The organism is Rathayibacter sp. AY1E6, from assembly GCF_002931115.1.
In the GTDB taxonomy this organism is placed as follows: domain Bacteria; phylum Actinomycetota; class Actinomycetes; order Actinomycetales; family Microbacteriaceae; genus Rathayibacter.
Genome location: NZ_PSVK01000012.1, coordinates 1 through 56,475, shown reverse-complemented (window position 1 = coordinate 56,475; position 56,475 = coordinate 1). Strand labels below are relative to the sequence as shown.

Sequence of the window (56,475 nt, the reverse complement as noted above, 5' to 3'; positions counted from 1 at the left end):
ACGCGGCGATCGACTGGGTGTCCTCGACGCGCTGGCGGCGCTTCACTCCCGACACGATCTGGTCGACGACGCGGCCGATCACGAAGTGGGCGATGACGCGCACCAGCAGCGCGCCCAGCACGATCCCGAGGATCGCGACCACCTTCCAGAAGGGCTCGGACTCGAAGAAGGAGACGGTGGCGGCGACAGGGTCCGGGGTGGAGGTCTGAAGAAGCAGCATGACCGCTCCAGGCTACGGGACGCCTCCCTCCGAGACGGGTGCACGAGCCCCGAGCGCGTATAGATTCGAGGCGGGTCCGCTCGGACCCGGACACCGCCCTGGGAAGGACGCCCGATGCTCCACTCCACCCGGACTCCCGCCGAGAAGCGCCGCCTCTTCCGCGAGCGCCTCGCCTCGGGCGAGCTGCTGCAGCTGCCCGGCGCGTTCACTCCGCTCTCCGCGCGCCTCATCGAGGCGAAGGGCTTCGACGGGATCTACGTCTCGGGCGCCGTGCTCTCGGCCGAGCTGGGGCTGCCGGACATCGGGCTCACCACGCTCAGCGAGGTGGCCGGCCGCTCGCAGCAGATCGCGCGCCTGACCGACCTGCCGGTCCTCGTCGACGCGGACACCGGCTTCGGCGAGCCGCTGAACGTCGCGCGGACGGTGCAGATGCTCGAGGACGCCGGAGTCGCGGGGCTGCACATCGAGGACCAGGTGAACCCGAAGCGCTGCGGGCACCTCGACGGCAAGGCGGTCGTCGACGAGGCGACCTCGGTGCGGAGGATCGCGGCGGCCGTCGACGCGCGCCGCGACTCCGACCTGGTGATCATGGCCCGCACCGACATCCGCGCCCTCGACGGCCTGCCGGCCGCGATCGACCGCGCCAAGCGCCTCGTCGACGCCGGAGCAGACGCGGTGTTCCCCGAGGCGATGCGCGACCTGTCCGAGTTCGAGGCCGTGCGCGCCGCGATCGACGTGCCGATCCTCGCCAACATGACCGAGTTCGGCAAGAGCGAGCTGTTCACCGCGCAGCAGCTCGCCGACGTCGGCGTGAACGTCGTGATCCACCCGGTCTCGCTGCTCCGGATCGCGATGGGCGCCGCGATGCGGGCACTCGACGCCCTCAAAGCGGAGGGCTCGCTCCGCTCGGAGGTCGCGGGCATGCAGACGCGCGCCGAGCTCTACGAGCTCCTCGACTACGCCTCGTACAGCCGCTTCGACGAGGGCGTCTTCGACTTCTCGCTCGCCGACCACTACGGCGCCTGAGCGCGCCGACCCGCACGAACCGGCGGCGCTCCCCGGTGCCGCCGCCCGCCTCTCGCGAAGGAGCGAAGGATGAGCACGACCGATCAGGACATCCGCAAGGGACTCGTGGGGGTCGTCGTCGACACGACGGCCGTCTCGAAGGTCGACCCGGCGTCGAACTCGCTGCTCTACCGCGGCTACCCCGTGCAGGAGCTCGCGGCGGGGACCTCGTTCGAGGACGTGGCCTGGCTGCTCTGGCACGGCGAGCTCCCCACTGCGGAGGAGGCGGCCGGGCTGGCCGCCGTGGAGCGGGCCCACCGCGCCCTGGCCCCCGAGGTGCGCACCGTGATCGACCTGCTGCCGCTGTCGGCGCACCCGATGGACGTGGTGCGGACGGCGGTGAGCGTCCTGGGCGCGCTCGAGGAGGATCCGGACGCCGACGCTGCCGAGGCCGTGCTGGAGCGCTCCGTGCGGCTCTGGGCGGCACTGCCGGCGATCGTCGCCTACGCTCAGCGCCGCCTGCGCGGCCTCGAGCCGATCGATCCGCGCGACGACCTCGACTACTCCGAGAACTTCCTCTGGACGACCTTCGGCGAGGTGCCGGAGCCGGTCGTCGTCGACGCGTTCCGCGTCTCGCTGGTGCTCTACGCCGAGCACTCCTTCAACGCCTCGACCTTCACGGCCCGCGTCGTGACGTCGACGCTGTCGGACGTCCACTCCGCCGTGACCGCCGCCGTGGGAGCGCTCAAGGGACCGCTCCACGGCGGGGCGAACGAGGCCGTGCTGCACGTGCTCGACGAGGTCGGCACCGGACCGGAGGCGGACCGGCGGTCCCGCGAGTGGCTCGCCGAGGCTCTCGGACAGCGCCGGAAGGTCATGGGGTTCGGCCACCGGGTCTACAAGTCGGGCGACTCGCGGGTGCCGACCATGGACGCCGCTCTCCGGCGGCTCGCCGAGCACGAGGGGGCCGGCGAGATGATGGAGCTGTACGACGCTCTGGCCGCGGCGATGGCCGAGCGGACGGGCATCCTGCCGAACCTCGACTACCCGTCCGGCCCCGCCTACCGGCTGATGGGCTTCGACACCGGGATCTTCACTCCGCTGTTCGTCGCCGCGCGGGTGGTGGGCTGGACGGCCCACGTGATCGAGCAGCGGGGCTCGAACGCGCTCATCCGGCCGCTGTCCGCCTATGACGGGCCGGAGCGCCGCTCGGTCCCGCAACGCTAGGCGCCGGGAGCGGGGAGAGCCGCCCGGTCCCGCAGCGCCGGGGGACCGGGCGGCTCGCTGTCAGCCCCGGGTGTCGCGCTCCTGGGCGCGGAGCGCACGCTCCACGCCGGCCAGGTTCTCGATCACGAGTCGGCGCAGCGCCGGGACCTCCGGGTTCGCGTCGAGCCAGGCGCGGGTGGCGTCGACGATCTCCTGCGAGGGCGTGGCGGCCGGGTAGAAGCCGACGACCAGGTACTCGGCGATCTTGTAGCTCTTCGACTCCCAGAGGGAGCGGAGGGCGTCGAAGTAGACCGGGACCATCGCGTCGAGCAGGCGCGGGTCGGCGGCGCGCTGGAAGCCCAGGCCCGTCGAGCGGACGATCGTGTTCGGTGCCGAGTCGTCGGCCGTGACGGAGTCCCACGCCGCGTGCTTCGCCTCCGCGGTCGGCAGTGCGGCACGGGCGTGCGCGGCCGACTGCTGGCCGGTCGCCGTGTTGTCCGAGGCGAGCGCCGCGTCGATGTCGTCCGCACCGGCCCGCCCGCCGGCGACGAGAGCGATCAGCAGCTCCCAGCCGAGGTCGGTGTCGATGTCGAGGCCGTCGAGAGCGGTGGAGCCGTCGAGCAGCGCCTGCACGGCCTCGAGGTGCGCCGGGGTGGACGCGATCGCGGCGAAGAACTTCACGAACTGGAACTGCGCGTCGCTGCCCGGCTCGGCGCTCTGCGCGAGCGTCCACAGCTGATCGCCCGCCTCCTCGAGGACCTCGGCCCGGTACTCCGGAGCGACGTACTGGGTGGCGGTGGCGACGAGCTGGTTGAGCACCGTCCGCAGGGTCGTGGACTCGGTCTCGGTCGCGACGTTGCCCAGGACGAGGCGGACGAAGTCGCGCGGCGCCGACTCGGCGTCGCGGGTCGAGTCCCAGACCGAGCCCCAGACCAGCGAGCGGGCCAGGGGGCTGTCGATGCTCGCGAGGTGCTCGACGGCCACAGCGAGCGAGGCGTCGTCGAGGCGGACCTTCGCGTAGGCGAGGTCGTCGTCGTTGAGCAGCACGAGCGCCGGACGGGTGCGGCCGATCAGCTCGGGCACCTCGGTGCGCTCCCCGTCGACGTCCAGCTCGAGGCGGTCGACGCGGACGAGGCGCTCGCCCTCGAAGTCGTACAGGCCGATCGCCAGGCGGTGCGGGCGGATCGTCGGGTACTCCTCGACCGCGGTCTGCAGGATCGCGAAGGACGCGATCGCTCCGCTCTCGTCGACCGCGATCTCGGGGCGGAGCGTGTTCACGCCGGCCGTCTCGAGCCACTGCGCCGACCACTCGGTGAGGTCGCGCCCGCTGGTGGCCTCCAGCTCGACCAGCAGGTCGCGCAGCTCCGTGTTCGAGAAGGCGTGCTTGACGAAGTACTCGTGGACGCCGGCGAGGAACTCCTTCTCGCCGACCCACGCGACGAGCTGCTTGAGCACCGAGGCGCCCTTGGCGTAGGTGATGCCGTCGAAGTTGACCTGGACGTCCTCGAGGTCGTTGATGGTCGCGACGATCGGGTGGGTCGAGGGCAGCTGGTCCTGGCGGTAGGCCCAGCTCTTCTCCATCGCGGCGAAGGTGGTCCACGCCTCGGTCCACTCCGTCGCCTCCGCGGTGGCGAGGGTGGAGGCGTACTCGGCGAACGACTCGTTGAGCCAGAGGTCGTTCCACCACTTCATCGTGACCAGGTCGCCGAACCACATGTGGGCGAGCTCGTGGAGGATCGTGACGACCCGGCGCTCCTTGATCGCGTCCGTCACCTTCGAGCGGAACACGTAGGTCTCGGTGAAGGTCACCGCTCCCGCGTTCTCCATCGCGCCGGCGTTGAACTCGGGGACGAACAGCTGGTCGTACTTCGCGAACGGGTACGGGACGCCGAACTTCTCCTCGTAGAAGGCGAAGCCCTGCTTCGTCTTCTCGAACACGTAGTCGGCGTCGAGGAAGGGCGCGAGCGAGGCCCGGGCGAAGACCCCCAGCGGGATGGTGCGGCCGTCGGAGGAGACGAGCGAGTCGGTCTCGACCACGTAGGGTCCGGCGACGAGGGCCGTGATGTAGGAGGAGATGCGCGGGGTGGGCTCGAAGCTCCAAGTCGCGATCCCCTCGCCCGCCGGGACCGGCTCGGGAGTGGGCTGGTTCGACACGACCTGCCACTGCGCGGGCGCGGTGACGGTGAAGCGGAACTCGGCCTTGAGGTCCGGCTGCTCGAACACCGCGAAGACGCGGCGGGAGTCGGGCACCTCGAACTGCGAGTACAGGTACACCTCGCCGTCGACGGGGTCGACGAAGCGGTGCAGGCCCTCGCCCGTGTTGGTGTAGAGCATGTCGGCGACGACGGTGAGCTCGTTGTCCGCAGCCAGGGAGTCGAGGCGGATCCGGACGCCGTCGGCGACGTCGGCGGGGTCGAGCTCCGCGCCGTTGAGGGTGACGGAGTGGACCGTGCCCGTGACGGCGTCGATGAAGCTCGAGGCGCCCTCGGCGGAGGAGAAGCGCACCGTGGTCGTGCTGAGGAAGGTCTCGGCTCCCCGGGTCAGGTCGAGGGCGATGTCGTAGTCGTGGACCTGGATCAGCGAGGCGCGCTCCTGCGCCTCGCTCCGGGTGAGGTTGTCTCCTGGCACGGGGGTGCTCCATCCGTTCGTCTCGGGCGCTGCCGCGGGCGCCGGGGTGCGGGCGCCGCCGATCCACCCTAGAGCTGCCGGGACCCGCCGTGGAGCCCCGTGGCGCCGATCCTGCGGAGCCGCCGGGGAGCGCGGACGCGGCCGCCGCGAGCGGCGTAGCGTGTCCCCATGACCTCTGTGGACTTCTGGTTCGACCCCTCCTGCCCGTGGGCCTGGATGACCTCGCGATTCGTGGACGAGGTGACCCCCGCGCGCGACCTCGACGTGCAGTGGCACATCATGAGCCTCGCCGTCCTCAACGAGGACAAGGACGTGGACGACTCGTACCGCGCCTTCCTCCCGCGCGCGCTGCGATACACCCGCCTGGTCGCCGCCGTCGCCGAGCGCGAGGGCCGCGAGCACGTCAAGCCGCTCTACGACGCGCTCGGCACCCGGATCCACCCGGGCGGGCGCACCGACGTCGACGCGGTGATCGCCGAGTCGCTCGCCGAGCTCGGCCTGCCTGCGGAGCTCGCCGCCCACGCCGACTCGGACGAGTACGACGAGCCGATGCGCGCCTCCCACTTCGACGGGATCGAGCGGGTCGGCCAGGACGTCGGCACCCCGGTCATCGCGATCGGCGACGTCGCCTTCTTCGGCCCCGTCATCTCGCCGATCCCGAGGGGCGAGCAGGCGCTGACCCTCTGGGACGGCATCGTCGCCGCCGCCTCCTTCGACGGCTTCTTCGAGCTCAAGCGCTCGCGGACCCGCGACCCGCAGTTCGACTGAGCCGACCCGCGGTACTCTGGCTCCCGGCCCGGGCACCGCGGGCCCCAGACGGCTCTTCCGGAGGAGTTCTCTCGTGCGCATCCACATCGCCACGGACCACGCAGGGCTGGACTTCAGCCGTCACCTGATCGAGCACCTCGGCGCCGCCGGTCATGACGTGATCGACCACGGCCCCACGTCCTACGACCCGCTGGACGACTACCCGTCCTTCTGCATCAACGCCGCCGCCGCGGTCGTCCGCGATCAGGAGGCGGGGGTCGAGGCTCTCGGCGTCGTCTTCGGCGGCTCGGGCAACGGCGAGCAGATCGCGGCGAACAAGGTCGCGGGCGTGCGCGCGGCACTCGTGTGGAACCTGAGCACCGCCGTGCTGGCCCGCCAGCACAACGACGCGAACGTCATCTCGATCGGGGCCCGCCAGCACTCCGTCGAGGAGGCCACCGGCTTCATCGACGCGTTCGTCGCCGAGCCCTTCACCTTCGAGGAGCGGCACGTGCGCCGCATCGCGCAGCTCGCCGAGTACGAGGCCACCGGCGACATCGCCGGCCGGGTCGTCGACTCCGCCGCGAAGGAGCGCTGAGTGCCCGAGGGGCACTCCGTCCACCGGATCGCCCTGCAGTTCGAGCGCGACGTCGTCGGGCACCGCGTTACGACCAGCAGCCCCCAGGGCCGCTTCACCGAGGGAGCCGCGCTCCTCGACGGGCGCGAGGTCCTCGAGTCCACGGCCGTCGGCAAGCACCTGCTGCTGCGCTTCGAGGGCGACCTGACGCTGCACGTCCACCTCGGCCTCTACGGTGCGTGGGACTTCCTCGGGCACGTCTCGCCGCTGTTCCCGGACGGCAAGGCCGGCAGCAGCATCGGCGCTCCCCGGCGCCGCCGCGCCGTGCGCCTCTCCGAGACGGAGCACGAGACCGACTCCGATCTCGACGAGTTCCCGCCGCCGCCCGTGGGCGCGGTGCGCGTGCGCATCATGACGGAGGAGACGGTCGCCGACCTGCGCGGCCCCACCGCCTGCGAGGTGATGGATCCCGCCCAGGTGGAGGCCCTCCTCGCCCGCCTCGGTCCGGATCCGGCCGACGACGACTCCGACGAGGCGCGCGACCGCTTCGTGAACCGGCTCCGCAGGACGGCGACGCCGGTCGGGCTGGTGCTGATGGACCAGTCCGTGGTCAGTGGCATCGGCAACATCTACCGCGCGGAGCTGCTCTACCGCGCCGGCCTCGACCCGCACACTCCCGGCAAGCAGGTGCCGCTGGAGCTCGCACAGGAGCTGTGGCGGGACTGGGCGGACCTGCTCGAGGACGGCATCCGGACCGGGATGATGATCACGCGCCGCGGCCTGACGAAGACCGAGCGCTCGAAAGCCGTCCGCAGCCGCGCCGAGCGCAACTACGTCTACAAGCGCGAGGGCCTGCCCTGCCGCGTCTGCGGCACGAACGTGCTGCTCGAGGAGATCGGCGCGCGCAAGCTCTACTGGTGCCCGGTGTGCCAGTCGTGAGCGCGGGTGGAGAGCGGTCCGCCCGGTCGCGCACCCGCCGAGCCGTCCGCCCCGCGCTCCGCGAGGCCGCCCGATGACCGGCGGTCTCCTGCTCCGGGGCGCCCGCCTCCTCGGCTCGTCCCGACCCGGTGCCGTGCTCCTGCGCGACGGCCGCGTGGAAGCGGTCGGACCGGACGCCGCCGCCGCCCCGGGCGACGAGGTGCGCGACCTCGACGGGCGCTGGGTGCTCCCCGGCCTCTGGGACGAGCACGTCCACTTCTCCCAGTGGGCGATGACGGCCCCGCGCCTGGACGTCTCGTCAGCCGACTCGGCCCGCGGAACGGCGGACGCGGTCCGACGTCGCCTGGCGGAGGAGCCCGGTACCGGCACGCTGATCGGCTTCGGCTTCCGCGACGGCCTCTGGCCGGAGCCGCCGACGACCGCGCTCCTGGACGAGGTCTCTCCGGAGCGGCCCGTCGTGCTGATCAGCGGCGACCTGCACTGCGCCTGGCTGAACTCCGCCGCGTACCGGCGCTACGCCGTCGCTCCCGAGCCCGAGCTGCTGCGCGAGGACGCCTGCTTCGAGCTCGTCACCGCACTCGGCGCCCTCGGCGACGACGAGCTCGACGCACTCGCCGACGCGGCGGCGCGGCGGGCTGCGGCTCGCGGGGTGGTCGGCGTCGTCGACCTCGAGATGCGCTGGAATGTGGGGGACTGGCCCCGTCGCGTCGCTGGCGGAGCACGCTCCCTCCGCGTCGACACCGGCGTCTACCGCGACCACCTCGACCGCGCCCTCGCGGAGGGACTGCGCACTGGCGACGAACTCGACGGCGGTGACGGCCTGCTGCGGATGGGCCCGCTCAAGGTCCTGATCGACGGCTCCCTCAACACGAGGACCGCCTACTGCGCCCACCCCTACGCCGACCACGACGGCAACGGCGTCCTCACCGTGGAGCCCGCCGAGCTGGACGAGCTGCTCGCCCGCGCGGCCGCCGGGGGCATCCGCTCCACCGTGCACGCGATCGGAGACGCCGCGGCGACGCTGGCTCTGGACGCGCTCGGCCGGGTCGGCGGGGGCCGGATCGAGCACGCTCAGCTGCTCGCGGAGACCGACCTTCCGCGGTTCGCCGCGCTCGGCGTGGAGGCCGGAGTGCAGCCCGCGCACGCGCTCGACGACCGCGAGGTGGCGGAGCGGTACTGGCCGGGACGCACCGGCCGGGCGTTCCCGCTGCGCTCGCTGCTCGACTCCGGGGCCCGCGTGGTGCTCGGCTCGGACGCTCCGGTCGCTCCGCTCGACCCGTGGGTCGCGATCTCGGCCGCGGTCGCGCGGGCGCTGCCGGGCGACGAGCCCTGGCATCCGGAGCAGCGGGTGAGCGTCGAGGAGGCGATCGTCGCCTCGACCCGGGTGCGCCGGCTCACGCCCGCGGCCGGCGATCCCGCCGATCTGGTGGTGGTCGACCGCGATCCGCTCGCCGCCGATGCAGGAGCCCTCCGATCCATGCCGGTCGCCGCGACCCTCCTGGCGGGCCGCTTCACGCACGGCGGCTGACCCGCGCCCGTCGCGACTCCGGCTGCTCCGGATCGCGCGGACGGGCCGGGGAACGACGACGGCCCGCGGGATCCGAGGATCCGCGGGCCGGTCGAGGCGTGGTGCTCAGCTCTCGCTGACGTGGGCGAAGAGGAACCAGCGGTCCTTCTCGAGGCCGCGGCCGATCTCGATCGCGACGTCCTGGCTGCTCGCGTCGATCTCGGCGAGCTCGGCGATCGCCGTGTTGACGGTCGCGATGGCGACGTCCATCTGGCGGATGATCTCGACGATCGCGTTCTCGGAGCGCTGGAAGCCGGGGGTGAGGGGTTCGGACTGCGTCGCCGAGGCGACGGTCTGGATGCGGGCGTCGACCGGGAGGCCGAGGGCGACGACGCGCTCCGCGGCGAGGTCGGCCCACTCGATGGCGCGGCCGACGATCGCGTCGAGCAGCTCGTGGACGCCGATGAAGTTGGCGCCGCGGACGTGCCAGTGCGCCTGCTTGCCGTTGACGGCGAGCGCGGTCATCTCGACGACGACGGGGCTGAGGAACTGGGCGACTCCGGATGCGACATCCGGGTTCGACGAGGTGAGCGACGTGACGGACGTGGTGGACATCGTCTGGTCCTTTCGAGAGGGGGTGACTGATCGTCAACAGTACGCAGATCCCTCGGCGCCGCAAGGAAGCGCAGGCTCGGCTCAGTCCGGTGAAGGACAGGCTCACCTCGGTCGCGGAGGGGCGTCACGGGGGCTTCCCCCCGGGTGCCCGGAGCCGTGCCGCCGGTACGCTCGACCGGGTCGCGGCGGCGGCGGGAGCGGACAGGAGGCGCGGATGAGCGGAGCATCGACGGCCCTCGGCGAGGCCTCGCGCGCCTACCTCCGGCTCTGGCGCGGACTGCCCCGGGAGGTGCTCGCGCTGGTGGCCGCGATCCCGGTCGCCCTCCTCGGTGCCTTCTGCGCCGGCGTCGCGCTGGCCGTCGCGCTCGGGCTCGTCGGAGTCCTGATCGGCCTGGTGTTCCTGCCCGCCGCCCTCTACACGGCGCGCTTCTTCTCGCGGGCCGCCGTCGGCCTCGACGTGCTGGCCGGACGGCCCGCCGTCCCCCGGCCGCAGTGGCGGCGACCGCCCTCCGTCGTCACTCCCTCGACCTTCGCCCTCTACGGTCCGGTGATCGACGGGCACTACTGGCTCGCTCTCCTGCACACGCTCGTCGTGGCTCCGGTGCTCGCGCTGCTGTCCGGACTGCTCCTCGCGCTGTGGACCTGGGCGGGCCCGGGCACGGTGGCCGCCGCGCTCACGGGGGCCCCCGGTCCGGCCCGCCTGCTGGCCGAGAGCGGGGCCGCTCTGCTGGGCGCCCCGCAGCCTCCGGCGGGACTGGTCGCCGCGGCGACGGTCGCCACGACCGTCCTCTTCGTCTCGACCCTGCCGTTCGCCACCCGCGGCCTCTCCCTCCTGCACTGGCTGGTCGACCGTCTCCTGCTCGGCCCGTGGGAGTCGGAGGCGCTCCAGCGAGAGGTCGCCGAGCTGAGCGCCTCCCGCGGCGCAGCCGTCGCCGCCGAGGACCGCGCGCTGCGCCGGCTCGAGCGCGACATCCACGACGGCCCGCAGCAGCGCCTGATCCGGGTGCAGATGGACCTGGCCTCGGCCCGCAACCGACTCGCCGCCGACCCGGAGTCCGCCGCCCGCCTGGTCGACGAGGCTCGCGAGCACGTGCGCGCCGCGCTCGACGAGCTGCGCGCCCTCTCCCGCGGAGTGGCGCCGCCGATCCTGCAGGACCGGGGCTTCGAGGCGGCGGTGCACTCGCTCGCCGAGCTCAGCCCGGTGCCGGTCGAGGTCCTCACCGAGCACCCCGTGGCGGACGTGCCGCCCGAGGTCGAGCGCAGCGTCTACTTCGTCGTCGCCGAGCTGCTCGCCAACGTCTCCAAGCACTCCGGTGCCCGATCGGTGCGGGTGCATCTCGACACCCGCGACTCCGGCACTCCGGGGGAGCGATGGCTCGACGCCTGGGTGGTGGACGACGGAGTCGGCGGGGCGTCGCCGGTCGCCGGTCACGGTCTCGAGGGGGTCGGCGGGCGCGTCCGGGGCCTGCGCGGGATCCTGAGCGTGGAGTCGCCGGTCGGCGGGCCGACCACGGTCGGGGTGCACGTCCCCTACCGCCCGGCCGCCCTATCCTGAGGGCGTGCCCGTGATCCGCGTCGCCATCGCCGAGGACTCGGTCCTCCTGCGCGAGGGCCTGGTCCGCCTCTTCGAGGACGCGGGGTTCGCCTCCGTCGGCGCCTTCGGGGACGCGGACGCCCTGCTCGCCGATCTGGCGCGGGACCCGGCCGGGGTCGACGTCGCCGTGCTCGACGTCCGGATGCCGCCGACCTTCCGCGACGAGGGCGTCCGCGCGGCGCTGGAGATCCGCCGGCGCTACCCGCAGGTGTCGGTTCTGCTGCTCAGCCAGTACGTCGAGGTCACCTACGCGCAGGAGCTGCTCGGCTCCGGCGACGGCGGACTCGGCTACCTCTTGAAGGACCGGGTCGCCTCCGTGGAGGAGCTGCGCGACGCCGTCGAGCGCGTCGCAGCGGGCGGAACAGTCCTCGACCCGCAGGTCGTCGCCTCGCTCCTGCAGCGCAACCGCGACCCGCTCGCCTCGCTGACCCCGCGGGAGCGGGAGGTGCTGGAGCAGATGGCCCAGGGGCGCACGAACGCGGGCATCGCCTCCGCTCTCTCCGTCGGCGTGGGCGCCGTGGAGAAGAACGTGACCGCGATCTTCCAGAAGCTCGGGCTCGAGGACTCGGGCTCCGACCACCGGCGGGTGCTGGCGGTCCTCGCCTTCCTGCGCGCCGGGCGCTGACCACCGGAGAAGAGGAGAACCCGATGCCGTCGAGTCCTGCGGAGGGCGCCCGCGTCCTCGCCCTGACCGGGGGACGCGCCCCGGAGATCGCCGACACCGCGTGGGTCGCTCCGGGCGCCACCGTGATCGGCTCCGTGCGCCTGGGGGAGCGGGCGAGCGTCTGGTACGGCGCCGTCCTGCGCGCCGAGCACGCGCGGATCGAGCTCGGCGCCGGCAGCAACCTCCAGGACGGCGTCGTCGTCCACGTCGACGCCGACTACGACGCGGTCATCGGCGCCGGAGTCTCGGTCGGGCACAACGCTGTGCTGCACGGCTGCACCCTCGAGGACGACGTGCTGGTCGGCATGAGCGCGACCGTCCTGAACGGGGCCGTCATCGGCACCGGCTCGCTGATCGCCGCGGGCGCCGTCGTCCTCGAGGGGACGGTCGTCCCGCCGGGCTCGCTCGTGGCGGGCGTCCCCGGGAGGGTCCGGCGGGAGCTGACGGAGGAGGAGCGCGAGGGCATCCGCCGGAACGCCGCCTCGTACCTCGCCCTGACGGAGGAGCACCGCGGCGCGGTCGGCTGAGCACGCCCGGAACGCCTCGGAACGACGAAGAGCCCCGGACATCCGGGGCTCTTCGAGAGGAGAGGGGCTGACGAGAATCGAACTCGCATCATCTGTTTGGAAGACAGAGGCTTTACCACTAAGCTACAGCCCCGGATCGGCGGCCTGACGACCGCGAACCGGTGCGACCGGGTCTCTCGACCGGGCACCAGGACAGCGTAGTACATCGCACGAGCACCGTGGACACCCCGGTCGTCCTCCGCCGCGCGGTTCCGGTCGCCGCTGCCGCGGTGCAGTACACTTGCGGAGGCCATTTCGGCGTGTCGCGCAAGCGCACGTGCGGGGACGGCTCGACGAGAGTCTCACGCACGGTGCCCAGGCCCGCGCATCCGGGGCGTAGCTCAGCTTGGCTAGAGCGCCCGCTTTGGGAGCGGGAGGTCGCAGGTTCGAATCCTGTCGCCCCGACCACGAGTACTCATCGTGACGACATCGACCCGTGACGACCGTCATCCGGCGCCGACACCAACCAGCACAGGAGATCCCCTCACGTGAAGACCACGGTAGAACAGCTGAGCCCGACCCGCGTGAAGCTCGCGATTTCGGTCACCCCGGACGAGCTCGGCCCCAGCATCACGCACGCCTACGGCCACATCGCCGAGCAGATCAACGTCCCCGGCTTCCGCAAGGGCAAGGTCCCGCCCGCCATCGTCGACCAGCGCGTCGGCAAGGCCGCGGTGCTCGAGCACGCGGTCAACGAGGGCCTCGACGGCTTCTACCGCGAGGCCGTCCGCGAGACCGAGGTCCGCCCCCTGGGCCGCCCGCAGGCCGACATCGTCGCCTGGCCGAGCGACAAGGACTTCACCGGCGACCTCGAGCTCGCCATCGAGGTCGACGTGCGCCCCGAGATCACCGTCCCGGACTACGACGGCATCGAGCTCACCGTCGAGGCGGCCGAGGTCACCGACGCCGACGTCGACGCCGAGCTGGACAAGCTCCGCAGCCGCTTCGGCACCCTGGTCACCGTGGACCGCCCGGCGAAGACCGGCGACTTCGCGCAGATCGACCTGGTCGCCTCCATCGACGGCGTCGAGGTCGACACCGCCAACGCCATCTCGTACGAGCTCGGCTCGGGCGAGCTGATCGAGGGCATCGACGAGGCGCTCGACTCGCTCACCGCGGGCGAGAGCACCACGTTCACCGCTCCGCTGCTCGGCGGCGACCACGCCGGCGAGCAGGCCGAGATCGCCGTCGCGCTCACCGCCGTCAAGGAGCGCGAGCTCCCCGAGGCCGACGACGACTTCGCGCAGATCGCCAGCGAGTTCGACACCATCGCCGAGCTGCGCGAGTCGCTCAAGGAGCAGGCCGCTCAGCAGAAGACCTTCGGCCAGGGCGGCGAGGCCCGCGAGAAGCTCGTCGAGGCGCTGCTCGCCCTCGTCGAGGTCCCCGTGCCCGCCGGTCTCGTCGAGGACGAGGTGCACCGCCACCTCGAGGGCGAGAACCGCCTCGAGGACGCCGAGCACCGCGCCGAGGTCAAGGAGGCCAGCGAGAAGACCTTCAAGACGCAGATCCTCCTCGACCACGTCGTCGAGCAGGAGAAGGTCCAGGTCAGCCAGGACGAGCTCACGCAGTACCTCATCCAGGGTGCGGCGCAGTACGGCATGGAGCCGAACGAGTTCATCAAGATCCTGTCCGAGAACAACCAGATCGGCCAGATGGTCGGCGAGGTCGCCCGCAACAAGGCGCTCGCGATCGTCCTCGGCAAGGCGAAGGTCACCGACACCGAGGGCAACGCCGTCGACCTGACCGCGTTCACCGCGGTCCCCGGTGACGACGAGGCCGTCGAGGCCTCCGACGAGGCCGTCGCCTCGGACGAGACCGAGGTCGTGGAGGAGGCTCAGGCCGCCGCCGACGCCGAGGTCCCCGCGGAGCCCGTCGCCGAGGAGCCCGCTGCCGAGGAGGAGCCCGCCCCAGCCCCCAAGAAGAAGCGCGCGCCGGCCAAGAAGAAGGCCGCCGCTCCCGCCGAGGAGACCCCGGCCGCGGAGTAGTCGCCGCGAGCACGTCAGGAGCCGCCCCCCGATCCGTCGGAGGGCGGCTCCTCTCGTTTGGGGGGCTCCGGTCCGCCCCGGGCGAACACGGGCGACTCCCGCTCCGCCCCGGGCGAACACGGCCGGATCGGCCTGGCGGCGTCCGATAGATTCGCTCCGAAGCGACAACTGAAACGGAGCAATACATGGCCGACATGGTTATGCCCAACAGTGTTTTCGACCGCCTGCTCAAGGACCGGATCATCTGGCTCGGTTCCGAGGTGCGCGACGAGAACGCGAACGAGATCGCCGCGAAGCTCCTGCTCCTGGCAGCCGAGGACTCCGAGCGGGACATCTACCTCTACATCAACTCGCCCGGCGGCTCCATCACCGCGGGCATGGCGATCTACGACACGATGCAGTTCGTCCCGAACGACATCGTGACCGTGGGCATCGGGATGGCGGCCTCCATGGGCCAGCTGCTCCTCACCGCCGGAACCCAGGGCAAGCGCTACATCACCCCGAACGCGCGGGTGCTCCTCCACCAGCCGCACGGCGGCTTCGGCGGCACGGCCTCCGACATCCAGACCCAGGCGCAGCTCATCCTCGACATGAAGAAGCGCCTCGCCGAGATCACCGCCAAGGCGACCGGCAAGACCGTCGAGCAGGTCAACGAGGACGGCGACCGCGACCGCTGGTTCAGCGCCGAGGAGGCCCTCGCCTACGGCTTCGTCGACCACATCCGCTCGTCGGCGACCGACGTGGCCGGCGGTGGCGGAACCGCCATCGACGAGTAGTCCAGCGAACGCGCCGAGAGATCAGGAACAGACAATGACCACACCCACCTTCGGCGGAACGGCGTTCGGCTCCGGAGCCGCACCGTCCTCGCGCTACATCCTCCCCACGTTCGAGGAGCGCACGGCCTACGGCTACAAGCGCCAGGACCCGTACGCCAAGCTCTTCGAGGACCGCATCATCTTCCTCGGCGTCCAGGTCGACGACGCCTCCGCGGACGACATCATGGCCCAGCTCCTCGTGCTCGAGAGCCAGGACCCGGACCGCGACATCGTCATGTACATCAACTCGCCCGGTGGATCCTTCACCGCGATGACGGCGATCTACGACACGATGCAGTACATCCGCCCGCACATCCAGACGGTCGTGCTCGGCCAGGCCGCCTCGGCCGCCGCCGTGCTCACCGCCGCGGGAACGCCGGGCAAGCGCCTCGCGCTGCCGAACGCGCGCATCCTCATCCACCAGCCCGCCGTGCAGCAGGGCGGGGGCCAGGCCTCGGACATCGAGATCCAGGCCGCCGAGATCATGCGCATGCGCGAGTGGCTCGAGGAGACGCTGTCGCACCACTCGAACCGCTCGATCGAGCAGGTCAAGAAGGACATCGACCGCGACAAGATCCTCGGCGCGAGCGACGCGCTCGAGTACGGGCTGATCGACCAGGTGCTCACCAGCCGCAAGAGCCTCCCGGCTCTCACGGCGTAGGGCGTCCAGGAGGGGCCGGGTGGCGGAGCGATCCGCCGCCCGGCCCCTCTCTGCGTCCTCCGTCGCCGTAGCAAAGCGCCACACGAGGCGCAAGGCACGGCGAATCCGGCCCGCCTGCCGAGCCCTCGCGGCTCAGCGGCTAGGCTCGTAGCAGTGTCAGGGGGCTCGTCCCGCTCGCACCGGCCGGAGCTCCGGGCTCCGTTGCACGACCGACCGACGCACGACAGACGCACGACAAGGAAGTGGGGCATCCCCGTGGCACGTATTGGCGAAAGCGCCGACCTGCTGAAGTGCTCCTTCTGCGGCAAGAGCCAGAAGCAGGTCCAGCAGCTCATCGCGGGACCGGGCGTCTACATCTGCGACGAGTGCGTCGAGCTCTGCAACGAGATCATCGAGGAGCGCCTCTCCGAGTCGAGCGAGGAGACGAGCCACGAGTTCGACCTCCCGAAGCCGAAGGAGATCTTCGGCTTCCTCGAGGAGTACGTGATCGGGCAGGAGCAGGCCAAGAAGGCCCTCGCCGTCGCCGTGTACAACCACTACAAGCGCGTGCGGGCCCGCAACACCATCACCGCCGCCGACGCGATCCACGACGAGGTCGAGATCGCCAAGAGCAACATCCTGCTCATCGGCCCCACGGGCTGCGGGAAGACCTACCTCGCCCAGACCCTCGCGAAGCGCCTCAACGTGCCCTTCGCCGTCGCGGACGCCACGGCCCTCACCGAGGCGGGCTACGTCGGCGAGGACGTCGAGAACATCCTCCTCAAGCTCATCCAGGCCGCCGACTACGACGTCAAGCGTGCCGAGACCGGCATCATCTACATCGACGAGGTCGACAAGATCGCGCGGAAGGCCGAGAACCCCTCGATCACGCGCGACGTCTCGGGCGAGGGAGTGCAGCAGGCGCTGCTCAAGATCCTCGAGGGCACCGTGGCCTCCGTGCCCCCGCAGGGCGGGCGGAAGCACCCGCACCAGGAGTTCATCCAGATCGACACGACGAACGTCCTCTTCATCGTCGCCGGCGCCTTCGCCGGACTCGAGGACATCATCTCGTCGCGGGCGGGCAAGCGCGGCATCGGCTTCGGCGCCCCGCTGCACAACAAGGAAGACGAGATCAACATCTTCAGCGAGGTCCTCCCGGAGGACCTGCACAAGTTCGGGCTGATCCCCGAGTTCATCGGGCGCCTCCCCGTCGTCACGACGGTCACGCAGCTGGACCAGGTCGCGCTCATGCAGATCCTCACCGAGCCGCGCAACGCGCTCGTGAAGCAGTACCAGCGGATGTTCGAGATCGACGGCGTCGAGCTCGAGTTCGACCGGGGCGCTCTCGAGGCCATCGCGGACCTGGCGGTCCTCCGCCAGACCGGAGCTCGCGGACTGCGCGCGATCCTCGAGGAGGTGCTCGGCCCGATCATGTTCGAGGTGCCCTCCTCGGACGAGGTGGCGCGCGTCGTCGTCACCCGCGCCGCGGTGCTCGACAACGCGGCCCCGACGATCGTGCCCCACGCTCCCCGTCGCCAGGAGAAGAGCGCCTAGTCGCTCCCCGCCCCGCTCTGCCAGTTCACCGCGATTGGCCCGGCGGATCGTCGGGCGAGGCGCTCCTGCTTCCCTAACCTGGCGGAGCGCGCCGACGGCGCGTCCGGTCGCCTCGGTGCCGGTCGATCCTCCGGGAGGCTCCGCCATCGTCCAGCCGCTGCTCGCCGGGATCGTCGCCGCCCTGACCGGCTTCTCGAGCTCGTTCGCGATCGTGCTCGCCGGGGTGGTCGCGGTGGGCGCCACCGACGTGCAGGCAGCCTCGGGCCTCCTCGCCGTCTGCGTGCTGCAGGGGGTCCTCTGCATCGTGCTGAGCATCCGCTACCGCGTGCCGATGACCTTCGCCTGGAGCACGCCGGGAGCCGCCCTGCTGGCCGCGACCGCGACGCTCCCCGGTGGTTTCGACCGCGCGGTCGGGGCGTTCCTGGTCGCCTCCGCTCTGCTGGTGGTCACCGGGCTGTGGCCGGCGCTCGGGAGGCTCGTCGCGCGCATCCCGCGGCCGCTCGCGAACGCCATGCTCGCGGGCATCCTGTTCCCGCTCGTCCTGGCGCCGGTGCGCGCGGCGGTCGAGATCCCCGCGCTCGCGCTGCCGGTGATCCTGCTCTGGCTGCTGCTCCTGCGGCTCCTGCCCCGCTGGGCGGTGCCGGCCGCGATCGCCCTGGCGATCGTGCTGCTGATCGTGACGGACGGCGCGGCACTCGCCGGTGCGCCGCTGCTCCCCGTGCCGCAGTTCGTCGCTCCGGTGTTCGAGATCGGAGCGATGGTCGGGATCGGCCTGCCGCTCTACGTGGTCACCATGGCCGGGCAGAACATCCCGGGCATCGCGGTGCTGACGAGCTTCGGCTTCGCGGCCCACTCGCGTCCCGGGATCGTCTCGACCGGTGCTCTCTCCGGGGTCTCGGCGATCTTCGGCGGCGTGCCGATCAACTACGCCGCGCTCAGCGCCGCGCTGACCGCGGGTCCCGAGGCCTCGCCGCGGCCGGAGCAGCGCTGGGTCGCCTCGGTCTCGGCGGGCGCCTCCTACCTCGTGCTGGGCGTGTTCGCCGGAGCGGCCGCCGCGCTGGTGTCCTCCGCGAGCCCGCTGCTGATCGAGGCGGTCGCCGGTCTGGCGCTGCTGGGGGTGTTCGTGTCGGCGGTGCAGGCCGCTGTGGAGGACGCGCGGCTGCGGCTGCCGGCGGCGGCGACGCTCCTGGTCACCGCCTCCGGCACGACCATCGCGGGGATCGGATCGGCGTTCTGGGGCCTGGTCGTGGGACTCGTCCTCCTCGCCTGGCTCGTCCCCCGGCGCCGCTAGAGGAGGCCGCGGCGCGCGAGCAGCGGCTCGGTCCGCGCATCCCGCCCGCGGAACGCGCGGTACGCGTCGAGCGGATCGCGGGAGCCGCCGAGCTCGAGCACCCCGCGGCGGAAGCGCTCGCCCGCCGAGCGGTCGAGGCCGCCGTTCTCCTCGAACCACTCGACCGTGTCCGCGTCGAGGATCTCGCTCCAGATGTAGGAGTAGTAGCCCGCGGAGTAGCCGCCGGAGAAGACGTGCGCGAAGTACGTGCTGCGGTAGCGGGGCGGCACGACAGGAAGGAGGAGGCCCGCGCCGTCGAGCACGTCGCGCTCGAAGGCGGCCGCGTCGCGCGGCTCGACCGGGGCCGGCAGGGAGTGCCAGGCGAGGTCGAGCAGGGCGGACGCCAGGTACTCGCTCGTCGCGAAGCCCTCGCCCCACAGCGCGGACGCCTCGAGGCGCTCGACGGTCCCCGCGGGCAGGGCTTCGCCGGTCTCGACGTGGCGGGCATACTCGGCGAGGAGCCCGGGGCGGCGCACCCACGTCTCGTTCACCTGGCTCGGGAACTCGACGAAGTCCCGGAACACCGCGGTACCGGCGAAGCGCGGGTACCGCGTGCTCGCGAACAGGCCGTGCAGGGCGTGCCCGAACTCGTGGAAGAGCGTCTCCACCTCGTCGAGGCTGAGAAGGGCGGGCTCACCCGGGCCCGGAGCCGACAGGTTCAGGTTGTTCACGACGACGGCGGAGTCGCCGAGCAGCGAGGTGCGGCTGGACAGGGAGTTCATCCACGCCCCGCCGCGCTTCGAGTCGCGGGTGAAGGGATCGAGCAGGAACAGGCCCAGCGGCGTCCCGTCCTCCTCGTGCACCTCGAACACGCGGACGTGCTCGCTGTAGCCGGCCAGGTCGCTCCGCTCCGAGAAGCGGACGCCGTAGAGACCGGTGGCGGCGGCGAACACGCCGTGCCGGAGCACCCGCTCCAGCTCGAAGAAGGGACGCAGTGCGCTGGAGTCGACGGAGTAGCTCTCCGACCGCACGCGCTCCTCGTAGTAGGCGCGATCCCACGCCTCGATCGTGAAGCGCGGCGCTCCGGCGGCGTCCTGCTCGGCGTCGGCGGAGGCCTGCATCCGCTCGAGCTCGATCCTCGCGTTCCGGGCGGCGGGAGCGGCGAGCTCGCGCAGCAGCGACAGGACGCGCTCCGGCGAGCCCGCGGTCTGGCCCGAGATCACGAACTCGGCATGCGAGGCCGCGCCCAGCAGAGCTGCGCGCTCGGCCCGCAGCGCGACGATCTGCTGCAGGGTCGCGGTGGTGTCGTGCGGCCCGCCTTCCGCACCGCGGCCGACAGAGGCGCGCAGGACGCGCTCGCGGACGCCGCGGTCGCGCAGACGCGCGAGCCAGGGGTGGCCGGAGTAGAGGGGCAGGGTGATCAGCCAGCCGTCGACACCGCGGTCGGCGGCGGCGCGCGCGGCGGCCGAGACGTCGGACTCGTCGAGCCCGTCGAGGCCGGCGACGTCCTCGAGAAGGACAGCCCGGTCGTTCGACTCGGCGAGCAGGTCCTTCTCGAAGCGCGTGGTCAGGGTCGAGAGCTGCTCGTTCAGCTCGCCGAGCCGTGCCTTCCCCACGTCGTCGAGGAGCGCACCGGAGCGCTCGAACCCGGTGATCCTCCGCTCGAGGAGGTAGGCCGTCTCCGCGTCGAGGTCGAGCTCCGACGACTGCTCGGCGAGGGTGCGGAGCCGGGCGAACAGGCGCGGGTCGAGGCTGATCGCATCGCTGTGGGCCGAGAGCAGCGGAGCGAGCTCGGCCTCCAGAGCGTCGGTGAGCGGAGTGCGGTCGGAGGCGGCGACGGTGAAGAAGACGGCGCTCACCCGGCGCAGCTCGCGCCCCGCCCGCTCGAGGGCGACGAGGGTGTTCTCGACGGTCGGCGGCTCGGAGGCGCCGGCGATCGCGTCGATCTCGGCGCGGTGCCGGCGGAGGGCCTCAAGGAACGCCGGGCGGTAGGCCTCGGGGTCGACGGCGGCGAAGTCGGGGAGCCCGTGGGGGAGTCCGCTCGGCTCGAGCAGGACGGCGACGGGATCGGGAGCGCTCATCCTGCGAGCCTAGAGCTCGAGCGGGGGAGAGGGCTCCGGCTCAGGATCGCAGGACGCGCGCTCACCGGGCTCGGCGAACGCGCCGCGAAGGGGCGTCAGCCCCAGTCGTCGTCGTCCTCGCCCTCCACGCGGCCCTGCGGCTGCGTGATGTAGGCCGCGTCCTCCTCGGGACGGTAGGTGATCGTCGTGCCGTCGTCGAGTTCGAGGACGGGCCTGCCCTCGAGCCAGGTGAGCGTCCAGCGCCAGTCGGCGGTCGCCGTGCCGGCCGCGGTGAGCTCGCCCTCGACGTCGCCGATGGCGGTGACGACGATCTCGGGGAGGGTCTGCGGCGGCACCTGGCCGACCGACCAGCGGGTTCCGAGCTGCATGGGAGGGGTCCTCTCGACGGTGGGGAGGGAGGCGGGACGGTTCCCGCCTCCCGGGAGCGGCGCTACGCCTCGGTCTCGAGCTCGATGCCGACCGCGAGGGCGTCGCCCTCGGCGAAGTCGAGCGTCGCGATCCTGCCGACGGCCGCGAGGTCTCCCGCGGCGAGTCGGAGAGACGCGACGAGCTCGGCGGGCGCCGTCACCAGGGCGGAGCGGGCCGGCGTCTTCTGCGAGGCCTTCGCATCGGTCTTCGCGCGCCGGATGGCCGTGAGGACAGAGCTCGCCGCGGCCAGGACGGCGGGGTCGCCGCCCAGGCCCTCGACGGCCGGCCAGGGGCGCAGGTGCACCGAGTCGTCGTGCGACCACGACCAGGTCTCCTCCGTCGCGAACGGCAGGAACGGCGCGAACAGGCGCTGGAGGACGTCGAGCGCCCGGTGCAGGGCGGCCGCGGCGGACGCGCCGTCCTCGCTGTACGCGCGCTCCTTCACCAGCTCCAGGTAGTCGTCGCAGAACGTCCAGAAGAACGCCTCCGTCGTCTCGAGAGCGCGGGCGTGGTCGTAGTTCTCGAGCGCCGTCGTCGCGTCGGCGACCACGGTGTCGAGGGTGGCCAGCATGCTGAGGTCGAGAGGGTCGGTGACCTCGGCGCCCTCGGCGAGAGGGAAGCCGTGGATGAACTTCGCCGCGTTGAGGATCTTGATCGCCAGTCGGCGGCCGATCTTGATCTGCGTCGGGTTCTGCGGGTCGAAGGCCGCGTCGGTACCCAGGCGCGAGGAGGCGGCCCAGTAGCGGACCGCGTCCGAGCCGTGCTGCTCGAGCATCGCGGCGGGAGTGACCACGTTGCCCTTCGACTTCGACATCTTCTTGCGGTCGGGGTCGACGATGAAGCCGGAGACGGTCGCCGTGCTCCACGGGGCGCGGCCGTCCTCGAGCTGCGAGCGCAGGAGGGTCGAGAAGAGCCAGGTGCGGATGATGTCCTGGCCCTGCGGGCGCAGGTCGTAGGGAGCGACCAGCTGCCAGAGCTCGTCGTCCCGCTCCCAGCCGCCCGCGAGCTGCGGGGTCAGCGAGGAGGTCGCCCAGGTGTCCATCACGTCGAGCTCGCCCTGGAAGCCGCCCGCCGCTCCGCGCTGGTCCTCCGTGTAGCCGGGGGCCGGGTCGCTGGAGGGATCCACCGGCAGCGCCGCCTCGTCCGGCACGATCGGGGAGTCGAAGACGGGGTTGCCGTCGCCGTCGAGCGGGTACCACACCGGGATCGGCACGCCGAAGAAGCGCTGGCGCGAGATCAGCCAGTCGCCGGAGAGGCCGTTCACCCAGTTCTCGTAGCGGACGCGCATGAACTCCGGCACGAAGCGCACGTCGCGGCCGAGCTCCAGCAGGCGCTCCTTGAGCACCGCGTCGCGAGCGCCGTTGCCGATGTACCACTGGCGGGTCGACACGATCTCGAGCGGCTTGTCGCCCTTCTCGAAGAACTTGACCTGGTGGGTGATGGGGCGCGGGTCGCCGACCATCTCGCCGGACTCCTTCAGCAGCGCCACGACGGCCTGCTTCGCGGAGAAGACGGTCTTGCCGGCGAGCTGCTCATAGGCGGCGCGGCCCGCGTCGCTCGTGATCGCGGCGGGAGCCTCCGAGATCAGGCGGCCGTCGAAGCCGATGATCGCACGGTTGGGCAGGTCGAGCTCGCGCCACCAGACCACGTCCGTGATGTCGCCGAAGGTGCAGATCATCGCGATGCCCGAGCCCTTGTCCTTCTGCGCGAGGTGGTGCGCGAGCACCGGGACCTCGACGTCGAAGAGCGGCGTGCGGACGGTGGTGCCGAACAGCGCCTGGTAGCGCTCGTCGTCGGGGTGCGCGACGAGGGCGACGCAGGCGGGCAGCAGCTCGGGACGGGTCGTCTCGATGAAGACGTCCTCGCCGCCGTCGCGGTGGAAGCCGAGGCGGTGGTAGGCGCCGGGCTGGTCCTTGTCCTCGAGCTCCGCCTGGGCGACGGCGGTCCGGAAGGTGATGTCCCAGAGCGTCGGGGCCTGCGCCTGGTAGGCCTCGCCGCGGGCGAGGTTGCGGAGGAAGGCGCGCTGCGAGGCGGCCTGCGACTCGTCGCCGATGGTCCGGTAGCTCTGCGACCAGTCGACGGACAGGCCGAGGGCCCGCCAGACGTCCTCGAACTGCTTCTCGTCCTCGACGGTGAGGCGCTCGCACAGCTCGACGAAGTTGCGGCGCGAGATCGGCTTCTGGTCGGCGGCCTTGCTGCTCTTGTTGTCGCCGCCCTCGAACGGAGGCGTGAAGCCGGGCTCGTAGGGGAGCGTCGGGTCGCAGCGCACACCGTAGTAGTTCTGCACGCGGCGCTCGGTGGGCAGGCCGTTGTCGTCCCAGCCCATCGGGTAGAAGACGCTCTTGCCGCGCATCCGCTGGAACCGCGCGACGACGTCGGTGTGCGTGTAGGAGAAGACGTGCCCGATGTGCAGCGACCCGGACGCGGTGGGCGGCGGGGTGTCGATCGAGTAGACGTCGGCGCGGGTGAGGCCGGTGCGGTCGAACCGGTAGGTCCCGTCGGTCTGCCAGCGGAGGCCCCACGTGCCCTCCAGACCCTCGAGGGCGGGCTTCGCGGGGAGGCGGTCGGCGAGGGTCATGATGCTCCGGTTCGCTATGGGCGGCACCGTGTCGGTGGTGATGGTGCCTGGATGGGGGCTCCGGGGCGAGTCGCCCGCCGGCCGCGACGATTCTACCGGAGCGGCGGGAGCCGGGTCAGTCGACGACGGGGGTGAAGCCGGCGCGGACGGGCGCGAGCGCCTCGTCGAGATAGGGCACGAGCTCGCCGCGGGTGGGGCCCGCCGCGGCCCACGCCTGCACGGCCGCCACCGCGGCTCCGACGCTCGCGTAGGCGATGGCGCGCGAGAGGTGCGAGGGCAGCGGGCGCGCGCTCCGCTCCTCCACGAAGCGGGCGATGACGGCCGCCTGCCGGGCGAGGCGGCCGAGGGCCGACGCCTGCAGCTCGTGGACGCTGCCGATCATGTCGGACTGGGTGAGCACCCACGGCACCGTCGCGGGTCCGAAGCCGGAGCCGATCGCGAGCAGCGCGTCGCCGAGCGCGTCCATCACCGGCGCCTCTGCCGCCGTCTCGGCCAGCGCCTCCGGGAGCTCTGCCAGCCGGTCGTCGACCAGGACCCAGAAGACGTCGCTCTTGGACTCGAAGTAGTTGAAGAAGGTGTTGCGCGAGACGCCCGCGCGCTGGGCGATCTGCTCGATCGTCGTGCCCGCGTAGCTCTGCTCGACGAAGAGGTCCAGAGCGGCGTCCTCCAGCATGGAGCGCGACGACGCGCGGGGCCGTCCGCGCTGCACTCCTCGCACCATGAACCGCTCCTGCTCCGCTTCCCCCGACGCGCTAGGATAGCGCCGGACGACTTCGACCCGGCCATCACCGGTGAGTCTTCGGAAGAACGGCGCCGGCTCCGGCCTGCGCCCAGTAGACCCGGACGGGTGCGGCCCGTGACAGCCGATCGAGTGGGAACGCGTCAGCGGGCACTCCTCCGGGAGCGACCGCCCGACCGGTCCAAGCGAGGTGGTACCGCGACCCGGCCCGGGGTCTGAGATCCGGGCGGGCCGTCCTCGTGCAGACCAGCAGCACTGCCAGGAGACCGCACGTGACCTACCCCCTGACCCCGCCCACCCCGCACGGAGCCGAGCCCGCCGAGGGCTCCGCGTTCGGCCGGGGCGTGTCCCCGTCGCCGCGCTTCCCCGAGATCGAGGAGCGCGTGCTCGCGTACTGGAAGGCGGACGACACCTTCCAGGAGTCGATCCGGCAGCGCGAGGGAGCGCCGGAGTGGGTCTTCTACGACGGCCCGCCCTTCGCCAACGGCCTGCCGCACTACGGGCACCTCCTCACCGGCTACGCCAAGGACGTCTTCCCCCGCTTCGAGACGATGCGCGGACGGCAGGTGCACCGCCGCTTCGGCTGGGACACCCACGGCCTGCCCGCCGAGCTCGAGGCGGAGCGGCAGCTCGGCATCACCGACAAGTCCCAGATCGAGGAGATGGGCGTCGCGGCCTTCAACGCCGCCGCGAAGGAGTCGGTGCTGCGCTACACCGGGGAGTGGCAGGACTACGTCACCCGCCAGGCGCGCTGGGTCGACTTCGACGACGACTACAAGACGCTCGACCCCACCTTCATGGAGTCGGTGATCTGGGCGTTCAAGCAGCTCTACGACAAGGGCCTCGCCTACGAGGGCCACCGCGTGCTGCCGTACTGCTGGCGCGACCAGACGCCGCTCTCGAACCACGAGCTGCGGATGGACGACGACGTCTACAAGATGCGCCAGGACCAGACGGTCACCGTCACCTTCCCGCTGGTCGGCGAGACGGCGGAGGCGCTCCAGCTGACGGCGGTCCGCGCTCTCGCGTGGACGACGACGCCGTGGACGCTGCCGACGAACCTCGCGCTCGCCGTCGGGCCCGACATCGAGTACGCGGTCGTCCCCGCCGGCCCGAACGGCGCGGCCGACGGGAGGGGCGAGCCCGAGGAGCGCGAGCTCTCGGCCGAGTACCTGCTCGCCATCGACCAGGTCGGCGCCTACGCGAAGGACCTCGGCTATCCGGACGCGGAGTCGGCCCTGGCCGCCGTCTCGCGCACCCATCGCGGCTCCGAGCTCGAGGGGATCAGCTACGACCGCCTCTGGGACCACTACGCGGACACCGAGGCCTGGGGCACGCAGAACGCCTGGCGCATCCTCGTCGCCGACTACGTGACCACCAGCGAGGGCACCGGCATCGTGCACCAGGCGCCCGCCTACGGCGAGGACGACCAGAAGGTCTGCGAGGCGGCGGGCATCCCCGTCATCATCTCGGTCGACGACGGCGGCCGCTTCCTGCCGCAGATCAGCGAGGTCGCCGGCCTCCAGGTCTTCGACGCGAACAAGCCCCTCACGCAGCTCCTGCGCGCGGACCACCGGCTGCTCCGCCAGGCGAGCTACGAGCACTCGTACCCGCACTGCTGGCGCTGCCGCAATCCGCTGATCTACAAGGCGGTCTCGAGCTGGTTCGTCCGCGTCACCGCGATCCGCGACCGCATGGAGGAGCTCAACCAGGAGATCACCTGGGTCCCCGAGAACGTCAAGGACGGCCAGTTCGGCAAGTGGCTCTCGGGCGCGCGCGACTGGTCCATCAGCCGCAACCGCTACTTCGGCTCGCCGATCCCGGTGTGGAAGAGCGACGACCCGGAGTACCCGCGGATCGACGTCTACGGCTCGCTGGACGAGCTGGAGCGCGACTTCGGCGTGCGCCCGGACGACCTGCACCGGCCGTTCATCGACGAGCTGACCCGCCCGAACCCCGACGACCCGACCGGGCGCTCGACGATGCGCCGGATCAGCGACGTCCTCGACGTCTGGTTCGACTCCGGATCGATGCCCTTCGCCCAGGTGCACTACCCGTTCGAGAACGCGGACTGGTTCGACACCCACAACCCGGCGGACTTCATCGTCGAGTACATCGGGCAGACACGCGGCTGGTTCTACACGCTGCACGTGCTCTCCACCGCGCTCTTCGACCGCCCGGCGTTCCGCAACGTGGTCAGCCACGGCATCGTGTTGGGCAACGACGGGCAGAAGATGTCCAAGTCGCTGCGCAACTACCCGGACGTGGCCGAGGTCTTCGACCGCGACGGCTCCGACGCCATGCGCTGGTTCCTGATGTCGAGCCCGGTCCTCCGGGGCGGCAACCTCGTCGTGACGGAGGAGGGCATCCGCGAGGGCGTCCGCCAGGTGCTGCTGCCGCTGTGGAGCACCTGGTACTTCTTCTCGCTCTACGCCAACGCCTCGGCGGGCGGCGGCTACGAGGCGACCAGGCGCACCGGCTCCGAGGACGTCCTCGACCGCTACCTGCTGGCCAAGACCCGCGATCTGGTCGAGACCGTGACCGGCCGGCTCGAGGCGCTGGACTCCACACTCGCGGCCGCCGCGCTCCGCGACTTCAGCGACGTGCTGACGAACTGGTACGTGCGCCGCTCCCGCGACCGCTTCTGGCAGGGCGTCGACGAGGACGGCCGCGGATCGGAGGCGTTCGACACGCTCTACACGGTCCTCGAGACCGTGTGCCGCGTCGCCGCACCGCTCCTGCCTCTCGTCACGGAGCAGATCTGGCAGGGCCTGACCGGCGGCCGCAGCGTCCACCTCACCGACTGGCCGGAGGCGGACGAGTTCCCCGCCGACCCGGCGCTCGTGCACGCGATGGACGCGGTCCGCGGCATCTCGTCTACCGCGCTCTCCCTCCGCAAGCAGGCCGGGCTCCGCGTCCGCCTGCCGCTCGCGCGCCTGACCGTGGTGGTCGCCGACGCCGCCGAGCTCGCGCCGTTCGAGGCGATCCTCCGCGACGAGCTGAACGTGAAGGAGGTGTCGCTGGTGCCGCTGGTCGACTCCAGCGCCGCCGACTACGGCGTCACCTCCCGTCTCGCGGTCAACGCGCGCGCCGCCGGGCCCCGGCTCGGCAAGGGCGTGCAGACCGTGATCAGGGCCGCCAAGGCCGGCGACTGGAGCGAGACGGACGGCGTCGTCACCGCCGGCGGCGTCGAGCTGGTCGAGGGCGAGTACGAGCTCACGCTCGAGGTCGGCGGCTCGGCCGGCGACGACCGCGCCATCGCCCTGCTCCCGCGCGGGGGCTTCGTGCTCCTCGACACGGCGACCACCCCCGAGCTCGAAGCGGAGGGGCTCGCCCGCGACCTCATCCGCGCGGTGCAGGACGCCCGCAAGGCGGCCGGGTTCGAGGTCAGCGACCGGATCGTCCTGGAGGTCGTGCTCGACGAGCCGAGCCTGCAGGCGCTCGAGCCGCACGCGCTCTGGATCGCGGAGGAGACCCTCGCGACCGGATGCGCGTTCACTCCGCTCACCACGGCTCTCGAGGGCGGCGAGGGCGCGATCGCCGTCGGCCCCGCGGGCACCGCCATCATCCGCGTCGAGAAGGTCGAGGCCGCCGATGTCTGATCCGTTCGAGCCGGACGACGCCGACCGCGCGGCCGCCGACGCCGTCTACGCCGCGCTGCTGGAGCGCCTGGGCGAGGCGAGCGTCCGCCCGCGCCTCGCTCCGACCCGGCGCGCCGTCGAGATCCTCGGCGACCCGCAGCGCGCCTACCCGGTGATCCAGATCGCCGGAACCAACGGCAAGACCTCGACCAGCCGGATGATCGAGAGCCTGCTGCGGGCCCACGGGCTGCGGGTGGGCCTGTTCACCAGTCCGCACCTCGAGCGCTTCAACGAGCGCATCGTCATCGACGGAGAGCCGATCTCGGACCGGAGCCTCGCCGACAGCTGGCAGGACGTCGAGCCGTACCTGCGGATGACCGACGCCGAGCTGGCCGAGCAGGGCGAGGCGCCGCTGTCCTTCTTCGAGGCGATCACCGTCCTGGCCTACGCGGCCTTCGCCGACGCGCCGGTCGATGTGGCCGTCGTCGAGGTGGGGATGGGCGGCGAGTGGGACTCGACGAACGTCGCCGACGCGCAGGTCGCCGTCTTCACGCCGATCGCCCTCGACCACACCGACCGCCTCGGCTCGACGATCGAGGAGATCGCGCGCACCAAGTCGGGCATCGTCAAGCCGCTCGCCTCGGTGGTCTCCGCGAGGCAGGTCCCGGAGGCGGAGGCGGTGCTGCGGCACGCGGCCGAGGCCACCGAGTCGACGATCGTCGTCGAGGGGGCGGAGTTCGACGTCGAGTCGACGACCGTCGCCGTCGGCGGCCAGGTCGTCACCGTCCGGGGACTCGTCACCACGTACGAGCAGCTGCTGCTGCCGTTCTTCGGCGACCACCAGGCCGAGAACGCCGCCGTGGCCGTCGCCGCGGTCGAGACCTTCCTGGGAGGCGGGACGCAGGAGCTCACCGGCGACGTCCTCGACGAGGGCTTCGCCGCCGCGACCTCCCCGGGCCGCCTGCAGCTCGTCGGACTCGCTCCGCGCACCGTCGTCGACGCGGCGCACAACCCGCACGGTGCCGCGTCCCTCGCCGCCGCTCTCGGCCGCTACTTCGACTTCGACCGCGTGACGGCCGTCCTCGGCGTGCTGGCCGAGAAGGACGCCGAGGGGATCCTCCGGGAGCTCCGCCCCGTGGTGGACGAGCTGATCGTGACCACGGCGCCGAGCGATCGGGCGATGCCCGCCGAGGAGCTCGCCGCGCTCGCCCGCACCGTGTTCCCGGAGGAGGCGGTCCGCGTCGCCGACGACCCGCTGGGTGCTCTCACGGCCGGCCGCGTCCTCGCGGCGCGCACCGACAAGGGCGCTCTGCTGGTCACGGGCTCGATCACCCTCGTCGGCCGCACGATCACTGCGGCCCGCGACGAGAACTGGCTGGGCGCGTGAGGGCCGGACGCCCGCGGCGCTCGCGGACCGTCCGGGAGAGCCTCGGCTCGATCGTGCTCGGCTTCGAGACGGTCATCGTCTTCCTCGCCACCCTCGTCGCCTTCGGGCTGAAGGCGGCCGACCCCGTGGTCGTGCTGGTCGGGGGAGCGGTGGTCTGCCTCGCGCTCGTCGCCACTCTGGGCCTGCTGAACCGGCCGGTCGGCTTCCGCATCGGCTGGGTGCTGCAGTTCGTTATCGTGGCCTCGGGCCTGCTGGTCCCGATCATGTACGTGATCGGCGCCGCCTTCGTGGCGCTGTGGACGTACTGCATGGTGACCGGCACCCGCCTCGACGCTCAGACGCGCCGGGCGGCGGAGCCCACCGACCCCACCGAAGGAGACCGCTGAACCATGGCCACTCAGGAGACCCTCGTCCTCGTCAAGCCCGACGGCGTCGCCCGCAACCTCACCGGCGAGATCCTCCGCCGCATCGAGGCGAAGGGCTACTCCCTCGTCGACGTGAAGCTCGTCGAGGCCGACCGCGAGCTGCTCGCCGCCCACTACGCCGAGCACGAGGGCAAGCCCTTCTACGAGCCGCTCGTCGAGTTCATGGAGAGCGGCCCGATCGTCGCCCTGCGCATCGCGGGCGACCGTGTGATCGAGGGCTTCCGCGCCCTCGCCGGCACCACCGACCCGACCACGGCCGCTCCCGGCACCATCCGCGGCGACCTCGGCCGCGACTGGGGCCTCAAGGTCCAGCAGAATCTCGTGCACGGGTCCGACTCCGAGGAGTCGGCCGCGCGCGAGCTCGGCCTCTGGTTCGCCTGAGCCGCTCGGCCGCCTGCCTCTGACGACGTCCGTCAGAGGTAGGCGAGCACGTTCAGCCTCACCTGCGCGATCACCGCGATCAGCAGGTAGCAGAGCAGCGTGATGAACGGGACCCAGCCGTAGGCGGCACCGGCGAAGCGGCGCACCCCGGCGGGGAAGGGGAACACGCCCTCACGGAGGTTGCGGAGCGTCACCAGCCAGAAGCCCGGGATGACGACGGCCCAGGTGAGCATGCACCAGGGGCAGAGCGTTCCGAGCGCGAAGACGCTCGTCGCGATGAGCCAGCCCACGAACACCAGGGCCAGCAGGAAGCCGACGTTGAAGGACGCCCAGAACCACCGGTCGAACCGGGCGCCCGCGAGCAGGCCCAGCCCCACCACGATCGGCGCGATCCAGGCCGCCAGGCCGATGAGAGGGTTCGGGAAGCCGAAGACCGCGCCCTGCGCCGAGTTCAGGTTCGCACTGCACTGCACGAGCAGGCTGAAGTCGCAGCCGAGGCCCGCATCGGGGTTCTCGAGAGCGGCGAACTTGTCGTTCGTGAGGGCGAAGGCGGCGGTCCAGCCGATCACGCCGAGGACGATCAGCAGGACGGCGAAGAGGACGGGGCGCTGCTGGGTGGGGGCGTCGCGCACCCCGGGATCGCTGGACACCGGGGGATTATGGCACGCGCCGGATCGGCGCCTCTGGGAATGCGTGCGATAATCGGAGCCGTCGGTCCGGGGGACCCCGCATCGACGCGAAGAAGGTTTACCGGGCGAGTACCGGGCCACAGGAGATCGACAGCGTTCCGCGAATGGACGCGCCGGATCTCCGCTCCGCCGGGAGTCGACCGCAGGTCGCACCGCGGGGGAGCGCGTGTCGGATAGTCAGTTCCGAGTGTGCAGCTGCAACCGGAGTCCCGCGCCACGAGCGCGACGGGACCGGGGGAGCGGAAGGATTCGCGGCGGGCCGAGGCCCCTCGCACGAGAGAAGCATCCGGGAAGACGACGCGGCGGACGACCCGGCCGAGGAGTGCACCAGGAATGGTGGAAGACAACAGTACGAGCGGATCCGATCGGGACCGCGACGAGCCCCGCAGCGGGGCCAGGAAGATCAGCCGCCTCTTCGGTGGCCGCCGGGCGACCCGGCGGACCGAGTCGAGCGCGCCAGCGACAGGGGAGACGATCATCGACAGCAACGAGACCGACCAGACCGGAGCCGAGGGCACCGAGCTGCCCGAGACCGGGAGCGCCGCGGAGGCGGCCGAGCCGTCGACGTCGACGGGCGCGGTGTTCTTCAACGCCCTCCCGCAGACTCCGGGCGCCGAGCAGGAGGAGCCGCGACGGCCCGCACTGCCGAGCCCGTCGCTGCTGTTCCAGGCGCCGGTCCTGCCCGACTACGTCGAGCTGGCTCCGCTGCCTCCCCGCGGTGCGCCCCTGGGCGTCCAGGAGGAGCGCGAGAGCCCGGCCGAGGAGCAGGGCTCCGTCCGCCGCCGCTCGCGCCGCCGCAGCGGCGAGAGCGAGAGGTCCGGCTCCGACGACCCCGAGAACACCGTCGTCCGGGTCCGCCAGCCGCGCGAGCAGCGCGAGGCCCGCGAGCCCGAGCTCATCACCGAGCCGCAGCGCATCAAGGGCTCGACCCGCCTCGAGGCCAAGAAGCAGCGCCGCCGCGACGGCCGCGACGCCGGCCGGCGCCGCACGGTCGTCACCGAGTCCGAGTTCCTCGCCCGCCGGGAGGCCGTCGACCGCGTCATGGTCGTCCGCTCGAAGGAGGACAGCATCCGCATCGGCGTGCTCGAGGACGGCGTCCTCGCCGAGCACTACGTCGCCCGCTCGCAGGAGGCGTCGCTCATCGGCAACGTCTACCTCGGCCGCGTGCAGAACGTCCTCCCGAGCATGGAGGCCGCCTTCGTCGACATCGGACGCGGGCGCAACGCCGTGCTCTACTCCGGCGAGGTCGACTGGGACGCCGCGAACAACGCCGGCGGCCCCCGCCGGATCGAGCTCGCGCTCAAGCCCGGCGACCGGGTCCTCGTCCAGGTCACGAAGGACCCCGTCGGCCACAAGGGCGCCCGTCTCACGAGCCAGATCTCGCTCCCCGGCCGCTACCTCGTCTACGTGCCCAACGGTTCGATGAACGGCATCTCGCGGAAGCTCCCGGACACCGAGCGCGCCCGCCTGAAGAAGATCCTCAAGGAGGTGCTGCCCGAGAACGTGGGCGTCATCGTCCGGACCGCGGCCGAGGGCGCCACGGAGGAGCAGCTGACCGTCGACGTCGAGCGCCTGACCGCGCAGTGGACGGCTCTCAGCGCGAAGGCCGCGAGCGGGCAGGCTCCCGCTCTCCTGCACAGCGAGCCGGACCTGCTGATCAAGATCGTCCGCGACGTCTTCAACGAGGACTTCGAGAAGATGGTCATCGCCGGCGACGACGCCCGCGAGACCATCGAGCTCTACCTCAGCCAGGTCGCACCCGATCTGCTCGAGCGCGTCGAGGTCTACACGGGTGACAAGGACGCGTTCGACGAGTTCCGCATCACGGAGCAGATCGAGAAGGCGCTGGAGCGCAAGGTGTGGCTGCCAAGCGGCGGCTCGCTCGTGATCGACCGCACCGAGGCGATGACGGTGGTCGACGTCAACACCGGCAAGTTCGTCGGCTCGGGCGGGAACCTCGAGGAGACGGTCACGAAGAACAACCTGGAGGCGGCCGAGGAGATCGTCCGCCAGCTGCGCCTGCGCGACATCGGCGGCATCATCGTCGTCGACTTCATCGACATGGTGCTCGAGTCCAACCGCGACCTCGTGCTCCGCCGCCTGGTCGAGTGCCTGAGCCGCGACCGGACGAAGCACCAGGTCGCCGAGGTCACCTCGCTCGGCCTCGTGCAGATGACCCGCAAGAAGCTGGGCCTGGGCCTGCTCGAGACCTTCAGCGAGAACTGCGAGATCTGCGCCGGGCGCGGCGTCATCGTCCACCACGACCCCGTGCTCAAGCACCGGTCGACCGCCGCTCCGCAGCAGGAGCAGCGCCGCCGGGGCAAGGGCGGCGAGCAGCAGCCCGCCGCCTCCGGGCGCTCGAACGGCGGGCAGAACGGGCAGGGCGCGCCGGCGACCAAGCCGATCAGCACCCACGCCATCACGGACGACGCGAAGAACGCGCTCGCGCAGATCGCCGCCAGCACCATCCACCCCCAGGCCGTGCGCCAGGCGGCGGAGGAGGCGGCCGCGCTGGTCGAGGACGCCGCCGAGACCGTCGAGGCCCAGGCGCCGGAGGAGTCCGCCACGGCACCCGAGGAGCAGCCGTCCGAGCCGAGTCGTCGCGGCGAGCGTCCCGCCCGGGGCGAGCGCCGTCGTCGCAGCCGCGACCGCGAGCCGCGCCATGAGGCCGCCGAGACGGCGGCCGTCGAGTCGGCTCCCGTCGAGACCCCGGTCGAGAAGGAGATCGAGCCGGCCGCTGCCGCGCCGATCCTCGACATCCCGATCGCGCCGGTCACGCCTCCGCGCCGCGTCCGCAGCGAGGTCGCCGAGCACCTGCTCGACTCCGTGCTCGACGCTCTGCCGGCCCCGAAGCAGCCCGGCCAGGGCCGTGCGAAGAGCCGGCGCGTCACGACGGCCGCGCTCACCGGAGTCGCGGTCATCCCCGAGCAGACCCCGCGCCGCGCCGACCAGTAGCGCGACCCGGTGTCAGGAGGGCCCGGTGCCCGGCGAGAGCCGGCGCCGGGCCCTCTCGGCGTCCCGGTCGCGCCCGCGGACGCGGAGCCCGCTCCGCCTCAGCCGCTCGACCAGCTCCCGCGCGCCGACGGGGACCGCGCCCGCGGCGACGAGCTCGTCGATCCGCTCCTCGGGCACGTCGTAGTGGTCCAGGTCGAAGCCGCGCTCGGGCACGCCGAGACGGCGCGCGAAGTCGTGGAGCTCCTCGAGCGAGACGTCGCTCACGAGGTGCGCCCACAGCCGGCCGTGCGCCGGCCAGCGCGCGGCGTCGACGAGGATGGCCATTCCCCGATCGTAGGCGGCGCGCCGTCCGTCCACGCGCCTCCTCCTCGACTATCGTGACGGGGTCGCCGGTCGGGTGGACACGGGTTCGCAGTCGTGTGAGTTTGACCGTGGAGCGCGGATCCCGTACTCTTGACCGTTGGTGTGGCGCGATCCATGTGCTCACGCAGATTTCCGTTGTCGCTCCGCCCCTCACGGGGCGCGGGCCGCGGTGCCGGTTCCCTCGTGTCGTGAGGAGACGGGTACGAACCGGAAGACCGGGGCTCAGCCCCGTCCCTACAAGCCCCGGACGAGGCCTCCGCTCCGTCCAGACGAGAAACAGGTACGAGAAGTGGTTTACGCAGTTGTGCGCGCCGGCGGTCGGCAGGAGAAGGTCGAGGTCGGCACCATCGTGACGATGGACCGCGTCAAGGCCGACGAGAACGGCACCGTGCAGCTTCCTGCCGTGCTGCTCGTCGACGGTGAGTCGATCACCTCGGACGCGGCGACCCTCGCGGGCGTCACCGTCACCGCCGAGGTGCTCGAGGACCTCCGTGGTCCGAAGATCATCATCCAGAAGTTCAAGAACAAGACCGGTTACAAGAAGCGCCAGGGGCACCGTCAGGACCTCACGCGCGTCAAGGTCACTGGCATCAAGTAGTCCTGCAAAGGAATTGAGCTGACCTGCGGAGCGAGCCATCGCCCTGCAGGGCAACAGCACGGGGCTGCGGCCCCCCGGTCTCGAGGAGATGAGAAATGGCACACAAGAAGGGCGCGAGCTCCACTCGCAACGGTCGCGACTCGAACGCGCAGCGTCTCGGCGTCAAGCGCTTCGGCGGCCAGGTCGTGAACGCGGGCGAGATCATCGTCCGCCAGCGCGGCACGCACTTCCACCCCGGCGCGAACGTCGGACGCGGTGGCGACGACACCCTGTTCGCCCTCTCGGCGGGCGCTGTCGAGTTCGGCAGCAAGGGCGGCCGCAAGGTCGTCAACATCGTGGCGGCCGCCCAGTAGGGTCGACCTCCTCGGCCGCACAGGCACAGGACGCAAGGGGCGGGCTTCGGCTCGCCCCTTGCGCGTTTACCGGGGCACAGCCCCCCGGCGCCGGCATCCCGGCGCCGCACGCACTCACGGACGGATTCACACCATGGTCACCTTCGTCGACAACGTCACGCTGCATCTGCGTGCCGGCCACGGCGGCAACGGCTGCGTCTCCGTCCGTCGCGAGAAGTTCAAGCCGCTCGCCGGCCCCGACGGCGGCAACGGCGGGCACGGGGGCGACATCGTCCTCGTCGCCGACCCGCAGACGACGACGCTGCTCGCCTACCACCGCCACCCGCACCGCAGCTCCGAGAACGGCGGTCCCGGCATGGGCGACCACCGCGCGGGCGGGAACGGCGAGCTCATGGAGCTCCCCGTCCCGGTCGGCACGGTCGTCAAGTCGCCCGACGGCGACGAGTTGATCGACATGGACGAGCCGGGCCTCCGGTTCGTCATCGCTCCGGGCGGGCAGGGCGGGCTCGGCAACGCCTCGCTCGCCACCACGAAGCGCAAGGCGCCCGGCTTCGCGCTGCTCGGCACGCCGGGCTGGGAGGGCGACGTCGTCCTCGAGCTGAAGACCGTCGCGGACGTCGCGCTCGTCGGGTTCCCCTCGGCGGGCAAGTCGAGCCTCGTCGCGGCGATCTCGGCGGCCAAGCCGAAGATCGCGGACTACCCGTTCACGACCCTCGCGCCCAACCTCGGCGTCGTGCAGGCGGGGGAGTCGCGGTTCACCGTCGCCGACGTGCCCGGTCTCATCGAGGGCGCGAGCGAGGGCAAGGGCCTGGGCCTGGAGTTCCTCCGCCATGTCGAGCGCTGCACCGCGCTCGTCCACGTGCTCGACTGCGCCACGCTCGAGCCCGGCCGCGACCCGCTGACCGACCTCGACATCATCCTCGGCGAGCTGGCGGCGTACCCCGTCGGCGACGGACAGGTGCCGCTGATCGAGCGCCCGCAGCTGATCGCGCTCAACAAGGTCGACGTGCCCGAGGCCCAGGAACTGGCCGACTTCGTCCGGGCCGACCTCGAGGGCCGCGGCTACCGCGTGTTCGAGATCTCGACGGTCAGCCACTCGGGACTCCGCCAACTGACGTTCGCCCTCGCCGAGATCGTCGAGAAGCACCGCCTCGAGCTCGCCGCCGTGCCGCGGGTGGAGCGCATCACCATCCGCCCCCGCGCCGTGGACGAGAAGGACTTCGAGATCCGGGTCGAGGGCGGCTCGTACGGCAACGTGTACCGGGTCCTGGGCACCAAGCCCGTGCGCTGGGTCGCGCAGACCGACTTCACGAACGACGAGGCCGTCGGCTTCCTCGCCGACCGCCTGGCCAAGCTCGGAGTCGAGAACGGCCTGTTCTCGGCCGGAGCGGTCGCCGGCTCCACCGTCGTCATCGGCCCCGGCGACGGCGTTGTCTTCGACTGGGAGCCGACCCTCACCTCGACGGCCGAGCTCATCACCGCGCCCCGCGGAACGGACCTCCGCCTCGAGGACAACCGGCGCAAGACCCGCAACGAGCGTCGCGAGGACTACTTCGAGCGGATGGACGCCAAGGCCGAGGCCCGCGCGGAGCTCGAGCGCGAGCGCCAGGGTGGCGTCTGGCGCGTCGCCGACGAGGGCGACGGCACGGAGGCCGGCGAGGAGAGCTGACTCCCGCCGCCGGGGTCGTCTGCCTCTACACTGGCCGGATGCCGCAGACGACCCCCGACAGCAGTGCGCTGACCGAGCGGTTCGCCGCCTCCCGCGTCGCGTCGCGCTCCCTCCGCAGTGCGACCACCGACCTCAAGAACCGGGCTCTGCTCGCCATCGCCGACGCGGTGCGCTCGAGCGCCGAGCGCGTCGTCCCGGCGAACGAGCTCGACCTCCAGCGGGGCCGCGAGAGCGGGATGAGCGCGGGCCTGCAGGACCGCCTCCGCCTCGATGCGGTGCGCCTGGGGTCCCTCGCCGACGCCGTCGTCGCGGTCGTCGGGCTCACCGATCCGGTCGGGCAGACGGTGCGGGGATCGAACCTGCCCAACGGCGCCTCCCTCACCCAGGTGCGGGTCCCGTTCGGCGTGGTCGGAGCGATCTACGAGGCGCGCCCGAACGTCACCATCGACATCGCGGCGCTCGCCCTCAAGAGCGGGAACGCCGTGATCCTGCGCGGAGGCACGGCCGCGGAGAACACGAACCGCGTCCTGGTGGAGCTGCTGCAGGAGGCCGTCGCCTCCGTGGGCCTGCCCGCCGAGCTGGTGCAGACGGTCGACGACCACGGCCGCGAGGGCGCGAAGGCCCTCATGCGAGCGCGCGGCTACGTCGACGTCCTGGTGCCGCGGGGGAGCGCGGGCCTCATCGAGTCGGTCGTGACGGAGTCGACGGTCCCCGTGATCGAGACGGGCGCCGGAGTCGTCCACGTCTTCCTCGACGCCAGTGCCGACGAGCGGTGGGCCGTGGACATCGTCCACAACGCCAAGGTGCAGCGTCCGAGCACCTGCAACGCCCTCGAGACCCTCCTCGTCCACCGCGACGCCGCCGAGCGCCTCCTCCCGCCCGTCCTCGGCCGGCTCGCGGAAGCGGGAGTGACCGTGCACGGCGACGAGCGCGTCGCGGCGCTCTGGCCCGACGCGGTGCCCGCCACCGATGAGGACTGGTCCGCGGAGTACTACTCGCTCGACGTCGCCGTCGCGATCGTCGACGACCTCGACGCCGCGATGGCCCACATCGACCGGTACTCCACCCACCACACCGAGTCGATCGTGACGAACGACCTCCGAAGCGCCGAGCGCTTCCTCGCCGAGGTCGACTCCGCGGTCGTGATGGTCAACGCCTCCACCCGCTTCACCGACGGCGGGGAGTTCGGGTTCGGCGCCGAGGTCGGCATCTCGACGCAGAAGCTGCACGCTCGGGGCCCCATGGGCCTTCCCGAGCTGACCAGCACGAAGTGGCTGCTGCGCGGCGCGGGACAGGTCCGCGCCTAGCGCCCGGACCGGCGATCCGGCGTCGAGCGGCGTCCGGGTAGACTCGTCTGAGCCCCGCCGGGGCGACCACGACCTCCAAGGAGCACTGCATGTCCCTCGCGACGACCGTCCTCGCCGAAGCAGCGGCCCACACGGAGCTGCCGTTCCCCCCGATCGTCTTCGGCCTGATCGCCGCCGTCGCCTTCACGGCCCTCGGCTTCGTCACCTGGAGCTACCGGGACGTGGCGAACCGCCACTCGCACAAGACCGGTGCCGGCTCCCACGACCAGCACGGTCACGGACACTAGGCGGGGAGCCCAGCGATCGTGACGTCCGCCGCGAGCGGAGGCCCGCGGCGTCCGCGCATCGGCGTGATGGGCGGCACCTTCGACCCGATCCACCACGGTCACCTGGTCGCCGCCTCCGAGGTGGCCCAGTCGTTCGACCTGGACGAGGTCGTCTTCGTGCCCACCGGCCAGCCGTGGCACAAGAAGACGGTGACCTCCGCCGAGCACCGGTACCTGATGACGGTGATCGCGACGGCGTCGAACCCGCGCTTCACCGTCAGCCGCGTCGACGTGGACCGGATCGGCACGACCTACACGATCGACACCCTGCGGGACATCCACGCCGCGCACCCCGACGCCGAGCTGTTCTTCATCACCGGCGCGGACGCGGTCGCTCAGATCCTGAGCTGGAAGGACTACGACGAGCTGTGGGAGCTGGCCCACTTCGTCGCCGTCAGCCGGCCGGGGCACGTCCTCAATGTTTCGGGATTGCCGGCCCAGGACGTATCCTTGTTGGAGATTCCGGCACTGGCGATCTCCTCGACCGACTGTCGGAGCCGCGTCAACCGGGGTCATCCGGTCTGGTACCTGGTTCCCGACGGTGTCGTCCAGTACATCTCGAAGCACCACCTGTATCGGAGCACGTCATGACAGTTCAGCCCGAGGAGAAGCCGCTCACCCGGCGCGAGATCCGCGAGCGCGAGAGGCGCGAGGCCGGTGCGGCCACGACCGCCGCCGTTCCGACGACGTCCCGCCGGGCTGCCACCGCGACCGCCACCACCGCCGGCGACATGCCGGTGCTGACCCCCACCCAGGCCCTGCGGATCACCCCCGTCGAGCCGAGCCCCGCGAGCGAGCCCGACCTGCGCACCTCCTCGATGGAGATCGTCGCCACCGAGAACGCCACGGGCCGCCAGCTGACCCGTCGGGAGCTGCGCGCACTGCTGGCGCAGCAGCAGGCGGAGAAGGTCGCCGCCGCACCGGAGGCGGAGCCGCCCGCCGACGAGGAGCGGTCCGACGACGAGCGCTCCGACGACGTCGAGGGCGCCCTCGAGCGCGCCTCGGCGCTCCCGCCGACCGGGGCGGTCCCCGTGATCGAGGCGGCCGACGAGTCCCGTGATGCGGAGCCGGTGCCCGAGGGCGCAGCGGAGCAGGAGCCGGAGGGCGACGAGGACGTCGTCACCGAGGACGCCCCCGAGGCGTCCGAGGAGGAGGCGGACGAGTCCGCCACCGATGCGACCGCGGACGCCGACGCGGCCGAGGTGCACGAGGCCGAGATCGAGAGCTCCTCCTCCGACGACGAGACGCCGTCCGCGGACGCCTCCGACGAGCGGGACGCGGACGACGAGCAGCCGACGGCCGGCGAGCAGCCCGAGCAGCCGCACCTGAACACTGCGCTCTTCGCGTCGGTGGGCGGATCCCTCGACATCGCCGACGAGAAGGCCACCGAGATCACCGGGAGCTTCGAGCCGCCGATCGAGCACCTCGCCATCACCGAGGAACTCGACAGCAAGTCGAAGGAGGAGGTGGACGCCTCGTTCGACTCCCTCATCGCGAGCGGAGTCGCCGCCACCGGTGCCGTCACCACCACCAACGCGCTGATCCTGCCGACCACGGGCCCCGGCGCGACCGTCGGCACGGACACGGGGGAGATCCTCGTCACCGGCTCGTTCGACCTCCCGCGCAGCCTCGGCTCCACGGGCCAGCACCCGAACCTCTACGACTCGCCCGATGTGGACCGCTACGTCGACCGCATCGACCGCGAGCAGCCCGTCGGCGAGTCCGAGCCGGTCCGGGCGTCCAGCGCCGTCTCCACGCACGCCGCCGGCACCTCGATGATCGCGCCGCAGAAGCGCGCCGGCGTGAGCGTCCCGGTGGTCCTCGCGATCACCGCGGCCGTCCTGCTGGTCGGCGCGATCGCGCTGTTCATCGGCGGCTTCGTGCTCAACATCTTCTGATCTCCACCACCGACACTGAAGGCTTCATGACTGCGACCGATTCCGCCCGCGCCCTGCTCCAGCTCGCGGCCACCGCCGCCGACTCCAAGGGCGGTGAGGACCTCGTCGCCCTCGACGTCTCGGGGCCGCTGCCGCTGGTCGACATCTTCCTCCTCGCCACCGGCCGCTCCGAGCGCAACGTGGTCGCGATCGCGAACGAGGTGGAGGACCGCCTGAACGACTCCGGCGCCAAGCTGCTGCGCCGCGAGGGCCGTGCGGAGGGCCGCTGGATCCTCCTCGACTTCGGCGACCTCGTCGTGCACGTCTTCCACGAGGAGGACCGCATGTACTACTCGCTCGAGCGCCTCTGGAAGGACTGCCCAACGGTGCCGTTCACCCTCGAGCAGCCTGTCGCCGTCGACTCGTCGACGTCCTCGAACTGACGAACACGCCCGGCGACAGCGCTCGATTTCACTTCACGCGAATCGTGTTGTAGTTTATTCGAGTTGCTTCCGCCGGGCGGAGACAGCGAAAGACAGTACGAAGCAAGACAGAACAAAACACGGGTCCGTGGCGCAGCTGGTAGCGCACCTGCATGGCATGCAGGGGGTCAGGGGTTCGAATCCCCTCGGATCCACCGAACAGGTCCGCACTCCTCCGAGAGTGCGGACCTTCGTCGTTCACGGCGCTACAGGGTCTGGCGCCGTCCTGTCCGGCTCAGGCCGGTCATGACCGTACCCGCCCGGCCGCCGGGTCCCCCTGCTGGTCACGCACGCGTCGGCCCGACCGGCTCCACATGGCCGCCGCATCCGGCGAGGAATCCGGAGAGCTCGCCCCAGGCGTCCTCCCCGATCGTGGTGTTCGGGCGCCGTGCGAGATCGGCCAGAGCGTCCGTCAGCTCGTCGACTCCCGTCACGATCCTCGTCCGTGCCGCTCCCGTGCCCTGCCATCCGGGCGCGTACGTCCTGACGTCGGGGTGGCTGTAGAGCACGGCCGTCTCGAACCACGGCGTGGGCAGACCGTTCAGGGCCAGGTGCTCCTTGAGCCGCGCGGCCTGGATCCGGACCTGCCGGGCGGGGACGTGCTGCTCGACATGCGTGCGCACCGTCCACCGCGACACCGTCCCCGGTGCGATCTGAACCGCGAAGGCCTCGGGCAGGGCGTCCTCGTCGAGGAGGACGCCGTAGGAGGGGTGGACAGTACCGGGTCGCACGCCGTCGAAGACGACCCCCTGCCAGTACTTGGCCTCGATGATGAGCGCGCCGTGCCGGGTGAGCAGCAGATGGTCGATCTGCGCGAGGAAGCGGCGCGTCGTGCGCGCGTCGACCGGTACGAAGACGACGTTCGTGGCGAGGACGCCGGACAGCCCCGCCGAGGCGCACGCCTCCCGGATCAGGGTGTGCGAGACGGCCTCGCTGCTCCAGGTCCTGGCGAGCGCGTCACGGGTCTGCTCGACCTCCTCCTGCGCCGTCTCGAGCTCGGTCCGACTGAGGTCGCGCTCGGCGTCGCGCGCGCGCGTCAATGCCTTGAGCGCCGCCTCGTGGCTCCGGTCGCGCTCGGCGATCGTGCGCTGGTGCTCCTCCGAGGCCTCCTCCGCGGCCTGCTCCGCCGCCGCTCTCGCCGCAGTGCGCCGTCGGCGGCCGGCGACGACCGTGATGAGAAGGGCCAGGAGCAGGGCGGCCGCGACGGCCCAGGGGAGGTACTCGTTCATGGTCCCCAGGCAAGCACGGACCACCGACCGTGCGCCGCGACGGCTCCCAATCGCGCCGCTCGGCAGACTGGCCGCAGTGCGCTCGCTCGTGCCCGGCCCGGACGTCTTCGTCGGCGTCCGCCTGCGCGCGCGGGCGGAGACCCCGACCCTGCGCCGGCCGATCGCGCGGGCGGAGCCCTACCGCCGCCCGGCGGACGCGATGCGCGACCAGCACGAGGTCCGGCTGACCGGCGTCGAGGGCACGCTGCTGGGCTTCGTCGGCCCGCAGCCGTTCCAGGGGATCAGCGTCGCCGGCCTGCACACGCACGTCGTCGACACCACCGGCGGGATCGGCGGCCACGTGCTCGCCGCCTCCGGAGTCGCGGGCCTGATCGAGATCGAGCGGTACGGCGGCATCACCCTCCTCCTGCTGGAGTCGGACGACCACCCGCGAGCCGACCTGGACGCGGCGGCCGACGCCGAGATCCGCGCCGTGGAGACCGACCACCCGCCCTGAGCGGCCCTACCCTGGACGCATGCCCTCACTGCGCGACGTCCACGCCGTCATCGACCGTCTCTGGCCCGAGGCGGCCGCCGAGAGCTGGGACGCGCCCGGCCTGGTCACCGGCGACCCCGACGCCGCGGTGGAGCGGATCCTGCTCACGGTCGACGTGGTCTCCGACACCGTCGCGGAGGCCGTCGACGGCGGATACCAGCTCCTGGTCGCGCACCACCCGCTGCTGCTGCGCGGCGTCACCTCGATCGCCGAGGACGGCTACAAGGGCCGCCTGCTCGCGGACCTCGTCCGGGGCGGCTGCGCACTGATCTCGGCCCACACGAACGCCGACATCGTCGCGGACGGCGTCTCGGACGTGATCGCGACCCGCCTCGGCCTGACCGGCACGACTCCGATCGTCCCGGGCGCCGACCCGTCGGTCGGGCTCGGCCGGGTGGGCGATCTGCCCGAGGAGGTGACGCTCGGACGCCTGGCCGGAGCCGTGGCCGAGCTCCTGCCGGCCACCGCGGGGGGAGTGCGGGTCGCGGGCGCCTACGAGACACCCGTGCGCCGCGTGTCGCTCTGCGGGGGAGCGGGGGACTCCCTCCTGGACGCCCCCGCCGTCCGCACGAGCGACGTCTTCATCACAGCCGACCTCCGGCACCACCCGGCCTCCGAGGCGCGCGAGAAGGCCCTGCACGGCACCGGCCCCGCCCTCATCGACGTCTCGCACTGGGCGAGCGAGTGGCTGTGGCTCGACGTCGCCGCGACCGCGCTGCGGGAGGCCCTGCCCACGGTCACCGTCGAGGTGAGCGAGACCCGCACCGACCCGTGGGATTTCGCGATCGTGCACTGACCCGCCGCGGGCACGGGAGAATGGACGCGGCGCGTCCGTACTGCGCGCCGGGAACGAGGACCGCCACGTGAAAGCCAGCCCCGCACACCAGCGCGAACTCCTGACTCTGGCGAGTCTGGACACGAGGGGCGCGCAGCTGCGCCACGCCCTCGCGACGCTCCCGCAGATCGCGCGGATCCAGGCGATGCAGGCCCGCGACAACGAGACCCGCCGCTCCCTCGCCGAGCGCACAGGGCGCCTCGAGGACGTGCGCACCGAGCTCGGGCGCATCGAGTCCGACGTCAGCGTGGTCGAGAAGCGGCTCACCCGCGATCGCGACCGCCTGCAGACCGCATCCGCGGCCAAGGACATCGCCGCGCTCGAGAGCGAGATCACCTCCCTCGTGAAGCGGCGGGGAGACCTCGAGGACATCGAGCTGACCCTGATGGAGCGGATCGAGGGCATCGAGTCCGAGGTCGCCGCGGCTCAGGCCGAGCGCGACGAGGTCGTCGCCTCGCTCGGGACCCTCGCCGAGGAGCGCGACGCGCAGGCCGAGAAGCTCCGCGACAAGCAGGAGGCGCTCGCCCGGGACCGCGCCGATCTGGTGACGACGCTTCCGGAGGACCTGGTCGAGCTGTACGAGAAGCAGCGCGCCCGCTACGGAGTCGGCGCGGCCCTCCTCCGCGGGAAGGTGTCGGAGGGGAGCGGCGTGGCCCTCACCGAGTCGGACCTCTCCTGGATCCGCGCCTCCGCTCCGGACGAGGTCGTCCTCTGCCCCGACAGCGGCTGCATCCTGGTGCGCGGCGAGGAGTCCACCCTCGCCTGAGCCGTACACTGGACGGGCGAACGGGCCGGCAAGACGGTCGCGTCACCGCGGCGAGAGCCGTGGTGCCGAGGAACGTCCGGGCTCCGCAGAGCAGGGCGGTGGGCAACACCCACCCGGGGCGACCCGCGAGACAGTGCCACAGAGAACAGACCGCCGTCGGCTCCGGCCGGCGGTAAGGGTGAAACGGTGGTGTAAGAGACCACCAGGGGCCGGAGTGATCCGGTCCGCTCGGTAAACCTCGCCCGGAGCAAGGTCAGACAGAGGACGATGCGGCTGCTCGTCGGGTCCTCGGGTAGACCGCTGGAGGGTCACGGCGACGTGGCTCCGAGAGAGATGGCCGTCCAGCGCCCGCCGAGAGGCGCGGCGTGAACAGAACCCGGCGTATCAGCCGACCCCTTCGCCACGAGATGCCCCGCCCCGGCGGGGCATCTCGCGTCTCCGCCGGTCGCCGAGCTCGCGCTCCCGCCCGCAGGCAGCGCGACGGCCTGCCGTGGCGGTTCCGGGGTCTCGATACATCCTTGCGCGGCTGCTCGTTGAGACTGGCGCGGTCCATCTCTCGCGCTGCCTCCTGCGGACGAAGCGGTGCAGCACGACGTCCGGCAGGCGCCGATCCCCGAGGACGGTCCTGGGACGCCGCTGCGGATCGACCCCGAGGACCAGGTGCCCCCGCCCCCGTCCTGGCTCACCGCGACCACTGAACACTGAAAGTCTGATCACGTCCGTCCGCCGTGGCGCCACTCACCAGGCGAACCGGCGAAACGCGTGCCAGCGTTTCGCCGTAGCCGTCCGCCCCCCGCTCCCCGGAACGCGTCACCTCCCGAGGCCGACCGCGCCTCGGCGGGCGGGGACCGCCGAGGAAAAAGACTCAGCCCCGCCCTGCGAGCGCGGCCGCGCCGAGGATGCCGGCGTTGTTGCGGAGCGCCGCCGGGATGATCGGGGTGCGCAGGTCGAGCAGCGGGAGGAACTCGTCGTGGTGCTTGGAGATGCCGCCGCCGACGATGAAGAGATCGGGCCAGAGCAGCGCCTCGAGGTGGGAGTAGTAGCGCTGCAGGCGCTTCGCCCAGTGCTTGTAGTCGAGGTCGTCGCGCTCCTTGGCGGCGAACGAGGCCTTCTTCTCGTAGTCGCCGCCGTGGATCTCGAGGTGGCCGAGCTCGGCGTTGGGGATGAGGATCCCGTCGTGGATCTGCGCCGTCCCGATGCCGGTGCCGAGGGTGGTCATGATGACCAGGCCCTCCTTGTCCTTCGCCGCTCCGAAGCGCGACTCGGCGTAGCCCGCCGCGTCGGCGTCGTTGACGAAGAAGATGTTCCGGCCGATCGCGTCCTCGAACAGCTTCTCGGCCTCGAGGCCGATCCACTCGTCCGACACGTTCGCCGCCGACATTGTCCGTCCGTGGACGACGACGGCGGGGAAGCAGATGCCGACCGGGGTGTCCGAGGGCAGGTCCGGGATTCTCTCGAGGATCTGCTGAACGGTGGCGACGATGTCCTTCGGCGTGCCTCCCTGGGGAGTGGCGAGCTTCATCCGGTCGCTGAGCAGGGTGCCCGCGGCCAGGTCCACCGAGGCCCCCTTGATGCCCGTTCCCCCGATGTCGATCCCGATGGCGGTCGCCGCAGCAGTCATAGCGGCCATGCTAGCGAAGGGCGGGGGTGCGGACCGACGCGGGCTGCGGCGTAGGATCGCGGCATGGCTGACGGCGACGCGAACTCCTGGTGGTACAACCTCAAGGCCGGCACGGTGGAGCAGGGATTCGTGTCCCCCTCCGTCGACCGGGTGGGACCCTTCTCCTCTCGCGAGGAGGCGGAGCACGCCCTCGAGCGGCTGCACGAGAACAGCCGCAAGTGGGCCGAGGAGGACGCCGCCGAGGACCGCTGACCGCGGCTACTCGTAGCTGTGCTCGGCGCCGGGGTAGGCGCCGGACTCCACGTCGTCCCGGTACGCGGTGACCGCTCCGGTGAGCACGCCGCGCAGATCCGCGTACTGCTTCACGAAGCGGGGGATGCGGCCGGTGGTGAATCCGGCGAAGTCCGTCCACACGAGCAGCTGTCCGTCGACGTGCGGTCCCGCTCCGACTCCGATCGTCGGGATGCGCAGCTCCTCCGTCACCTGACGTGCCGCGTCCGCGGGCACCATCTCGAGGACGACGGCGAACGCCCCGGCCTCCTGGACGGCTCGTGCGTCGGCGAGCAGCTGCTCGATGCCCTCGCCGCGCCCCTGGACCATGTGGCCGCCGAGCCCGTGCTCGCTCTGGGGCGTGAAGCCGATGTGCGCCATCACGGGGATGCCCGCCTCGACGATGCGCCGGATCTGCTCGGCGGAGCGGACCCCGCCCTCGAGCTTCACCGCGTGCGCGTGCGTCTCCTTCATGAAGCGGAACGCCGTGTGCAGCGCGTCGTCGGCACCCGACTCGTAGGAGCCGAAGGGCATGTCGGCGACGACGAAGGCGCGCTCGACGGCTCCGGCGACGGCACGCGCCAGCGGGATGAGCTCGTCGACGGTGACGGGCAGAGTGGTGTCGTAGCCGAGCACCGTGTTGCCGGCGGAGTCGCCCACGAGAAGGAAGTCGATCCCGGCGTCGTCGAAGATCTTCGCCGTGAGCTGGTCGTAGCTGGTCAGCCCGGTGATGCGGACACCGGAGTCCTTCGCGTTCTGGAAGTGGCGGGTTCGAACGCGTTTCACGGGCTGCGCTGACATGGGCGCCAGTCTACGGCGCGCCTCGGGCGCCCCGCGGGCCCCGGTCGGAGGCAGTAGCCTGAGGGTCGAAACAGGAGGGGTCTGGATGGACAAGCAACGGGACTTCGTTCTTCGCACCATTGAAGAGCGAGGGATCAAATTCGTTCGCCTCTGGTTCACCGACGTCGTCGGCACGCTGAAGTCGGTCGCGATCGCGCCGGCCGAGGTGGAGGGCGCGTTCGCGGAGGGGCTCGGCTTCGACGGCTCCGCCATCGAGGGCCTCACCCGCTCCTTCGAAGCCGACGTCCTCGCGCATCCGGACCCGTCGACCTTCCAGATCCTCCCGTGGCGCGGAGAGATCGACCCGACGGCGCGGATGTTCTGCGACATCACGACGCCCGACGGCCAGCCCGCCGTCGCCGACCCGCGCAACGTGCTCAAGCGCACGCTGGCGAAGGCGGCCGAGCGCGGGTTCACCTTCTACACGCACCCCGAGATCGAGTTCTACCTCCTCAAGTCGTCGTCCTTCGGCGCCGAGGGTCCGGAGCCGGTCGACTCCGCCGGGTACTTCGACAACGTCCCCGGAGGCACGGCGCACGACTTCCGCCGCCGCTCCGTGCGGATGCTGGAGGATCTGGGCATCTCGGTCGAGTTCAGCCACCACGAGGCGGGCCCCGGCCAGAACGAGATCGACCTCCGCTACGCGGACGCGCTCACCACGGCCGACAACATCATGACCTTCCGCACCGTGATCAAGGAGGTGGCGATCGAGCAGGGCGTCTACGCGACGTTCATGCCGAAGCCGCTCTCCGGGCACCCCGGCTCGGGCATGCACACGCATCTCTCGCTCTTCGAGGGCGACGTGAACGTGTTCTACGAGCAGGGCGCCCAGTACCAGCTCTCGAAGCTCGGCCGTCAGTTCATCGCGGGCCTGCTCAAGCACGCCCCCGAGATCACCGCCGTGACGAACCAGTTCGTCAACTCCTACAAGCGGCTCTGGGGCGGCGACGAGGCGCCCAGCTACGTCTCGTGGGGCCACAACAACCGGTCCGCCCTCGTGCGCGTTCCGCTCTACAAGCCCAACAAGGGGCAGTCGTCGCGCATCGAGTACCGGGCGCTGGACTCCGCGGCGAACCCCTACCTGGCGTACTCGCTGCTCCTGGCGGCCGGGCTCAAGGGCATCGAGGAGGGCTACGAGCTCCCGGCCGAGGCCGAGGACAACGTGTGGGCCCTCTCGGACGCGGAGCGCCGGGCGCTCGGCTACGGCGCTCTGCCCGCCAGCCTCGACCGCGCCATCTCGCTGATGGAGGAGTCCGAGCTCGTGGCCGAGACGCTGGGCGAGCAGGTGTTCAACTTCGTGCTGCTCAACAAGCGGAAGGATTGGGCCGAGTACCGCGCCCAGGTCACGCCGTACGAGCTGCGCAGCAATCTCGAGATGCTCTGACGCCTCGGCCATGCCCCGTGAACGCTCCCTCCGCGATGTCGCACGCCTCGGCTTCGCCGCGCTCGGCGAGACCGGGGCGCGGCTGGCCGAGGCGGAGGAGCTCGCCGGGCGGCAGCTCGAGTCGGTGCTGCCCTCCTTCGCCCGGGTGGCGGACCCGGACGAGGCGCTGCTCGCTCTGATCGACCTGCTGCGGCGGCACCGCGACCGCATGGACGCGGTCCTCGCCGACGACGAGGCACTGACCCGGCTGCTTCTGGTGGTGGGGGCCTCCTCCGGCCTCGCCGACTTCCTCCAGCGCCGGCCCGACGAGCTGGCCAGCGTACTCGAGCCGGTGCGCACGCTCCCCGGGCGCGCCGAGATGAAGGCCGAGCTGCTCGAGTCGGTCGGCGCCGTCGACGGCTTCTCGTCGCTCCGGGAGGAGGCGGGCTGGACGGCGCTGCGCGTCCGGTACCGCCGCCTCCTCACCAGGATCGTCGTCCACGATCTGAGCCAAGCCGACCCCGTCGCGGCGATCGACCGGGTGACGAGGGCGCTGGCCGACCTCGCCGGAGCCGCGCTGGAGGCGTCCCTCGCCGTGGCGCGGACCGAGCTGGTCGAGGGCACGGGCCCAGGCCGCTTCGGCCGGGACGAGGTCGCCGCCACCCGCTTCGCCGTCATCGGCATGGGCAAGGCGGGAGCGTCCGAGCTCAACTACGTCAGCGACGTCGACGTGATCTTCGTCGCCGAGGGCGACCCGGAGAAGGAGCTGACGAACGCCCGTGCGATCGACGTCGCCACCCGGCTCGCCGTGCTCCTCATGCGCGGGACCTCTGCGCTGGCGATGGAGCCGGAGCTCTGGGAGGTCGACCCGAACCTGCGCCCGGAGGGCAAGCAGGGCGCGCTCGTGCGCACCCTCGAGTCGCACATCACCTACTACGACCGGTGGGCGAAGAGCTGGGAGTTCCAGGCGCTGCTCAAGGCGCGTCCGCTCGCCGGCGACCAGGAGCTGGGGCGGGCGTACGTCGACGCGGTCGCGCCCAAGGTCTGGTCGAGCGCCTCCCGCGAGAACTTCGTCGAGTCGGTGCAGCGGATGCGGGAGCGGGTCACCGAGAACATCCCGCAGAACGACGTCCACTACCAGATCAAGCTCGGGCCCGGCGGCCTGCGCGACATCGAGTTCACGGTGCAGCTGCTCCAGCTCGTCCACGGGCAGACCGACGACGAGATCCGCATGCCCGGGACTCTGCTCGCCCTGGGCGCCCTCGCCGACCGCGGGTACATCGGCCGCTCCGCCGCGGAGGAGTTCGCGCAGGACTACCGAGCACTCCGGCTGCTCGAGCACCGCCTCCAGCTGCGGCGCCTGCGACGCACGCACCTGATGCCGCGGGACGAGCACGAGCTGCGGACCCTCGCCCGCTCCAGCGGGCTCGCCCGCACGGCGGAGGAGCTGCTGAGCGTCTGGAACGGGATCAAGCACCGCGTCCGGGGCCTGCACGAGCGCCTGTTCTACCGTCCGCTGCTCTCCGCGGTCGCCGCGCTCTCCGACGGCGGCGCCGAGCTGTCCACCGGCCAGGCGGAGGCGCGCCTCGCCGCCATCGGCTTCGCGGACGCCCGCGGGGCGCTCGGCCACATCGCCGCGATGACCTCGGGCGTCTCGCGCCGCGCGAGCATCCAGCGCCACCTCGTGCCGGTGATGCTGCAGTGGTTCGCCGACGGACCGGACCCCGACTACGGCCTGCTCGCGTTCCGGCGCCTCAGCGACGCACTGGGCGGGACGCCCTGGTTCCTCCGGATGCTGCGCGACTCTTCCGGAGCCGCCAAGCGGCTCACCACGGTGCTCTCCGGATCGCGCTTCGTCGGCGAGCTGCTCGACCGCATCCCGGAGTCGGCGGCCTGGCTCGAGGACGACGACGCCCTCCGCCCCCGCAGCGCCGCCCAGCTCGCCGAGGAGGTGCGCGCCGTGCTCGCCCGGCACGAGACGCCCGACGCAGTCGCCTCGGTCCTCCGCTCGATGCGCCGGCGCGAGGTGCTGCGGACCGCCATGGGGGGCGTGCTCGGTCTCAGCTCGATCGAGGAGATCGCGACCAGCCTCACCGACATCATCAGCGCACTGCTGGGCGGCGTGCTCGCCGCCATCCGGCGCGGCAGTGCGACCCGGCCCGGCGCCGACGCGGAGTTCGCGATCATCGGCATGGGCCGGTACGGAGGGGCGGAGCTGGGCTTCGGCTCCGACGCCGACGTGATGTACGTCCAGCGACCCGGCACCGCCGAGCCGCACCAGGCCCAGCTCTACTCGCAGTTCGTCGTCGCCGAGCTGGTCCGGCTCACGGAGGACTCCCGCCTGCCGCTCGACCTCGACGCCGACCTGCGGCCCGAGGGCAAGAACGGGCCCCTCGTGCGCTCCCTCGACTCCTACCGCGCCTACTACGCCCGCTGGTCGCTGACCTGGGAGGCGCAGGCGCTGCTCCGGGCGCGGGGAGTGGCGGGGGACCAGGCGCTCATCGAGGACTTCGAGGAGCTGGCTGACGGGGTCCGCTACCCGGGAGCGGTCTCCGACCGCGACATCCGCGAGGTGAAGCGGATCAAGGCACGGGTCGAGAGCGAGCGTCTGCCGCAGGGCGCCGACCCCCGCCGTCACCTCAAGCTCGGCCGCGGATCGCTGAGCGACGTCGAGTGGCTGGTGCAGCTCCTCCAGCTGCAGCACGCGCGGCGGACCCCGGCGCTGCGGACCACCTCGACCCTCACCGCCCTCGCGGTCGCGGAGGAGGAGGGCATGGTCGGCCCGCAGGACGCGGAGCGGCTGCGTGCCGCGTGGATCCTCGCGTCCCGTGTCCGCTCGGGCACCACGCTCTGGGGCAACCGCACCAGCGACGTCCTCCCGACCGACCGTCGGCAGCTCGAGGGCGTCGCGCGCCTGCTCGAGTATCCGGCCGGGTCCGCGACGGCGCTCGAGGACGATTATCTCGGCGTGACCCGCCGCTCCCGCGCGGTCTTCGAGCGCCTGTTCTACGGGCCGGCCGCGGGAGACGCTCCCTCCTACCGCTGACGCCCGCGCGCCGGGGACGGCGAAGGGCCGCCCCTCCGAGGAGGAACGGCCCTTCGGCAGTGCTGCGGGATCAGACCCCGTAGTACAGCTCGAACTCGAACGGGTGAGGACGCTGCGCGAGGGGCTTGATCTCCTTCTCGCGCTTGTACTCGATCCAGGTGTCGATGAGCTCCTGAGTGAACACGCCACCCTGGAGGAGGAAGTCGTGGTCGGCCTCGAGGGCGTCGAGCGCCTCGCCCAGGGTCGCGGGGACCTGCGGGATGAGCTTCGCCTCCTCGGGGGGCAGCTCGTAGAGGTCCTTGTCGACCGGCTCGTGCGGCTCGATGCGGTTCTTGATGCCGTCGAGGCCCGCCATCAACTGGGCGGCGAACGCGAGGTACGGGTTGCCGGAGGCGTCGGGCGCACGGAACTCGATGCGCTTGGCCTTCGGGTTCGTGCCCGTGATCGGGATGCGGATGGACGCGGAGCGGTTGCCGGCCGAGTAGACCAGGTTGACCGGCGCCTCGAAGCCCGGGATCAGGCGGTGGTACGAGTTGACCGTCGGGTTCGTGAACGCGAGGACGGCGGGGGCGTGCTTGAGCAGGCCGCCGATGTACCAGCGCGCGAGGTCCGAGAGACCGCCGTAGCCGTTCTCGTCGTAGAAGAGCGGCGTGCCGTCGTTCCACAGCGACTGGTGGGTGTGCATGCCCGAGCCGTTGTCGCCGAAGAGCGGCTTCGGCATGAACGTGGCGGTCTTGCCCCACTGCTCGGCCGTGTTCTTGACGATGTACTTGAACTTCAGGATGTCGTCCGCCGCGTGGACCATCGTGTCGAAGCGGTAGTTGATCTCGGCCTGGCCGCCGGTGCCCACCTCGTGGTGCGAGCGCTCGAGGATGAGGCCGGCGTCGATCAGCTTGAGGCAGATGTCGTCGCGGAGGTCGGCCTGCTTGTCGACGGGGCTCACCGGGAAGTAGCCGCCCTTGTAGGGCGTCTTGTTGCCGAGGTTGCCGCCCTCCTCGACGCGTCCCGAGTTCCAGGCGCCCTCGACCGAGTCGACGGAGTGGAACGCGGAGTTCTGCGTGATCTCGTAGCGGACGTCGTCGAAGATGTAGAACTCCGCCTCGGGGGCGAAGAACGCGGTGTCGGCGATGCCGGTCGACGCGAGGTACTTCTCGGCCTTCTTCGCGACCTGACGCGGGTCCTTGGAGTAGATCTCGCCGTTGCGCGGGTTGTAGATGTCGAAGACGAGGATCAGCGTGCGCTCGACGCGGAACGGGTCCACGTAGGCGGTGGTCACGTCAGGGATCAGCTGCATGTCCGATTCGTGGATGTTCGCGAATCCGCGGATCGAGGACCCGTCGAAGAGCTGACCGACGGAGAAGAACTCCTCATCGACAGTCGAGGCGGGGATGTTGAAGTGCTGCTGGACACCGGGGAGATCGGTGAACCGGATGTCGAGGAACTTGACGTCCGTGTCCTTGATGAACGAGAGCACCTCGGAAGAATCTTTAAACATGCAAAGGTCTCCAATGGCGTGACGGGGTGCTGCAGAGCGCAGCCGTTCCAGGGTAGTGACGGGGGGTTTCCCCACCGTGTCCCTGTTGTTTCCGACATGTTACGGGGCCGGTCCGGGGTCGGGCTCCACGTCGTCTGCCGGACCACCCGCTCCTCGGTCCGCTCCGAGACGCCGCGGATAGGATCGGAGGATGCCAGCCGCCGACCGCAGGACCTTCGCCGACGCCGCCCCGAGCTCGTACCCGGGGGAGCGTCTCGGCCTCCCCCGAGAGGGCCGCCTCTCGGTCGGACGGTCCGGCCGCCGCATCGCCGCCCTGGCCGTAGACTTCGCCGTCGCGGCTCTGCTGTCGCTCGCGTTCTTCGACTACGACCGCTGGGCGAGCCTGCTGCTGTTCGTCCTGCTGCAGGTCGTCTTCATCCCCACCATCGGCGGCAGCATCGGGCACCGCCTGCTCGGGATGCGCGTCATCCGTCTCGGCGGGGGCTGGGTCGGCGTGTGGCGCCCGATCGTGCGCTCTGTGCTGCTGGCCGTGCTGGTGCCGGCGCTCGTCTGGGACTCGGACCAGCGCGGCTTCCACGACAAGGTGGCCGGCACGGTTCTCGTCCGCTACTGACTCGCGCCGCAGACGCGACAGGCCGGCCGGGAGAGATCCCGACCGGCCTGTCGCGTCTGCGTCAGCGCGATCGCTGAGGGCGCACCTTGAAGGGGTCGACGCCCTTCGGGATGGGCAGCGACGTGTTGAGCGAGGAGAGCCGGTTCTTCACCGCGAGGACCTCGGCCTTGGTGAGGACCTTCTTCGTCTTCGAGAGGCGGCTCGGCACCTTGTGCAGCGGAGTCGCATCGGCGTCGGAGCCGACGTGCACGAAGGTGACGGGGACGTTCGGCAGGATCCGCGACACCTTGCGCCGCTCGTCCTCGAGCATGCGCTTGGTCCGGGAGGCGGGGCCCTCCGCGATCAGCACGACGCCTCCGCGGCCGACGGCGCGGTAGACGGCGTCCTGGGTCTTGCCGTTGACGGCAACGGGCATCTCGCCGCCGGTCCAGGTGCCGCGCAGTCCGCTGCGCAGGACGGCGCCGACCGCGCCGGGCTGCCCGGCGATCTGCCCGTAGGCGGCGCGCTCGGCGCGGCGCGAGAGCACGGCGAGTCCGGCGACCAGGCCGGCCATCACGCCCACGATGATCCACAGCGCGATCACGAAGCCGTTGCCGTTGCCGAGCAGGATGCCGAGGAGCACGCCGAGCAGGATCGGGAGCAGGAGCGCGAGGAGGATGATCCAGACGGCGCTGCTGTCGTAGCGGCGGGTCATCTGGAACACCTGCCACATCTGCTTGAGACGTCCGGGTTCCTTGACCGCCTTCGTCGACGGTTCCGTGCTGCGTGCCATGACGTCAAGGATACCGAGCGGGAGCGCGGCGGCGGACCCCGGACGCGGATCCGACTCCTCCACAGAGGGCACGTGCGCCGATCCCTCCACCGATCGGGATCGGCGGGCGTCCTCCGCCTCGGCCTGCGGTCAGGCTCGCCTCATGACGAGCAGCGGGACGGTCCAGGGCCGGAGGATCGGCGGAGCGCGGACGGGGAGGCGGTGGACGCCTGCGCCGGACGCCGCACCGTCGGCCGAGCGGACGATGCGGCCGCGGGAGGCCGAGGCGCTGCAGGCGTCGCCGGTGGCTCGGCTCGCCGAGCACCGCCACCGCGAGAGCATCGTCCGGGTGGAGTCGTCTCCGAGGAGGTGCATCGTGTCGACCGCCCCTCCCGTCGTCGCCACGCTCGAGAGGTTCCTGCGGGTCGAGCGGGGGATCGGACTCGGCGCCGCGGTCACCCTCCTCGCCCCCGTGGTGGGCGCGGTCCGCTCGGCCGCGCTCGAGGGAGCATGGCTGGCTCCGACGACGGACGACATCGGCCTGACGGAGGAGGGTCGGCCGCTGCTGCTGCTGACGACGCCCGCCGTCGACACCCCGCGTGCGGCGCGCGACGCGCTGCAGCGGGTCCTGGAGCGCCTCGGAATGCTCTGCCCGGAGCTGCCGGTCGCCGCCCTCGCGCGGCACCGCGACCTGCTGGCGCTGGAGGGCAACCTCTACGGACTCGCTGATCCACAGGGGATAGGCGAGGCGGTGCGGGCGCTGCCGACGTCCGGCGCGGATGCACGGGGTCGGGAGGCGGTGCCCGCTCCGGCTGCCCGGCACAGGCGGGTCCATCCGCTCGACGGCTGGCAGGACCGCCTCCGGGCGTTCGTCGTCCGGCGTCGGGGACCGCTCTCCGTCGGGACGGCGATCGTGCTGGGAGCGGTGCTCGCCGGTTCGCTCGCGGGCGGGCCCGATCGGCAGGTGCAGGATGCGGAGGCGTCGACCGCAGCCGCGCCCGTTCCGGCTCGGTCGGCTCCGCCGGCGGTGGCGACCGCGGCACCGCCGGCTCCGGTCGCGGCGACCTCACTCGACGCCGAGCAGGCGGCGGAGGTGCTGATCGACGCGGTGCGCGCGTGCGGGGACCGGGAGTGCGCCCGCGGTCTGGTCACGGCGGACTCGCCGCTCGGCGACGCAGCGGACGGCCCCGCCTCCGCTGTCCCGGCGACGGGGGAGGCGTCGGCCGTCCTCGTCGACGTGAACGGGGCATCGGCGGTCGTGCACCTCCGGACGGCCCCGGGGACGACAGCGGCCTCCGTCCTGATCATCAGGACGGAGGCCGGCTGGCTCATCCGCGACGTCTACACCGGAGCGGCCTCGTGAGAGGCGCGCTCAGGGGGAGCGTGTCAGATGCCGAGGTCGTTCTCGAACGAGCCCTCCTCGAGGCGCTCCTTGATCGCGACCAGGAAGCGCGCCGCGTCGGCTCCGTCGACCGTGCGGTGGTCGTACGAGAGCGCGAGGAAGACGGTCGAGCGGATCGCGATGGCGTCAGCACCGTCCACCTGCACGACGGCCGGCTTCTTGGTGACGATGCCGGTGCCGAGGATCGCGGTCTGCGGCAGGAACACGACGGGAGTGTCGAACAGGGCCCCGCGCGAACCGGTGTTGGTCAGCGTGAAGGTGCCGCCGGCGAGCTCGTCGGGCTTCAGCTTGTTGTTGCGGGTGCGCTCGGCCAGGTCTCCGATGGTGGAGGCGATCTGCGCGAGGTTCAGCTCGGACGCGTTCTTGAGGACCGGGGTCAGCAGGCCGCGCTCGGTGTCGACGGCGATGCTGATGTTCTCGTGGTCCGGGTAGACGATCGACTCGCCGTCGAGGGTCGAGTTGATCACCGGGTAGGCCTTGAGCGCCTCGGCCGCCGCGAGGGCGAAGAACGGGAGGAAGGACAGCTTGGCGCCGGTCTTCTCCTGGAAGCTCCTCTTGACCGAGTCGCGGAAGCGGGCGACCGCCGTGACGTCGACCTCGATGACCGAGGTGAGCTGGGCGCTCGTCTGCATCGACTCGACGGCGCGCTGCGCGAGGACCTTGCGCAGGCGCGACATCGGCTGCGTGGTGCCGCGGAGGGGCGACGTCTCGAGCGGGGTGCGCGCGGCCTTGGCGGCTGCGGCGGCGGGCGCCGAGACCGGGGCGGCCGGAGCCGACTTGGCGGCCTCGACCGCGTCGAGGACGTCCTGCTTGCGGATGCGGCCGCCGACTCCGGTTCCCGTGAGGGTGGAGAGTTCGATGCCGTTCTCGCCGGCGAGCTTGCGCACGAGCGGGGTGACGTAGCCGGGGTTGGAGTCGGTGGGCTCCGGGGAGGCGGCGGGCGCGGCGGCAGCGGGGGCCGGCGCCTCCCCGGAGCCC

The 56,475-nt window shown here is 71.8% G+C and carries 50 protein-coding genes, 3 tRNA genes and 1 other RNA gene (1 of these 54 only partly in view); 38 read left to right on the top strand and 16 right to left on the bottom strand.

The genetic code is table 11. From position 1 onward, the window contains the following. Positions 1-220, bottom strand: the 5' end (the start) of a protein-coding gene (locus tag C5C46_RS11075) for a mechanosensitive ion channel family protein (protein ID WP_104223705.1). Its footprint begins 869 nt before the window's first position; only the first 220 of its 1,089 coding nucleotides appear in the window; it begins with the start codon at positions 218-220; its stop codon lies beyond the left edge, outside the window. A 114-nt stretch (positions 221-334) separates the two neighbouring features. On the opposite strand from C5C46_RS11075, the gene prpB reads away from it, so the two are divergent. Together prpB and C5C46_RS11065 are read left to right on the top strand one after the other, a co-directional pair. Further along, the gene (gene prpB / locus C5C46_RS11070; protein ID WP_104226736.1) at positions 335-1,246 is read left to right on the top strand and encodes a methylisocitrate lyase; all 912 of its coding nucleotides are present in this window, start codon (positions 335-337) and stop codon (positions 1,244-1,246) included. 69 nt (positions 1,247-1,315) lie between these two features. Beyond that, positions 1,316-2,452: a bifunctional 2-methylcitrate synthase/citrate synthase gene (locus C5C46_RS11065; RefSeq protein WP_104226735.1), complete on the top strand. Its 1,137-nt coding sequence runs from the start codon at positions 1,316-1,318 to the stop codon at positions 2,450-2,452. A gap of 60 nt (positions 2,453-2,512) precedes the next feature. Here C5C46_RS11065 and pepN read toward each other — a convergent pair whose 3' ends face one another. Continuing rightward, positions 2,513-5,059, bottom strand: a complete 2,547-nt coding sequence (pepN, locus tag C5C46_RS11060) for an aminopeptidase N (protein WP_104226734.1) — start codon at positions 5,057-5,059, stop codon at positions 2,513-2,515. Between the two features lie 168 nt (positions 5,060-5,227). Here pepN and C5C46_RS11055 point away from each other — a divergent pair, with 168 nt between their 5' ends. The 4 genes from C5C46_RS11055 to C5C46_RS11040 all read left to right on the top strand — a co-directional run bounded on the left by C5C46_RS11055 (position 5,228) and on the right by C5C46_RS11040 (position 8,850). Then, positions 5,228-5,827, top strand: coding sequence for a DsbA family protein (locus C5C46_RS11055; protein ID WP_104223701.1), 600 nt, complete (start codon positions 5,228-5,230; stop codon positions 5,825-5,827). A 73-nt stretch (positions 5,828-5,900) separates the two neighbouring features. Continuing rightward, positions 5,901-6,404 carry a ribose-5-phosphate isomerase gene (locus C5C46_RS11050; RefSeq protein ID WP_104223700.1) on the top strand — a complete coding sequence of 168 codons (504 nt, stop codon included), beginning with the start codon at positions 5,901-5,903 and terminating at the stop codon, positions 6,402-6,404. Next, a complete protein-coding gene (locus C5C46_RS11045; RefSeq protein WP_104226733.1) occupies positions 6,405-7,322 on the top strand; it encodes an Fpg/Nei family DNA glycosylase in 918 nt (305 codons plus the stop codon). It begins immediately after the preceding gene. Positions 7,323-7,395: 73 nt separating this feature from the next. After that, positions 7,396-8,850: an amidohydrolase gene (locus tag C5C46_RS11040; protein ID WP_104226732.1), complete on the top strand. Its 1,455-nt coding sequence runs from the start codon at positions 7,396-7,398 to the stop codon at positions 8,848-8,850. Positions 8,851-8,955: 105 nt separating this feature from the next. On the opposite strand, the gene C5C46_RS11035 is transcribed toward C5C46_RS11040, so the two are convergent. Then, on the bottom strand, positions 8,956-9,444 hold the full coding sequence (locus C5C46_RS11035; protein ID WP_104226731.1) for a Dps family protein: 489 nt from the start codon (positions 9,442-9,444) through the stop codon (positions 8,956-8,958). A gap of 214 nt (positions 9,445-9,658) precedes the next feature. Between C5C46_RS11035 and C5C46_RS11030 the strand changes: the two genes are divergently transcribed. The 3 genes from C5C46_RS11030 to C5C46_RS11020 are packed head-to-tail and all read left to right on the top strand — an operon-like array spanning position 9,659 to position 12,229. Then, entirely contained in the window at positions 9,659-10,999 is a 1,341-nt protein-coding gene (locus C5C46_RS11030; RefSeq protein ID WP_104226730.1) for a histidine kinase, read from the top strand. A gap of 4 nt (positions 11,000-11,003) precedes the next feature. Next, complete coding sequence (locus tag C5C46_RS11025) at positions 11,004-11,663, top strand: response regulator transcription factor (protein ID WP_104226729.1); 660 nt, start codon at positions 11,004-11,006, stop codon at positions 11,661-11,663. A gap of 23 nt (positions 11,664-11,686) precedes the next feature. Next, entirely contained in the window at positions 11,687-12,229 is a 543-nt protein-coding gene (locus C5C46_RS11020; RefSeq protein ID WP_104226728.1) for a gamma carbonic anhydrase family protein, read from the top strand. Between the two features lie 62 nt (positions 12,230-12,291). Here the strand turns inward: C5C46_RS11020 and C5C46_RS11015 are convergent. Then, a tRNA-Gly gene (locus C5C46_RS11015) sits at positions 12,292-12,362 on the bottom strand. Positions 12,363-12,598: 236 nt separating this feature from the next. On the opposite strand from C5C46_RS11015, the gene C5C46_RS11010 reads away from it, so the two are divergent. The 6 genes from C5C46_RS11010 (at position 12,599) to C5C46_RS10985 (ending at position 18,553) form a co-directional block, all read left to right on the top strand. Then, positions 12,599-12,676, top strand: a tRNA-Pro gene (locus C5C46_RS11010). Positions 12,677-12,756: 80 nt separating this feature from the next. Next, positions 12,757-14,253, top strand: a complete 1,497-nt coding sequence (gene tig / locus C5C46_RS11005) for a trigger factor (RefSeq protein WP_104226727.1) — start codon at positions 12,757-12,759, stop codon at positions 14,251-14,253. Positions 14,254-14,438: 185 nt separating this feature from the next. Further along, positions 14,439-15,029, top strand: a complete 591-nt coding sequence (locus tag C5C46_RS11000) for an ATP-dependent Clp protease proteolytic subunit (RefSeq protein WP_097165884.1) — start codon at positions 14,439-14,441, stop codon at positions 15,027-15,029. Positions 15,030-15,063: 34 nt separating this feature from the next. Continuing rightward, complete coding sequence (locus C5C46_RS10995; RefSeq protein ID WP_068253282.1) at positions 15,064-15,729, top strand: ATP-dependent Clp protease proteolytic subunit; 666 nt, start codon at positions 15,064-15,066, stop codon at positions 15,727-15,729. Between the two features lie 255 nt (positions 15,730-15,984). Beyond that, the gene (gene clpX, locus C5C46_RS10990) at positions 15,985-17,262 is read left to right on the top strand and encodes an ATP-dependent Clp protease ATP-binding subunit ClpX (RefSeq protein ID WP_104223693.1); all 1,278 of its coding nucleotides are present in this window, start codon (positions 15,985-15,987) and stop codon (positions 17,260-17,262) included. Between the two features lie 115 nt (positions 17,263-17,377). Then, positions 17,378-18,553, top strand: coding sequence for a benzoate/H(+) symporter BenE family transporter (locus C5C46_RS10985; RefSeq protein WP_104226726.1), 1,176 nt, complete (start codon positions 17,378-17,380; stop codon positions 18,551-18,553). On the opposite strand, the gene C5C46_RS10980 is transcribed toward C5C46_RS10985, so the two are convergent. From C5C46_RS10980 to C5C46_RS10965, 4 genes are all read right to left on the bottom strand, one after another. Further along, positions 18,550-20,613, bottom strand: a complete 2,064-nt coding sequence (locus C5C46_RS10980; protein WP_104226725.1) for a M3 family metallopeptidase — start codon at positions 20,611-20,613, stop codon at positions 18,550-18,552. The genes C5C46_RS10985 and C5C46_RS10980 overlap by 4 nt on opposite strands. A 95-nt stretch (positions 20,614-20,708) precedes the next feature. Beyond that, a complete protein-coding gene (locus tag C5C46_RS10975; RefSeq protein WP_104226724.1) occupies positions 20,709-20,981 on the bottom strand; it encodes a hypothetical protein in 273 nt (90 codons plus the stop codon). A gap of 62 nt (positions 20,982-21,043) precedes the next feature. Next, on the bottom strand, positions 21,044-23,599 hold the full coding sequence (valS, locus tag C5C46_RS10970; RefSeq protein ID WP_104226723.1) for a valine--tRNA ligase: 2,556 nt from the start codon (positions 23,597-23,599) through the stop codon (positions 21,044-21,046). A 115-nt stretch (positions 23,600-23,714) separates the two neighbouring features. Then, positions 23,715-24,320: a TetR/AcrR family transcriptional regulator gene (locus C5C46_RS10965; protein WP_104226722.1), complete on the bottom strand. Its 606-nt coding sequence runs from the start codon at positions 24,318-24,320 to the stop codon at positions 23,715-23,717. 290 nt (positions 24,321-24,610) lie between these two features. Here C5C46_RS10965 and ileS point away from each other — a divergent pair, with 290 nt between their 5' ends. From ileS to ndk, 4 genes are read left to right on the top strand one after another with little or no spacing between them, the layout of a single operon-like run. Continuing rightward, entirely contained in the window at positions 24,611-27,940 is a 3,330-nt protein-coding gene (gene ileS / locus C5C46_RS10960; protein WP_374953114.1) for an isoleucine--tRNA ligase, read from the top strand. After that, positions 27,933-29,306, top strand: coding sequence for a folylpolyglutamate synthase/dihydrofolate synthase family protein (locus C5C46_RS10955; protein ID WP_104226721.1), 1,374 nt, complete (start codon positions 27,933-27,935; stop codon positions 29,304-29,306). The genes ileS and C5C46_RS10955 overlap by 8 nt, the downstream gene beginning before the upstream one ends. Further along, entirely contained in the window at positions 29,303-29,692 is a 390-nt protein-coding gene (locus tag C5C46_RS10950) for a DUF4233 domain-containing protein (protein WP_258059444.1), read from the top strand. The genes C5C46_RS10955 and C5C46_RS10950 overlap by 4 nt, the downstream gene beginning before the upstream one ends. 3 nt (positions 29,693-29,695) lie before the next feature. After that, a complete protein-coding gene (gene ndk, locus C5C46_RS10945; RefSeq protein ID WP_104223686.1) occupies positions 29,696-30,112 on the top strand; it encodes a nucleoside-diphosphate kinase in 417 nt (138 codons plus the stop codon). Positions 30,113-30,144: 32 nt separating this feature from the next. Here the strand turns inward: ndk and C5C46_RS10940 are convergent, their stop codons facing one another. Beyond that, positions 30,145-30,762, bottom strand: coding sequence for a vitamin K epoxide reductase family protein (locus C5C46_RS10940; RefSeq protein ID WP_258059442.1), 618 nt, complete (start codon positions 30,760-30,762; stop codon positions 30,145-30,147). A 372-nt stretch (positions 30,763-31,134) separates the two neighbouring features. On the opposite strand from C5C46_RS10940, the gene C5C46_RS10935 reads away from it, so the two are divergent. Continuing rightward, entirely contained in the window at positions 31,135-33,756 is a 2,622-nt protein-coding gene (locus C5C46_RS10935; RefSeq protein WP_104226719.1) for an Rne/Rng family ribonuclease, read from the top strand. 12 nt (positions 33,757-33,768) lie between these two features. Here the strand turns inward: C5C46_RS10935 and C5C46_RS10930 are convergent, their stop codons facing one another. Further along, positions 33,769-34,080 carry a DUF4031 domain-containing protein gene (locus tag C5C46_RS10930; protein ID WP_104226718.1) on the bottom strand — a complete coding sequence of 104 codons (312 nt, stop codon included), beginning with the start codon at positions 34,078-34,080 and terminating at the stop codon, positions 33,769-33,771. 328 nt (positions 34,081-34,408) lie between these two features. Here C5C46_RS10930 and rplU point away from each other — a divergent pair, with 328 nt between their 5' ends. From rplU to C5C46_RS10885, 9 genes are all read left to right on the top strand, one after another. Next, positions 34,409-34,717, top strand: coding sequence for a 50S ribosomal protein L21 (gene rplU / locus C5C46_RS10925; RefSeq protein ID WP_104223682.1), 309 nt, complete (start codon positions 34,409-34,411; stop codon positions 34,715-34,717). A 95-nt stretch (positions 34,718-34,812) separates the two neighbouring features. After that, positions 34,813-35,070, top strand: a complete 258-nt coding sequence (gene rpmA / locus C5C46_RS10920; protein ID WP_068209107.1) for a 50S ribosomal protein L27 — start codon at positions 34,813-34,815, stop codon at positions 35,068-35,070. Between the two features lie 133 nt (positions 35,071-35,203). Continuing rightward, positions 35,204-36,739, top strand: coding sequence for a GTPase ObgE (gene obgE / locus C5C46_RS10915; protein ID WP_104226717.1), 1,536 nt, complete (start codon positions 35,204-35,206; stop codon positions 36,737-36,739). Between the two features lie 38 nt (positions 36,740-36,777). Continuing rightward, positions 36,778-38,046, top strand: a complete 1,269-nt coding sequence (locus tag C5C46_RS10910) for a glutamate-5-semialdehyde dehydrogenase (RefSeq protein WP_104226716.1) — start codon at positions 36,778-36,780, stop codon at positions 38,044-38,046. Between the two features lie 89 nt (positions 38,047-38,135). Next, entirely contained in the window at positions 38,136-38,333 is a 198-nt protein-coding gene (locus C5C46_RS10905) for a hypothetical protein (protein WP_104223679.1), read from the top strand. A gap of 18 nt (positions 38,334-38,351) precedes the next feature. Continuing rightward, positions 38,352-38,963 carry a nicotinate-nucleotide adenylyltransferase gene (gene nadD, locus C5C46_RS10900; protein WP_104223678.1) on the top strand — a complete coding sequence of 204 codons (612 nt, stop codon included), beginning with the start codon at positions 38,352-38,354 and terminating at the stop codon, positions 38,961-38,963. Then, positions 38,960-40,270 carry a hypothetical protein gene (locus C5C46_RS10895; RefSeq protein WP_104223677.1) on the top strand — a complete coding sequence of 437 codons (1,311 nt, stop codon included), beginning with the start codon at positions 38,960-38,962 and terminating at the stop codon, positions 40,268-40,270. The genes nadD and C5C46_RS10895 overlap by 4 nt, the downstream gene beginning before the upstream one ends. A gap of 26 nt (positions 40,271-40,296) precedes the next feature. Beyond that, positions 40,297-40,692 carry a ribosome silencing factor gene (rsfS, locus tag C5C46_RS10890; RefSeq protein WP_104223676.1) on the top strand — a complete coding sequence of 132 codons (396 nt, stop codon included), beginning with the start codon at positions 40,297-40,299 and terminating at the stop codon, positions 40,690-40,692. A gap of 121 nt (positions 40,693-40,813) precedes the next feature. Further along, positions 40,814-40,886, top strand: a tRNA-Ala gene (locus tag C5C46_RS10885). 129 nt (positions 40,887-41,015) lie between these two features. Here the strand turns inward: C5C46_RS10885 and C5C46_RS10880 are convergent. Continuing rightward, entirely contained in the window at positions 41,016-41,960 is a 945-nt protein-coding gene (locus C5C46_RS10880) for a nuclease-related domain-containing protein (RefSeq protein WP_104226715.1), read from the bottom strand. Positions 41,961-42,036: 76 nt separating this feature from the next. On the opposite strand from C5C46_RS10880, the gene C5C46_RS16950 reads away from it, so the two are divergent. The 4 genes from C5C46_RS16950 (at position 42,037) to rnpB (ending at position 44,496) form a co-directional block, all read left to right on the top strand. After that, a complete protein-coding gene (locus C5C46_RS16950; protein WP_181134709.1) occupies positions 42,037-42,456 on the top strand; it encodes an acetolactate decarboxylase in 420 nt (139 codons plus the stop codon). 19 nt (positions 42,457-42,475) lie between these two features. Beyond that, positions 42,476-43,291, top strand: coding sequence for a Nif3-like dinuclear metal center hexameric protein (locus C5C46_RS10870; protein ID WP_104226714.1), 816 nt, complete (start codon positions 42,476-42,478; stop codon positions 43,289-43,291). Positions 43,292-43,358: 67 nt separating this feature from the next. Beyond that, entirely contained in the window at positions 43,359-44,096 is a 738-nt protein-coding gene (locus C5C46_RS10865) for a zinc ribbon domain-containing protein (RefSeq protein ID WP_104226713.1), read from the top strand. Positions 44,097-44,117: 21 nt separating this feature from the next. Next, an RNA gene (gene rnpB, locus C5C46_RS10860) (RNase P RNA component class A) lies at positions 44,118-44,496 on the top strand. Between the two features lie 465 nt (positions 44,497-44,961). Here rnpB and ppgK read toward each other — a convergent pair. Continuing rightward, positions 44,962-45,717, bottom strand: a complete 756-nt coding sequence (gene ppgK, locus C5C46_RS10855) for a polyphosphate--glucose phosphotransferase (protein WP_104226712.1) — start codon at positions 45,715-45,717, stop codon at positions 44,962-44,964. A gap of 63 nt (positions 45,718-45,780) precedes the next feature. On the opposite strand from ppgK, the gene C5C46_RS10850 reads away from it, so the two are divergent. Further along, positions 45,781-45,969 (top strand): SPOR domain-containing protein, encoded by a 189-nt coding sequence (locus C5C46_RS10850; protein ID WP_104223671.1) that lies wholly within the window; start codon positions 45,781-45,783, stop codon positions 45,967-45,969. A gap of 6 nt (positions 45,970-45,975) precedes the next feature. Here C5C46_RS10850 and panB read toward each other — a convergent pair whose 3' ends face one another. After that, positions 45,976-46,788, bottom strand: a complete 813-nt coding sequence (gene panB, locus C5C46_RS10845; RefSeq protein ID WP_104226711.1) for a 3-methyl-2-oxobutanoate hydroxymethyltransferase — start codon at positions 46,786-46,788, stop codon at positions 45,976-45,978. A gap of 85 nt (positions 46,789-46,873) precedes the next feature. On the opposite strand from panB, the gene C5C46_RS10840 reads away from it, so the two are divergent. Further along, positions 46,874-48,211 (top strand): glutamine synthetase family protein, encoded by a 1,338-nt coding sequence (locus tag C5C46_RS10840; protein WP_068253236.1) that lies wholly within the window; start codon positions 46,874-46,876, stop codon positions 48,209-48,211. Positions 48,212-48,221: 10 nt separating this feature from the next. After that, a complete protein-coding gene (locus C5C46_RS10835; RefSeq protein WP_104226710.1) occupies positions 48,222-51,236 on the top strand; it encodes a bifunctional [glutamine synthetase] adenylyltransferase/[glutamine synthetase]-adenylyl-L-tyrosine phosphorylase in 3,015 nt (1,004 codons plus the stop codon). A gap of 70 nt (positions 51,237-51,306) precedes the next feature. On the opposite strand, the gene glnA is transcribed toward C5C46_RS10835, so the two are convergent. Continuing rightward, positions 51,307-52,731 carry a type I glutamate--ammonia ligase gene (glnA, locus tag C5C46_RS10830; protein WP_104223668.1) on the bottom strand — a complete coding sequence of 475 codons (1,425 nt, stop codon included), beginning with the start codon at positions 52,729-52,731 and terminating at the stop codon, positions 51,307-51,309. A 190-nt stretch (positions 52,732-52,921) separates the two neighbouring features. Between glnA and C5C46_RS10825 the strand changes: the two genes are divergently transcribed. Then, positions 52,922-53,344 carry an RDD family protein gene (locus C5C46_RS10825; protein ID WP_104223667.1) on the top strand — a complete coding sequence of 141 codons (423 nt, stop codon included), beginning with the start codon at positions 52,922-52,924 and terminating at the stop codon, positions 53,342-53,344. 61 nt (positions 53,345-53,405) lie between these two features. On the opposite strand, the gene C5C46_RS10820 is transcribed toward C5C46_RS10825, so the two are convergent. Further along, positions 53,406-54,116 (bottom strand): DUF4191 domain-containing protein, encoded by a 711-nt coding sequence (locus C5C46_RS10820; protein WP_104223728.1) that lies wholly within the window; start codon positions 54,114-54,116, stop codon positions 53,406-53,408. A gap of 355 nt (positions 54,117-54,471) precedes the next feature. On the opposite strand from C5C46_RS10820, the gene C5C46_RS10810 reads away from it, so the two are divergent. Then, positions 54,472-55,458 carry a hypothetical protein gene (locus C5C46_RS10810; RefSeq protein WP_104226708.1) on the top strand — a complete coding sequence of 329 codons (987 nt, stop codon included), beginning with the start codon at positions 54,472-54,474 and terminating at the stop codon, positions 55,456-55,458. A 23-nt stretch (positions 55,459-55,481) separates the two neighbouring features. Here the strand turns inward: C5C46_RS10810 and sucB are convergent. Continuing rightward, on the bottom strand, positions 55,482-56,475 hold a 994-nt coding region (sucB, locus tag C5C46_RS10805), incomplete at its 5' end, for a 2-oxoglutarate dehydrogenase, E2 component, dihydrolipoamide succinyltransferase (protein ID WP_104226707.1).

Excerpts from the sequence above, each read along its gene's own strand:
- ppgK (WP_104226712.1), bottom strand. The coding sequence starts at position 45,717 with ATGACTGCTGCGGCGACCGCCATCGGGATCGACATCGGGGGAACGGGC.
- C5C46_RS11020 (WP_104226728.1), top strand. The coding sequence starts at position 11,687 with ATGCCGTCGAGTCCTGCGGAGGGCGCCCGCGTCCTCGCCCTGACCGGG.
- ndk (WP_104223686.1), top strand. The coding sequence starts at position 29,696 with ATGGCCACTCAGGAGACCCTCGTCCTCGTCAAGCCCGACGGCGTCGCC.
- rpmA (WP_068209107.1), top strand. The coding sequence starts at position 34,813 with ATGGCACACAAGAAGGGCGCGAGCTCCACTCGCAACGGTCGCGACTCG.
- C5C46_RS10825 (WP_104223667.1), top strand. The coding sequence starts at position 52,922 with ATGCCAGCCGCCGACCGCAGGACCTTCGCCGACGCCGCCCCGAGCTCG.
- prpB (WP_104226736.1), top strand. The coding sequence starts at position 335 with ATGCTCCACTCCACCCGGACTCCCGCCGAGAAGCGCCGCCTCTTCCGC.
- C5C46_RS10895 (WP_104223677.1), top strand. The coding sequence starts at position 38,960 with ATGACAGTTCAGCCCGAGGAGAAGCCGCTCACCCGGCGCGAGATCCGC.
- C5C46_RS10975 (WP_104226724.1), bottom strand. The coding sequence starts at position 20,981 with ATGCAGCTCGGAACCCGCTGGTCGGTCGGCCAGGTGCCGCCGCAGACC.
- C5C46_RS11065 (WP_104226735.1), top strand. The coding sequence starts at position 1,316 with ATGAGCACGACCGATCAGGACATCCGCAAGGGACTCGTGGGGGTCGTC.
- C5C46_RS10820 (WP_104223728.1), bottom strand. The coding sequence starts at position 54,116 with ATGGCACGCAGCACGGAACCGTCGACGAAGGCGGTCAAGGAACCCGGA.
- valS (WP_104226723.1), bottom strand. The coding sequence starts at position 23,599 with ATGACCCTCGCCGACCGCCTCCCCGCGAAGCCCGCCCTCGAGGGTCTG.
- rsfS (WP_104223676.1), top strand. The coding sequence starts at position 40,297 with ATGACTGCGACCGATTCCGCCCGCGCCCTGCTCCAGCTCGCGGCCACC.
- C5C46_RS11040 (WP_104226732.1), top strand. The coding sequence starts at position 7,396 with ATGACCGGCGGTCTCCTGCTCCGGGGCGCCCGCCTCCTCGGCTCGTCC.
- C5C46_RS11030 (WP_104226730.1), top strand. The coding sequence starts at position 9,659 with ATGAGCGGAGCATCGACGGCCCTCGGCGAGGCCTCGCGCGCCTACCTC.
- obgE (WP_104226717.1), top strand. The coding sequence starts at position 35,204 with ATGGTCACCTTCGTCGACAACGTCACGCTGCATCTGCGTGCCGGCCAC.
- C5C46_RS11035 (WP_104226731.1), bottom strand. The coding sequence starts at position 9,444 with ATGTCCACCACGTCCGTCACGTCGCTCACCTCGTCGAACCCGGATGTC.
- C5C46_RS10850 (WP_104223671.1), top strand. The coding sequence starts at position 45,781 with ATGGCTGACGGCGACGCGAACTCCTGGTGGTACAACCTCAAGGCCGGC.
- C5C46_RS10930 (WP_104226718.1), bottom strand. The coding sequence starts at position 34,080 with ATGGCCATCCTCGTCGACGCCGCGCGCTGGCCGGCGCACGGCCGGCTG.
- C5C46_RS11055 (WP_104223701.1), top strand. The coding sequence starts at position 5,228 with ATGACCTCTGTGGACTTCTGGTTCGACCCCTCCTGCCCGTGGGCCTGG.
- glnA (WP_104223668.1), bottom strand. The coding sequence starts at position 52,731 with ATGTTTAAAGATTCTTCCGAGGTGCTCTCGTTCATCAAGGACACGGAC.
- C5C46_RS10995 (WP_068253282.1), top strand. The coding sequence starts at position 15,064 with ATGACCACACCCACCTTCGGCGGAACGGCGTTCGGCTCCGGAGCCGCA.
- C5C46_RS10840 (WP_068253236.1), top strand. The coding sequence starts at position 46,874 with ATGGACAAGCAACGGGACTTCGTTCTTCGCACCATTGAAGAGCGAGGG.
- C5C46_RS11000 (WP_097165884.1), top strand. The coding sequence starts at position 14,439 with ATGGCCGACATGGTTATGCCCAACAGTGTTTTCGACCGCCTGCTCAAG.
- C5C46_RS10880 (WP_104226715.1), bottom strand. The coding sequence starts at position 41,960 with ATGAACGAGTACCTCCCCTGGGCCGTCGCGGCCGCCCTGCTCCTGGCC.
- C5C46_RS10965 (WP_104226722.1), bottom strand. The coding sequence starts at position 24,320 with ATGGTGCGAGGAGTGCAGCGCGGACGGCCCCGCGCGTCGTCGCGCTCC.
- C5C46_RS10935 (WP_104226719.1), top strand. The coding sequence starts at position 31,135 with ATGGTGGAAGACAACAGTACGAGCGGATCCGATCGGGACCGCGACGAG.
- C5C46_RS10870 (WP_104226714.1), top strand. The coding sequence starts at position 42,476 with ATGCCCTCACTGCGCGACGTCCACGCCGTCATCGACCGTCTCTGGCCC.
- C5C46_RS10905 (WP_104223679.1), top strand. The coding sequence starts at position 38,136 with ATGTCCCTCGCGACGACCGTCCTCGCCGAAGCAGCGGCCCACACGGAG.
- C5C46_RS10955 (WP_104226721.1), top strand. The coding sequence starts at position 27,933 with ATGTCTGATCCGTTCGAGCCGGACGACGCCGACCGCGCGGCCGCCGAC.
- C5C46_RS10910 (WP_104226716.1), top strand. The coding sequence starts at position 36,778 with ATGCCGCAGACGACCCCCGACAGCAGTGCGCTGACCGAGCGGTTCGCC.
- C5C46_RS10980 (WP_104226725.1), bottom strand. The coding sequence starts at position 20,613 with ATGAGCGCTCCCGATCCCGTCGCCGTCCTGCTCGAGCCGAGCGGACTC.
- C5C46_RS10835 (WP_104226710.1), top strand. The coding sequence starts at position 48,222 with ATGCCCCGTGAACGCTCCCTCCGCGATGTCGCACGCCTCGGCTTCGCC.
- panB (WP_104226711.1), bottom strand. The coding sequence starts at position 46,788 with ATGTCAGCGCAGCCCGTGAAACGCGTTCGAACCCGCCACTTCCAGAAC.